Origin of the sequence: Nocardia sp. NPDC006044 (assembly GCF_042871115.1) — a bacterium.
In the GTDB taxonomy this organism is placed as follows: Bacteria; Actinomycetota; Actinomycetes; order Mycobacteriales; family Mycobacteriaceae; genus Nocardia.
In genome coordinates this window covers 56,058-110,532 of sequence record NZ_JBIAID010000001.1, presented here as the reverse complement: position 1 = coordinate 110,532, position 54,475 = coordinate 56,058, and the positions used below count along the sequence as shown (strand labels likewise).

General features: G+C 68.3%; 58 protein-coding genes (2 of these 58 only partly in view). 17 read left to right on the top strand and 41 right to left on the bottom strand.

All coding sequences use genetic code 11. The features are described from left to right. The 7 genes from ACFYO1_RS00585 to ACFYO1_RS00555 all read right to left on the bottom strand — a co-directional run. A protein-coding gene (locus ACFYO1_RS00585; RefSeq protein WP_387225740.1) for a sugar ABC transporter permease crosses the window boundary here: on the bottom strand, window positions 1-982 show its 5' portion. The gene continues 254 nt to the left of window position 1, outside the view; 982 of the gene's 1,236 nt are visible here — the first part of the coding sequence; it begins with the start codon at window positions 980-982; its stop codon lies off the left edge, out of view. Between the two features lie 67 nt (window positions 983-1,049). Then, the gene (locus ACFYO1_RS00580; protein ID WP_387225738.1) at window positions 1,050-1,823 is read right to left on the bottom strand and encodes an ATP-binding cassette domain-containing protein; all 774 of its coding nucleotides are present in this window, start codon (window positions 1,821-1,823) and stop codon (window positions 1,050-1,052) included. Between the two features lie 69 nt (window positions 1,824-1,892). Beyond that, window positions 1,893-2,978, bottom strand: coding sequence for a sugar ABC transporter substrate-binding protein (locus tag ACFYO1_RS00575; RefSeq protein WP_387225736.1), 1,086 nt, complete (start codon window positions 2,976-2,978; stop codon window positions 1,893-1,895). Window positions 2,979-3,197: 219 nt separating this feature from the next. After that, window positions 3,198-3,794, bottom strand: a complete 597-nt coding sequence (locus ACFYO1_RS00570; RefSeq protein WP_387225734.1) for an NAD(P)H-dependent oxidoreductase — start codon at window positions 3,792-3,794, stop codon at window positions 3,198-3,200. Window positions 3,795-3,850: 56 nt separating this feature from the next. After that, window positions 3,851-4,771 (bottom strand): LLM class flavin-dependent oxidoreductase, encoded by a 921-nt coding sequence (locus tag ACFYO1_RS00565; protein ID WP_387225732.1) that lies wholly within the window; start codon window positions 4,769-4,771, stop codon window positions 3,851-3,853. A gap of 28 nt (window positions 4,772-4,799) precedes the next feature. After that, a complete protein-coding gene (locus ACFYO1_RS00560; protein ID WP_387225730.1) occupies window positions 4,800-5,210 on the bottom strand; it encodes a nitroreductase family deazaflavin-dependent oxidoreductase in 411 nt (136 codons plus the stop codon). A gap of 125 nt (window positions 5,211-5,335) precedes the next feature. After that, window positions 5,336-6,841, bottom strand: coding sequence for a flavin-containing monooxygenase (locus ACFYO1_RS00555; protein ID WP_387225728.1), 1,506 nt, complete (start codon window positions 6,839-6,841; stop codon window positions 5,336-5,338). 69 nt (window positions 6,842-6,910) lie between these two features. On the opposite strand from ACFYO1_RS00555, the gene ACFYO1_RS00550 reads away from it, so the two are divergent. Further along, window positions 6,911-7,915 (top strand): AraC family transcriptional regulator, encoded by a 1,005-nt coding sequence (locus ACFYO1_RS00550; protein ID WP_387225727.1) that lies wholly within the window; start codon window positions 6,911-6,913, stop codon window positions 7,913-7,915. Between the two features lie 5 nt (window positions 7,916-7,920). On the opposite strand, the gene ACFYO1_RS00545 is transcribed toward ACFYO1_RS00550, so the two are convergent. Then, window positions 7,921-8,490, bottom strand: a complete 570-nt coding sequence (locus tag ACFYO1_RS00545) for a TetR/AcrR family transcriptional regulator (protein WP_387225725.1) — start codon at window positions 8,488-8,490, stop codon at window positions 7,921-7,923. A 125-nt stretch (window positions 8,491-8,615) separates the two neighbouring features. On the opposite strand from ACFYO1_RS00545, the gene ACFYO1_RS00540 reads away from it, so the two are divergent. Next, window positions 8,616-10,046 carry an MFS transporter gene (locus ACFYO1_RS00540; RefSeq protein WP_387225724.1) on the top strand — a complete coding sequence of 477 codons (1,431 nt, stop codon included), beginning with the start codon at window positions 8,616-8,618 and terminating at the stop codon, window positions 10,044-10,046. Window positions 10,047-10,193: 147 nt separating this feature from the next. Then, window positions 10,194-13,061: a BTAD domain-containing putative transcriptional regulator gene (locus ACFYO1_RS00535; protein WP_387225722.1), complete on the top strand. Its 2,868-nt coding sequence runs from the start codon at window positions 10,194-10,196 to the stop codon at window positions 13,059-13,061. Window positions 13,062-13,287: 226 nt separating this feature from the next. Here ACFYO1_RS00535 and ACFYO1_RS00530 read toward each other — a convergent pair whose 3' ends face one another. The 4 genes from ACFYO1_RS00530 to ACFYO1_RS00515 form a co-directional block, all read right to left on the bottom strand. Continuing rightward, on the bottom strand, window positions 13,288-13,860 hold the full coding sequence (locus ACFYO1_RS00530) for a hypothetical protein (protein WP_387225720.1): 573 nt from the start codon (window positions 13,858-13,860) through the stop codon (window positions 13,288-13,290). A 154-nt stretch (window positions 13,861-14,014) separates the two neighbouring features. Continuing rightward, the gene (locus tag ACFYO1_RS00525; RefSeq protein WP_387225718.1) at window positions 14,015-15,004 is read right to left on the bottom strand and encodes a zinc-binding alcohol dehydrogenase family protein; all 990 of its coding nucleotides are present in this window, start codon (window positions 15,002-15,004) and stop codon (window positions 14,015-14,017) included. A gap of 4 nt (window positions 15,005-15,008) precedes the next feature. Further along, entirely contained in the window at window positions 15,009-15,485 is a 477-nt protein-coding gene (locus tag ACFYO1_RS00520) for a MarR family winged helix-turn-helix transcriptional regulator (protein ID WP_387225716.1), read from the bottom strand. 139 nt (window positions 15,486-15,624) lie between these two features. Further along, window positions 15,625-17,064, bottom strand: a complete 1,440-nt coding sequence (locus tag ACFYO1_RS00515) for an alpha/beta hydrolase (RefSeq protein WP_387225714.1) — start codon at window positions 17,062-17,064, stop codon at window positions 15,625-15,627. Between the two features lie 72 nt (window positions 17,065-17,136). Here ACFYO1_RS00515 and ACFYO1_RS00510 point away from each other — a divergent pair, with 72 nt between their 5' ends. From ACFYO1_RS00510 to ACFYO1_RS00500, 3 genes are all read left to right on the top strand, one after another. Further along, window positions 17,137-17,739, top strand: coding sequence for a TetR/AcrR family transcriptional regulator (locus ACFYO1_RS00510; protein ID WP_387225712.1), 603 nt, complete (start codon window positions 17,137-17,139; stop codon window positions 17,737-17,739). 78 nt (window positions 17,740-17,817) lie between these two features. Then, a complete protein-coding gene (locus ACFYO1_RS00505) occupies window positions 17,818-18,363 on the top strand; it encodes a YdcF family protein (protein ID WP_387225710.1) in 546 nt (181 codons plus the stop codon). Window positions 18,364-18,408: 45 nt separating this feature from the next. Continuing rightward, window positions 18,409-19,140 (top strand): VIT family protein, encoded by a 732-nt coding sequence (locus tag ACFYO1_RS00500; RefSeq protein WP_387225708.1) that lies wholly within the window; start codon window positions 18,409-18,411, stop codon window positions 19,138-19,140. A 50-nt stretch (window positions 19,141-19,190) separates the two neighbouring features. On the opposite strand, the gene ACFYO1_RS00495 is transcribed toward ACFYO1_RS00500, so the two are convergent. Continuing rightward, window positions 19,191-20,402, bottom strand: a complete 1,212-nt coding sequence (locus tag ACFYO1_RS00495) for an alpha/beta hydrolase family protein (protein ID WP_387225706.1) — start codon at window positions 20,400-20,402, stop codon at window positions 19,191-19,193. 109 nt (window positions 20,403-20,511) lie between these two features. Between ACFYO1_RS00495 and ACFYO1_RS00490 the strand changes: the two genes are divergently transcribed. Next, window positions 20,512-21,102 (top strand): TetR/AcrR family transcriptional regulator, encoded by a 591-nt coding sequence (locus ACFYO1_RS00490; protein ID WP_387225704.1) that lies wholly within the window; start codon window positions 20,512-20,514, stop codon window positions 21,100-21,102. A 76-nt stretch (window positions 21,103-21,178) separates the two neighbouring features. Here ACFYO1_RS00490 and ACFYO1_RS00485 read toward each other — a convergent pair whose 3' ends face one another. The 3 genes from ACFYO1_RS00485 to ACFYO1_RS00475 are packed head-to-tail and all read right to left on the bottom strand — an operon-like array spanning window position 21,179 to window position 22,000. Further along, window positions 21,179-21,355, bottom strand: a complete 177-nt coding sequence (locus ACFYO1_RS00485) for a CsbD family protein (protein WP_150403582.1) — start codon at window positions 21,353-21,355, stop codon at window positions 21,179-21,181. A 9-nt stretch (window positions 21,356-21,364) separates the two neighbouring features. Beyond that, window positions 21,365-21,520, bottom strand: a complete 156-nt coding sequence (locus tag ACFYO1_RS00480) for a DUF6131 family protein (protein ID WP_191094067.1) — start codon at window positions 21,518-21,520, stop codon at window positions 21,365-21,367. Window positions 21,521-21,544: 24 nt separating this feature from the next. Then, complete coding sequence (locus tag ACFYO1_RS00475; RefSeq protein ID WP_387225702.1) at window positions 21,545-22,000, bottom strand: hypothetical protein; 456 nt, start codon at window positions 21,998-22,000, stop codon at window positions 21,545-21,547. Window positions 22,001-22,127: 127 nt separating this feature from the next. On the opposite strand from ACFYO1_RS00475, the gene ACFYO1_RS00470 reads away from it, so the two are divergent. Further along, window positions 22,128-22,322 (top strand): heavy metal-associated domain-containing protein, encoded by a 195-nt coding sequence (locus ACFYO1_RS00470; protein WP_387225700.1) that lies wholly within the window; start codon window positions 22,128-22,130, stop codon window positions 22,320-22,322. Between the two features lie 38 nt (window positions 22,323-22,360). Here the strand turns inward: ACFYO1_RS00470 and ACFYO1_RS00465 are convergent, their stop codons facing one another. Further along, window positions 22,361-23,932, bottom strand: coding sequence for a Na+/H+ antiporter (locus ACFYO1_RS00465; protein ID WP_387225698.1), 1,572 nt, complete (start codon window positions 23,930-23,932; stop codon window positions 22,361-22,363). A gap of 152 nt (window positions 23,933-24,084) precedes the next feature. Here ACFYO1_RS00465 and ACFYO1_RS00460 point away from each other — a divergent pair, with 152 nt between their 5' ends. After that, window positions 24,085-25,257: a cytochrome P450 gene (locus tag ACFYO1_RS00460; protein WP_387225696.1), complete on the top strand. Its 1,173-nt coding sequence runs from the start codon at window positions 24,085-24,087 to the stop codon at window positions 25,255-25,257. 9 nt (window positions 25,258-25,266) lie between these two features. Here ACFYO1_RS00460 and ACFYO1_RS00455 read toward each other — a convergent pair whose 3' ends face one another. Continuing rightward, window positions 25,267-26,262: a DUF418 domain-containing protein gene (locus ACFYO1_RS00455; protein WP_387225694.1), complete on the bottom strand. Its 996-nt coding sequence runs from the start codon at window positions 26,260-26,262 to the stop codon at window positions 25,267-25,269. A gap of 120 nt (window positions 26,263-26,382) precedes the next feature. Between ACFYO1_RS00455 and ACFYO1_RS00450 the strand changes: the two genes are divergently transcribed. Then, window positions 26,383-26,823: a MarR family winged helix-turn-helix transcriptional regulator gene (locus tag ACFYO1_RS00450; RefSeq protein WP_387225693.1), complete on the top strand. Its 441-nt coding sequence runs from the start codon at window positions 26,383-26,385 to the stop codon at window positions 26,821-26,823. A gap of 20 nt (window positions 26,824-26,843) precedes the next feature. Further along, window positions 26,844-27,224 (top strand): DUF5313 family protein, encoded by a 381-nt coding sequence (locus ACFYO1_RS00445; protein WP_387225691.1) that lies wholly within the window; start codon window positions 26,844-26,846, stop codon window positions 27,222-27,224. Window positions 27,225-27,385: 161 nt separating this feature from the next. Here ACFYO1_RS00445 and ACFYO1_RS00440 read toward each other — a convergent pair whose 3' ends face one another. From ACFYO1_RS00440 to ACFYO1_RS00430, 3 genes are read right to left on the bottom strand one after another with little or no spacing between them, the layout of a single operon-like run. Beyond that, a complete protein-coding gene (locus tag ACFYO1_RS00440; protein ID WP_387225690.1) occupies window positions 27,386-28,270 on the bottom strand; it encodes an aminoglycoside phosphotransferase family protein in 885 nt (294 codons plus the stop codon). A gap of 32 nt (window positions 28,271-28,302) precedes the next feature. Next, complete coding sequence (locus ACFYO1_RS00435; RefSeq protein ID WP_387225689.1) at window positions 28,303-28,947, bottom strand: response regulator; 645 nt, start codon at window positions 28,945-28,947, stop codon at window positions 28,303-28,305. After that, window positions 28,944-30,122 (bottom strand): sensor histidine kinase, encoded by a 1,179-nt coding sequence (locus tag ACFYO1_RS00430; protein WP_387225687.1) that lies wholly within the window; start codon window positions 30,120-30,122, stop codon window positions 28,944-28,946. The genes ACFYO1_RS00435 and ACFYO1_RS00430 overlap by 4 nt, the downstream gene beginning before the upstream one ends. Window positions 30,123-30,251: 129 nt before the next feature. On the opposite strand from ACFYO1_RS00430, the gene ACFYO1_RS00425 reads away from it, so the two are divergent. Beyond that, window positions 30,252-31,238 carry an SDR family NAD(P)-dependent oxidoreductase gene (locus tag ACFYO1_RS00425; protein WP_387225685.1) on the top strand — a complete coding sequence of 329 codons (987 nt, stop codon included), beginning with the start codon at window positions 30,252-30,254 and terminating at the stop codon, window positions 31,236-31,238. Between the two features lie 3 nt (window positions 31,239-31,241). Here the strand turns inward: ACFYO1_RS00425 and ACFYO1_RS00420 are convergent, their stop codons facing one another. The 13 genes from ACFYO1_RS00420 to ACFYO1_RS00360 all read right to left on the bottom strand — a co-directional run bounded on the left by ACFYO1_RS00420 (window position 31,242) and on the right by ACFYO1_RS00360 (window position 43,685). Continuing rightward, window positions 31,242-32,126 (bottom strand): aminoglycoside phosphotransferase family protein, encoded by an 885-nt coding sequence (locus ACFYO1_RS00420; protein WP_387225683.1) that lies wholly within the window; start codon window positions 32,124-32,126, stop codon window positions 31,242-31,244. 46 nt (window positions 32,127-32,172) lie between these two features. Continuing rightward, entirely contained in the window at window positions 32,173-32,961 is a 789-nt protein-coding gene (locus ACFYO1_RS00415; RefSeq protein WP_387225681.1) for a hypothetical protein, read from the bottom strand. A 164-nt stretch (window positions 32,962-33,125) separates the two neighbouring features. Beyond that, a complete protein-coding gene (locus ACFYO1_RS00410) occupies window positions 33,126-33,731 on the bottom strand; it encodes a hypothetical protein (RefSeq protein ID WP_387225679.1) in 606 nt (201 codons plus the stop codon). Window positions 33,732-33,744: 13 nt separating this feature from the next. Next, a complete protein-coding gene (locus tag ACFYO1_RS00405; protein WP_387225677.1) occupies window positions 33,745-34,701 on the bottom strand; it encodes an MlaD family protein in 957 nt (318 codons plus the stop codon). Beyond that, complete coding sequence (locus tag ACFYO1_RS00400; RefSeq protein WP_387225675.1) at window positions 34,698-35,819, bottom strand: MlaD family protein; 1,122 nt, start codon at window positions 35,817-35,819, stop codon at window positions 34,698-34,700. Before ACFYO1_RS00400 ends, ACFYO1_RS00405 begins: the two co-directional genes overlap by 4 nt. Further along, window positions 35,816-36,886 carry an MlaD family protein gene (locus ACFYO1_RS00395; RefSeq protein ID WP_387225673.1) on the bottom strand — a complete coding sequence of 357 codons (1,071 nt, stop codon included), beginning with the start codon at window positions 36,884-36,886 and terminating at the stop codon, window positions 35,816-35,818. Before ACFYO1_RS00395 ends, ACFYO1_RS00400 begins: the two co-directional genes overlap by 4 nt. Next, window positions 36,886-37,920 (bottom strand): MlaD family protein, encoded by a 1,035-nt coding sequence (locus tag ACFYO1_RS00390; RefSeq protein WP_387225671.1) that lies wholly within the window; start codon window positions 37,918-37,920, stop codon window positions 36,886-36,888. Before ACFYO1_RS00390 ends, ACFYO1_RS00395 begins: the two co-directional genes overlap by 1 nt. After that, window positions 37,908-38,909 carry an MlaD family protein gene (locus tag ACFYO1_RS00385; RefSeq protein WP_387225669.1) on the bottom strand — a complete coding sequence of 334 codons (1,002 nt, stop codon included), beginning with the start codon at window positions 38,907-38,909 and terminating at the stop codon, window positions 37,908-37,910. Before ACFYO1_RS00385 ends, ACFYO1_RS00390 begins: the two co-directional genes overlap by 13 nt. Beyond that, window positions 38,906-39,973: an MlaD family protein gene (locus ACFYO1_RS00380; RefSeq protein WP_387225667.1), complete on the bottom strand. Its 1,068-nt coding sequence runs from the start codon at window positions 39,971-39,973 to the stop codon at window positions 38,906-38,908. Before ACFYO1_RS00380 ends, ACFYO1_RS00385 begins: the two co-directional genes overlap by 4 nt. Then, on the bottom strand, window positions 39,937-40,803 hold the full coding sequence (locus ACFYO1_RS00375; RefSeq protein WP_387225665.1) for an ABC transporter permease: 867 nt from the start codon (window positions 40,801-40,803) through the stop codon (window positions 39,937-39,939). The genes ACFYO1_RS00380 and ACFYO1_RS00375 overlap by 37 nt, the downstream gene beginning before the upstream one ends. A 1-nt stretch (window position 40,804) precedes the next feature. Further along, on the bottom strand, window positions 40,805-41,650 hold the full coding sequence (locus ACFYO1_RS00370; protein ID WP_387225663.1) for an ABC transporter permease: 846 nt from the start codon (window positions 41,648-41,650) through the stop codon (window positions 40,805-40,807). A gap of 439 nt (window positions 41,651-42,089) precedes the next feature. Further along, window positions 42,090-43,190: a calcium:proton antiporter gene (locus ACFYO1_RS00365; protein WP_387225661.1), complete on the bottom strand. Its 1,101-nt coding sequence runs from the start codon at window positions 43,188-43,190 to the stop codon at window positions 42,090-42,092. Between the two features lie 93 nt (window positions 43,191-43,283). Next, window positions 43,284-43,685 carry a PPOX class F420-dependent oxidoreductase gene (locus ACFYO1_RS00360; RefSeq protein WP_387225659.1) on the bottom strand — a complete coding sequence of 134 codons (402 nt, stop codon included), beginning with the start codon at window positions 43,683-43,685 and terminating at the stop codon, window positions 43,284-43,286. A gap of 172 nt (window positions 43,686-43,857) precedes the next feature. Between ACFYO1_RS00360 and ACFYO1_RS00355 the strand changes: the two genes are divergently transcribed. After that, window positions 43,858-44,856, top strand: coding sequence for a DUF4189 domain-containing protein (locus tag ACFYO1_RS00355; protein ID WP_387225657.1), 999 nt, complete (start codon window positions 43,858-43,860; stop codon window positions 44,854-44,856). Window positions 44,857-44,863: 7 nt separating this feature from the next. On the opposite strand, the gene ACFYO1_RS00350 is transcribed toward ACFYO1_RS00355, so the two are convergent. Beyond that, complete coding sequence (locus tag ACFYO1_RS00350) at window positions 44,864-45,259, bottom strand: nitroreductase/quinone reductase family protein (RefSeq protein ID WP_387225655.1); 396 nt, start codon at window positions 45,257-45,259, stop codon at window positions 44,864-44,866. Window positions 45,260-45,467: 208 nt separating this feature from the next. Here ACFYO1_RS00350 and ACFYO1_RS00345 point away from each other — a divergent pair, with 208 nt between their 5' ends. Next, window positions 45,468-46,628, top strand: a complete 1,161-nt coding sequence (locus tag ACFYO1_RS00345; RefSeq protein ID WP_387225653.1) for an FG-GAP repeat domain-containing protein — start codon at window positions 45,468-45,470, stop codon at window positions 46,626-46,628. Window positions 46,629-46,634: 6 nt separating this feature from the next. On the opposite strand, the gene ACFYO1_RS00340 is transcribed toward ACFYO1_RS00345, so the two are convergent. After that, window positions 46,635-47,438: a transglutaminase family protein gene (locus tag ACFYO1_RS00340; protein WP_387225651.1), complete on the bottom strand. Its 804-nt coding sequence runs from the start codon at window positions 47,436-47,438 to the stop codon at window positions 46,635-46,637. A gap of 141 nt (window positions 47,439-47,579) precedes the next feature. On the opposite strand from ACFYO1_RS00340, the gene ACFYO1_RS00335 reads away from it, so the two are divergent. Further along, entirely contained in the window at window positions 47,580-48,245 is a 666-nt protein-coding gene (locus tag ACFYO1_RS00335) for a phosphate uptake regulator PhoU (RefSeq protein ID WP_387225649.1), read from the top strand. Between the two features lie 3 nt (window positions 48,246-48,248). Here the strand turns inward: ACFYO1_RS00335 and ACFYO1_RS00330 are convergent, their stop codons facing one another. Further along, on the bottom strand, window positions 48,249-49,154 hold the full coding sequence (locus ACFYO1_RS00330) for a LysR family transcriptional regulator (protein WP_387225647.1): 906 nt from the start codon (window positions 49,152-49,154) through the stop codon (window positions 48,249-48,251). Between the two features lie 70 nt (window positions 49,155-49,224). On the opposite strand from ACFYO1_RS00330, the gene ACFYO1_RS00325 reads away from it, so the two are divergent. Then, the gene (locus tag ACFYO1_RS00325) at window positions 49,225-50,376 is read left to right on the top strand and encodes a TDT family transporter (protein ID WP_387225645.1); all 1,152 of its coding nucleotides are present in this window, start codon (window positions 49,225-49,227) and stop codon (window positions 50,374-50,376) included. A 95-nt stretch (window positions 50,377-50,471) separates the two neighbouring features. On the opposite strand, the gene ACFYO1_RS00320 is transcribed toward ACFYO1_RS00325, so the two are convergent. The 3 genes from ACFYO1_RS00320 to ACFYO1_RS00310 form a co-directional block, all read right to left on the bottom strand. Continuing rightward, window positions 50,472-51,317: an RNA polymerase sigma factor gene (locus tag ACFYO1_RS00320; protein ID WP_387225643.1), complete on the bottom strand. Its 846-nt coding sequence runs from the start codon at window positions 51,315-51,317 to the stop codon at window positions 50,472-50,474. A gap of 147 nt (window positions 51,318-51,464) precedes the next feature. After that, window positions 51,465-51,596 (bottom strand): hypothetical protein, encoded by a 132-nt coding sequence (locus ACFYO1_RS00315; RefSeq protein ID WP_387225641.1) that lies wholly within the window; start codon window positions 51,594-51,596, stop codon window positions 51,465-51,467. Between the two features lie 73 nt (window positions 51,597-51,669). After that, window positions 51,670-52,545 carry a haloalkane dehalogenase gene (locus ACFYO1_RS00310; protein ID WP_387225639.1) on the bottom strand — a complete coding sequence of 292 codons (876 nt, stop codon included), beginning with the start codon at window positions 52,543-52,545 and terminating at the stop codon, window positions 51,670-51,672. A gap of 670 nt (window positions 52,546-53,215) precedes the next feature. Between ACFYO1_RS00310 and ACFYO1_RS00305 the strand changes: the two genes are divergently transcribed. After that, on the top strand, window positions 53,216-53,941 hold the full coding sequence (locus tag ACFYO1_RS00305) for an HNH endonuclease family protein (protein ID WP_387225638.1): 726 nt from the start codon (window positions 53,216-53,218) through the stop codon (window positions 53,939-53,941). On the opposite strand, the gene ACFYO1_RS00300 is transcribed toward ACFYO1_RS00305, so the two are convergent. Continuing rightward, window positions 53,942-54,475, bottom strand: partial view of an NAD(P)-dependent alcohol dehydrogenase gene (locus tag ACFYO1_RS00300; RefSeq protein ID WP_387225636.1) — the 3' portion only. 486 nt of this gene lie beyond the right edge of the window; the window shows 534 of its 1,020 coding nt (coding positions 487-1,020); its start codon lies off the right edge, out of view; it ends in the stop codon at window positions 53,942-53,944. It lies immediately after the preceding gene.

Here is a 54,475-nt window from a genome sequence, read left to right as displayed (position 1 = left end):
CGACGGAATTGGCCCGGGAGGCCGCGACCAGACCGCCGACCGCGGCCATCGTCGAACACAGCACGAAGGCAAGGATTTTCACCCGATCCACGGTGATGCCCGCCCGCCTGGCGGCCTCGGCGTTGCCGCCGACCGCGTAGATGTGCCTGCCGAACGACGTGCGGTTGAGCACGAAGGTCCACAGCAGCAACAGCACCGCGATCAGCGGCACCACGATCGGCATGCCCTTGAGCGAGTGCAGTTCCGGGTTGCGGCTGCGTTCACCGTTGAGCACCAGCACCGCGATGCCCAGCACCACCGCGACCGCGACGATCCGCGCCACGATCACCGGCGCGGTCTCGCCGGTGAGCCCGAGTTTGTTGCGGGCCCGCAGTTTCCGGTATTGCAGGAACGCGAAGCCGGCGATGAGCACGAGATACATCAGCCAGCCGAGCAGCGGCGGGACGTTCTTGTTCGCGATGGCGAGGATGGTGTCGTCGCGGATGGAGATGTTGCGGCCGTTGTCCATGATCTTCAGCGCGACCCCTTGCAGCGCAAGGAAAGCCGCGAGCGTCACCACGAACGACGGGATGCCGATCTTCACCACGATGGCGCCGATGGTCAGCCCGATCACCACACCGGTGAGCAGCGACGCCAGCACCGCCACATACCAGGGCCAGCCGCGGTCGGTGAGCAGGACCGCGAGCACCGCCGCGCAGACGCCGCTGGTGAATCCCGCGGACAGGTCGATCTCGCCGAGCAGCAGCACGAAGATCAGGCCCATCGCGATCACCGCGATCGCCGCGCCCTGGGTGAACAGGTTGGCGAAATTGGCCTCGGACATGAAAACCGGGCGCGCGGCCCAGAACACGCAGGACAGGATGATCAGGGCGAGCACGGACGGCAGTGCGCCCATATCACCGCTGCGCACCCGGCCGACGTAGGTGTTCACCAACTCCGAAACCGGTGCGGTAGTGGGCTTCTCGTCGATAACGGCGCTCATGCCTGTGCCTCACTGGCGCTCGGGCCCGGCATAACCGCCGACGCGGCCGTGTCTGTTGTGCGCTCGCTCATCCCTTGACTCCATTCGCGTCCAGACCCAGTGCGCCGCTGCGGCCTGCCGTAATCAATTCGACCACCTGACCGTGGGTCACATCGGAGGTCCGGACCTGGGCGGCCATCCGCCCCAGGTACAGCGCCGCGATCCGATCCGAGACCGCGAAGACGTCGTTCATGTTGTGCGAGATCAGCACCACCGCGAGACCTCGATCGGCCAGGCGGCGCACCAGTTCGAGCACCTGCTGGGTCTGCTGCACGCCGAGCGCGGCGGTCGGCTCGTCGAGGATCACCACCTTGCTGTTCCACAGCACGGCCTTGGCGATCGCGACCGTCTGCCGCTGGCCGCCGGACAGGCTCGACACCTGCTGGCGGACGCTCTTGACGGTGCGAACGGACAAGCTGGCCAACGTCTTTCCGGCGAGTTCCTCCATCGCGTACTCGTCGAGCACGATGCCGTTCTTGCGTTCGCGGCCGAGGAACATGTTCTGCACGATGTCGAGGTTGTCGCAGAGCGCGAGGTCCTGATACACGATCTCGATGCCGAGCGCGGCCGCGTCGCGCGGGCTGTGCACCTGAACGGGCTTGCCCTCGAACAGGAATTCGCCCGCGTCGATCGGATGGGTGCCGCCGATGCATTTGACCAGCGTGGACTTTCCGGCGCCGTTGTCGCCGACCAACGCGGTCACCTCGCCCGAGTAGGCACTGAAGGCGACGTCGTGCAGGACGTGAACCGCCCCGAAACTCTTTTCCAGGCCGCGTAATTCGACTACGGGCGCTTCACTCATGGTGCTGCTCCTGAGAAGGGAGCCCCCTCCGCCGTCCCCTCATCGAAACGGCGGAAGGGGCTGGTGCGATCAGATGCCGTTGTCCGCGCAGAGTTTCGCGATTTCGCCGGTGCACAGCTCGGCCTTGGTCACGTAGCCGTCCGCGACAACGTCTTTCACCTGCTGCGCGTAGATCGGCTTGGGTTCCAGCAGCACCGACGGCACGTCGGCCTTGGCCTCGGGATCCTTCACCGTGCCGTTCGCCTTGCCCGGCTGTCCCTTGGTCAGGCCGATGGCCAGTTCGGCCGCCGCCTCGGCTTCCTTCTTGATCGCCTTGTAGACGGTCAGGCACTGGTCGCCCTTGAGCACGTTCTGCAAGCCCTGCACCGTGGCGTCCTGGCCGCTCACCGGCACCTGGCCGTTGAGCTTCTGCTTCTTCAGCACCGCGATCGCGGCGTTGGCCAGGCCGTCGTTGGCGGCGACCACGCCGCCGATGTTCGGGGTGCCGGTGAGCATCTGCTCGAAGATGGTGCCCGCCTGGGTGTTATCCCATTCCGGCACCGCTTGGTCCGGGCCCTTGACGAACTGGCCCGCGTCGAACTTCGGCTTCAGCACGCCGTCGTAGCCGGTCTTCAGCAGTGTGGCGTTGTTGTCGGTCGGACCGCCGTTCAGGTAGGCGACGACCGGCTTGTTCGCGTTCTTGTCGGTCAGGCACTTCGCCACGCCCTCGCCGAGCAGGCTGCCGACCTTCACGTTGTCGAAGGACACGTAGAACTGGGCGCCGCCGCCGAGGGTGAGCCGGTCGTAGTCGATGACCGTGACGCCCTGCGACTTGGCCTTCTGGATCACGGCCTTGCCGGTGCCGCTGTCCAGGTTCGTCATCAGCAGCACCGAGGCACCGTTGGTCATCATCTGGTCGGCGATGGTCTGGAAGGCGGTCTTGTCGCCCTGCGCGTTCTGGATGTCGGCCTTGACGCCGGCCGCGTCGAACGCCTGCTGCAGGTACTTGCGGTCCGCGGTTTCCCAGCGGGCCGAGGTCTTGCTGTCCGGCAGGATCACCCCGATCTTGGCGCCGCCGCCTCCCGAGCTCTTCGAGTCGTCACCACAAGCAGTCAAAGTCAAGGAGGTCAGCACGGCGACCGAAACGGCCGCGACGCCGAGAATGCCCTTACGCATGAGGGGGCCTTTCGTGGAACCACCGCCCCGGGCGGGCCCGGGCGGTCGAGGTCGAGCGAATGTTGTTCGCTGCAACATATTCGACTGTGACCCACAGCACAACCTGTTCAAGCGACCAATTTGTTGTTCGAGATAACAATCAGGACACGTGAGCATGTGCTCACGGTCGGGGTCGATGTCGCTCGGACGCCGGCGGAGCGTAGTGCTGCGCCGATCGCCCTAGCAGTCTGCGGCGAGGGCCGCGGCCATCGCGCGAGCTTCGGCGAGCCAGGCGGCGCGTTGCCGGTCGGTCGAGTCGGTCACCGTGCGGAATACTCTGCGGCGCACGTCTTCTATGCCGATATAGGGCAGCACGCAGGCGGCCCAGATCTGCTGTAGCGGATCACCGAAGACGTCCCGCTCACGGTCCTCGGTGGTGTCGGAGGTGTTCAGGACCAGGGCACGCTTTGCCCGCAGCAGGCCGGTCGGCGCACCGGACGCCTCGGTCAGCTTGTAGGCGACGGCCGAGGTGAGTACCCGCTGTACCCAACCGGTCAGGATGGCCGGCGGCATGCCCCACCAGTTCGGATGGACGAAGATCAGCGCGTCGAGTTCGGCGAGTTCGTTCTGGTAACCGCGAACCTGCACACTGTCCGTCTGTGTGCCGCCGACGGTTTCGGTCTCGGCCGCGGCCAGCGACGGATCGAAACCTTCCGCGTAGAGATCGTGCGGCACGACCTCGACCGCCTGCCCGCGCAACTCATCGACCACCGCGTCGAAGAGGGCTCTGTTGAAACTGTCGGGCCGAGGGTGGGCCAGATACACCGCGATACGCATGCGGATCACTGTGCCGGACCCACACGGGCGCTTCGGGTTCGGCTTGCCGCCCGAGGTCAGCCGACGTGCGGCAGTACCTCTGCGGTGATGCGTTCCATCTGGGCTTTCGAGTCGAAAAGCGGGTTGATCAGGATCATTTCGGCGCCGGCCGCGGCGACCTCGCGCAGTCCTTCGACGCAGGTCTGCGGCGATCCGCAGACGGCTACCGGCAGCAGCTTCTTGCCGTAGTCGCCGTACTGGGCGATCAGTGCCTCGGACATTCGTTGCTCTGCGCGGTCCACGTCGTCGTCCACGGCGATGTAGACGCGTTTGGCAATGCGGAAATCCTTTGTATCCCGGCCTGTTTCGGCGAGCGCCGCCCGCACGATCGGGACCTGCTCGGCGAACTGAGCCGTGGTCGAGGATCCGGCGCCGAAGAACCCGTCCCCGTGCCGGACCGCTCGCCGCAGCGCCGCGGGCTTGCTGCCGCCGAACCACAAGGGCGGGTACGGTTTCTGGAACGGCTTGGGCTCCATCGCGGCCTCGGCCAGCTGCCAGAACTCGCCGTCGAGATCGACCGCCGACTCGGTCCACAGCGCCTTCATCACCTGTAGCCCCTCGTTGAAGCGGCGCACCAGGTTGTCTTCGGGATCGACATCGAAGGCCGAGAACATCCGGCCCCGCCCGCCGATCCCGACGCCGACCTCGAGCCGCCCCCGGCTCAACTGATCCACCGTCGCGATCCGCTTCGCCAGATGCACCGGATTGTGCAGCGGCGTCACGAACACCGCGCACCCCAGCCGCATCCGCTCATTGCAGGCCGCCGCGAACGCCAACGTCTCCAGCGGACTCGAACTAGGCGCCGCCCCCAGCACCTGCTCGGTCATCCACGCACTCTCGAACCCGAGCTCCTCGGCCCGATCCAGATACTCCCGCAACTCCTCCGGCCGAAATTCCCCATCGGCAACATGCTGCGGAATCGAGATCGCGTATCGCATGCTCCCGACCCTAGCCCGACCGGATCGGTCAGCTCTCGAGGTTGAGGGCTACGACGGGGATTACCCGGTCGGTCTTTTGCTCGTATTCGGCGAAGCCGGGCATGACCTCGACCATGGCGGCGTAGAGGCGGTCGCGCTCCGGGCCTTCGGTGATCGGGGTGGCGGTGGCCCTATGGGTTTCGGTGCCGATTTCGACGGAGACCTGCGGGTTGGCGCGCAGGTTGTGGTACCAGTCGGGGCTGGTGGGGGCGCCGGCCTTGGAGGCGATGATGATGACGCGGCCCTGATCACGGATGAAGGCGACCGGGCTGGTCCGCGGGAGGCCGGATTTGGCCCCGGTGGTGGTGAGCAGGAGCAGATCGTGCCCCTCGAAGGGGCCGCCCACCTTGCCTGCGTTGTTTCGGAATTCCTCGATGATGCTCGCGTTCCAATCGGACATTGCAGAACTCCTCACGTCGGAAACCTGACCCGTCCACTCGACCCTATCGAGAAGATCACCTCGATGAACGGGACATCACCGTGGCGACACGCGGGCGAGGCCGTGGGTGATGTCCCGTTCGATGGTCAGCGCAGCGCCAGGACCGGTTCGCGGACGGCCGATTTCGGGGTGGCGGCGAGGGTTTTGTTCAGGTCGGTGCGCAGGGTCGTGGCGGAGTCGAGCAGGTAGTTCTGCCGGACCTTCCAGGGGTGGCGATCGCCCTGGTGCGGGAAGTCGGCGATCGAGCGCTGGATGTAGCCGGCGGCGAGGTCGAGCAGCGGTTGCTGGTCGAGCTTGCCGTCGGGCTCGGGTACGACGGCGGCGTAACCGCGGCGGTCCATGTGGTTGATGATCTTGCAGACCAGCCGGGAGCTGAGGTCGGCGCGCAGGGTCCAGGAGGCGTTGGTGTAGCCGACGCAGACGGCGAAGTTGGGCAGTCCGGTGAGCATCGCGCCCTGCCAGATGAACTGGTCGGAGAGGGTGACCGGGGCGCCGTCGACGCGCGGGGTGATGCCGCCGAAGGGCAGCATCTGCAAGCCGGTGGCGGTGACCACGATGTCCGCCCGCAGAATTCGGCCGGACTTCAGCCGAATGCCTTCCGGGACAAAGCTATCGATGTGGTCGGTGACGACCTCGGCCTTGCCCTTCTTGATCGCCCGGAAGAAGTCGGCGTCGGGGACCGCGCACAGACGCTGGTCCCACGGGTTGTAGGTGGGCGTGAAGTGTTCGGCAACCGCCTTCTCGTCCTTGAGGATTCGCGTGGTCAGGGCGGTGAGCAGTTTGCGCGCGGCGGCGGGCCGGCGCCGGCAGTACTGATAGAAGCCGATCGAGAACAGGATGTTCTTGGTGCGGATCACCCGGTGCGCCAGTTTCGGCGGCAGCAGCTCGCGGATCCGGTCGGCGTACTTGTCCCGGCCCGGGACCGCGCTGATCCAGGTCGGTGTGCGCTGCAACATGGTCACCAGCTCGGCCTGCCCCGCCATGGACGGCACCAGGGTGACCGCGGTGGCGCCGCTGCCGATCACGACGACGCGCTTGCCGGTGTAGTCGAGGTCTTCGGGCCAGAACTGTGGATGCACCACCTGGCCGGAAAACGAAGCGAGACCGGGGAATTCGGGCGTGTAACCGCGGTCGTAGTCGTAGTAGCCCGCGCACGCGTAGAGGAAGCCACAGGTCAGCTCGCGCCGCGCCACGACACCCACCGCGTCGCGCTCTTCGAGAGTCAGTGTCCACCTGGCGGTTTCGCTCGACCAGTCGGCGGCGACCACCTTGGTCTGATAGCGGATGTGCCGATCGATGCCGAACTCTTCGGCGGTCTCGTTGATATACCGCCGAATCGAGGGCCCGTCGGCGATCGACTTGGCCTCGCGCCACGGCTTGAACGGATAGCCGAGGGTGAACATGTCCGAGTCCGAGCGGATGCCGGGATAGCGGAACAGATCCCAGGTGCCGCCCATCGCGGCGCGCGCCTCGAGCACCGCGTAGGTCTTGCCGCGGCATTCGGTCTGCAACCGGTAGGCGGCGCCGATGCCGGACAGTCCGGCGCCGACGATCACGACATCGAGGTGTTCGGTGGCTACGGTCTCGCTCATGGTCCCAGTCTGGGTCCGATCGACTACACGTTCTTGACTTTGTGCGACAACTATTTAACTCTGAGCGACATGAGCGTGATCCGATCCGCCGGGCTGCGCGGCTTCCGCGCGACGGTGGCCGAACTCGGCGGCGACGCCGAGCAGTACGCCATGGCCTGCGGGCTGCCGGTCGCCGCGCTCGACACCGACGACCTGCTGATCCCGGACCAAGCGCTGGCCGCGGTGCTCGAACTGGCCGCGCAGCGGCTGGACTGCGACGACCTCGGCCTGCGCATTTCGCTCCGCCAGGACCTCGACATGCTCGGCCCGCTGGCCCTGGCCATCCGGAACTCACCGTCGCTGACCCACGTCCTGGAGTGCTCGGCGCGCTATCTGTTCCTGCATGCCCGCGCGCTCACCCTGACCCCCGAACCCGACCCCTACGGCGATCGCGGCGTGATCGCGCTGCACTACGGCGTCCAGCCCGGCATGCTGTCGCCCATCCAGGCCACCGATCTCGGCCTCGCGTTCGTGCATCACACCATCGAGCGACTGGCCGGCGACCGCTACCGGCTCCTGTCGGTCGAGCTGCCGTACCGGCCGCCCGCGCCGATCGCCCGCTACGAGCAATTCTTCGGCGCACCCGTGCGAACCAACCGGCCGTACGCGGCGCTGCGGGTGCCGCGGAATCTGCCCGCGCTGCCGCTGAGCGGCGGCGACGAGAACCTGCACCGGTTGGCGATGGCCTTCCTGGCGGGGCAGGCGGGTGGCATCGACGGCTCGGTGACGCCGCAGGTCCGGGCCACCGTGCAACAGCTACTCGGCACCATCGCTCCCGAAATCGGTTCCGTGGCAAAACTTTTGACCGTCCATCCGCGTACGCTGCAGCGCCGGCTGGCTGCGGAGGGCACCACGTTCGCCGCGATCCTCGACGACGTCCGCCGCGACGAGGCCCGACGCTACCTCACCACCACGGACATGCCGATGAGTCAGGTCGCCTCGGTCATCGGGCTGTCCGAGCAGTCGACCTTCACCCGCTGCTGCCGAAGATGGTGGGGCACCACACCGACCGCGATTCGCCGCAACCGGACGTGAGCCGGCTACCTGGCGGCACGCAACCCGTCGAGCGTGACGCCGATCAGCCGTTCGGCGGCCTCCGGCGTCTTCTCACAGGCGACGCCGATGCCGTGCCCGAGCCGCAGCATGTCGCGCGGTTCGATGTCCGTACGGATCGCGCCCGCGTCTTGCGCGGATTTCAGCAACACGGCGGCCGCGTCGTTCATCAGGCCCCGGCACAGGGTGAACGTTTCGGAGCCGTGGTCGATCAACGCCTTCAAGGTGGTCGCGAGGCTGCGCTTGTCCATCACGAAATCCACCTGCTCGCGCATCCACTGCTCGAACGCGTCGGCCGGAGAGGCGGTTTCGAGTAGCTCGTAGGCGCGCTGACTCAGCCGTTCGATGCTGGCGCGATACACCGCCTCGATCAGCGCCTCCCGATTCGGGAAGTGCCGGTACAGCGTTCCGGGCCCGACCGCGGCGCGGCGCGCGATGTCGTCCAACGGCACCTCGGGACCGTCCTCGGCGAAGGCCTCGCGCGCGCACTCCACGATCCGCTCATAGTTGCGCCGCGCATCGGCCCGCATCGGCCGCGCGGTCGACGGTTCGGCCACGATTCCTCCAGTGGAAACGGATGAAGTCTCCGGTTAGTCTTGCGTAACCGGAGAATCTCTCCATATGATAGCTCCAGCAGAAGCGGAGACTCTCTCCGTTTAGCTCACGAACGATGGAGCGCTTCTTGTCCACGAACACCCTCTCCGCGGGCACCACCACGTCCGCGCCGAGTACCCGGCCGTTCCGTTCCGGCCTGGTGCTGGTCACCCTGCTGACCTGCCAATTGATGATCATTCTCGACATCACCGTGATGAATGTCGCGCTGCCGCGCATCCACACCGACCTGGAATTCAGCGCCACCGGCCTGTCCTGGGTGATGAACGCCTACACCCTGGTCTTCGGCGGCCTGCTGTTGCTCGGCGGGCGGGCCGGCGACCTGTTCGGCCGGCGCAACCTGTTCATCGCGGGCACCACCCTGTTCACCCTGGCCTCGCTGGCCGGCGGCTTGGCGCCGTCGGCGACCTGGCTGCTGGTCGCCCGCGTCGTGCAGGGCATCGGCGCGGCCATGGCCGGCCCGAGCACGCTCGCCCTGCTGACCACGACGTTCAGCGAACCGAAGGCCAGGATGCGGGTGCTCGCGCTGTTCTCCGGCATGTCCAGCGCCGGCTTCGCCATCGGCCTCATCCTCGGCGGTCTGCTGACCGAGTGGCTGAGCTGGCGTTCGGTGCTGTTCATCAACGTGCCGTTCGGCGTGGTCGTCGTGCTGCTCGCGCTGCGGTACCTGCCGGACGCCGTGCGCCAGCCCGCCCGGCTCGATCTGCCCGGCGCGGTGACCGCGACCGGTGGCGTGGCCGCGCTGGTCTACGGCTTCATCAGCGCCGCGGCGAACGGCTGGGGCAATGAGACCACCGACATCTCGCTGGCCGCGGGCGTGCTCCTGCTCGTGGCATTCGTCGCGATCGAACTGCGGACGGCACAGCCGCTGCTGCCGCTGCGGCTGTTCACCGATCGCAATCGCGCCGCCGCCTACGCCAACATGTTCCTCGGGCCGATGGCGGGCATGTCGATGTTCTTCTTCCTCACCCAGTACCTTCAGGAGGTGCGCGGATTGAGCGCGCTGGCAACGGGTTTCGCGTTCCTGCCGACCGCGTTGCTGATGTTCACGATGATCCGGCTGATCCCCCGGCTGCTGACGCGGTTCGGGCCCAAGCCGGTGACCCTGGTCGGCACGGCGCTGATGGGGTCGGGCTTGGCGTTGCTGACGCAGTTGCGCACCGACAGCGGATACTTCCCGCTGCTGTTCGCGGCGATGGTGCTGATGGGATTCGGTATCGGACTGGCGTTCTCGCCGCTGAACGTGATCATCATGTCGAGCGTGCCGCCGAGCGACGCCGGCGCGGCGGGCGGTGCGTTGCAGACGTTGCAGCAGACCGGCTCCGCGCTCGGCCTGGCCATTCTGGTCACGGTGTTCGGCACGGCGGCGCGGGGCGCGACCGGATCACCCCAGCAGGTGCTGGTCAGCGGCACCACGACGGCGTTCGCCGCGGCGGTCGGCGTCGCGGTGCTGACCTTCCTGGTCGCGCTCACCTTCCGCAGCACCCGTACGACCGCCTGATCCACATTCGACGCAGGAAGCCGGTGGTTCGGCGCCCGCTCGGGGCGCCGGGCCGCCGGCTTTTCCGCGTATCCGACGCGGCCGAGATCCGCTCCCCGGCCGCGCCGCGGCGCCGCGTTAAACTCCCAGCGTTCGGGAGGTCGGTTGGTGCAGTTCGTGGTCTTGGGCGAGGTCAGGGCGTGGCGCGGGGAGCAAGCGCTACCGCTCGGACCGCCACAGCGTCGGGCCGTGCTCGCGGCCCTGCTTTTGCGTGCCGGTAGCGCGGTCACCGCGGCCGAGCTGGTCGAGGGCATCTGGGGTCAGCGGCCCGTGCCGCGCGCGATCGCGGCATTGCGCACCCACGTCGCACAACTGCGCCGGATCTTGGAACCCGATCGGCCCGCGCGTGGCCCGTCGACGGTGCTGGTGTCGATCGGGGACGGCTACGCACTGCGGATACCGCCGGGGTCGACCGACGTGGCGGAGGTCGAACGGCTCGTCGCGGCGGCCGACCAGGCCCGCGACCGCGCGCCCGCCGCGGCGCGAGCGAATCTGGTTGCCGCGCTGGGCAAGTGGCAGGGCACGGCGCTGAGCGGATTGCCCGGCCCGTTCGCCGAGCGGCAGCGCTCGCGGCTCGAGCAGTGGCGGCTGGCCATCCTGGAGGATCGGCTCGCGCTGGACATCGAGACCGGCCGCAGCGCCGACGCGGTCGCCGAGCTCACCTCGCTGATCGAGGAACATCCACTGCGCGAACGATTCCGGGCGCTGCTGATGACCGCGCTGTACAACTGCGGCCGCCAGTCCGACGCGCTCGACGCCTATGCGCAGGCCCGCCGGGCACTGGTGGACGGTGTCGGCGTCGAGCCGGGACCGGAACTGACCGTGGTGCACGAGCGGATCTTGCACGGTGCGATGCCCGCGATCGCCGAATCCCGCGCGGAGCCCGGCGTCGAGCAGGTGCCCGCTCAATTGCCGCCGGACATCGCGGATTTCACCGGCCGCGAGCGACTGGTCGACGAGTTGGCGGCGCAGCTGACCGGCGCGGGCAGCGCGGTGGCGATCTCCGCGGTCGGCGGCATGGGCGGGGTCGGCAAGACGACCCTCGCCCTGCACGTCGCGCACCGGGTGCGAGATCGGTTCCCGGACGGGCAGTTATACGCGAACCTGCACGGCGTCGACCCGGTGCCCACTCCCCCCGGCGCGGCGCTCGGCGGCTTCCTGCGCGCACTCGGCGTCGCGGAGGGCGATATCCCGTCCGGCGTCGACGAGCGGGCCGCCGAATTGCGAACCCGGTTGTCCGGCAGGCGAATACTCATGGTGCTGGACAACGCGCGCGACTACGCGCAGGTGGCCCCGCTGCTCGCCGGGTCGGCCGTGCTGATCACCAGCCGGTCCGCGCTGACCGAGCTGCCCGCGGTCACCCGCACCCGGCTCGACGTGCTGGAAACGGCCGAGGCGATGGCGCTGCTCGTCCGCATTCTGGGCGCGGAACGCGTTGGCGCCGAAGCGGAGTCGGCGCGGGCGGTGGTCGCGCAGTGCGGCCTGCTGCCGCTGGCGGTGCGGATCGTCGGCGCCCGGCTCGCGGTCCGGCCGCAGTGGACGATCGCGTCGTTCGCCGAGCGGCTGGCCGACGAGAAGAGCAGGCTGAACGTGCTGAAGACCGGCGAGCTCGCGGTCGAGGCGGTGTTCCGGCTCGGCTACGGTCAACTGGTTCCCGAGCAGGCCAAGGCCTTTCGCACGCTGGCGCTCGCGGAGGTGCCGGATCTGTCCATCGACGCCATCGCGGCGATCCTCGGCATCTCCGCGCACGACGCGGAGGAGGTGTGCGAATCCCTGGTCGACCTCAGCCTGTTGGAGACCACCGCGCCCGGCCGCTACCGATTCCACGATCTACTCCGGCTTTTCGCGCGCGGCGTGGCCGACGAGGACGAATCCGCCGTGCTGGTCCGGGTGCTCGACTATCACCTGGCCAGCGCGAAGAACCTGCTCAGCGCGATCGACTACAGCAACACGACCCGGCTGCTGGTCGCGACCGACGTCCCTGGCCGCGCGTTCGCCAGCGGCTCGGATGGGCAGGCGTGGAACGACATCGAGCGTCCGGTGGTGATCGCGCTGCATCAACAGGCGGCCCGTGTCGGCGGCCGGGCGCTGGACGTGGCGGCGGATCTGGCCTGGGTGATGGCCGAGCTGATGGACGCGGGCACCGGCGCGCGCGAGCTGTCCCGCGCGCTGGAGTCGTTGCTGGACACCGCGATCGCCGAGGACAATCTGGCCGCCGAGCGCCGGATCCGGACCGCGCTCGGCGCGCTGCTGCAGGTCGGGCTCGGCGAGGTGGAGGCGAGCCTGCCGCATCTGCGCGCGGTCTCCGGGCCGCCGGCCACCGATGTCGACCGCAGGCTCTCGGTGCTCGCGTCGGTGCTGCTCGGCGTCGCGGCCCGGCGGATGGGTGACGCGTATGCCTCGCACCGGCATTTCGAGCACGCCACCGAACTCACCCGCACCCTCGGCGACCGTTCGATGGAGGCCTGGTGCCTGGCGCTGGTCACCCGAACCTATTGCGAGGCCGGGCAATACGACGAGGCGGTGCAGATGGCGGAGCGGGCGATCGCGCTGGCGCGTGAGTCGTCCAACCCGGTCGCGCTCGGCTGGGCCACGCACGAGCTGGCCGCCACCCTGTCCATGCTCGGTGAGCATCAGCGCGCGATCGAACTCGGCGGCGAGGCCGTGCGCGCGGCGCAGCACAACGGCGTGCGGCTGTGGGAGGGCTGGGCGCGCACCCGGCTGGCGCAGATCCACCTGCAGGCAGGCAATGTGAACGAGGCGCAGACGCATGCCGCCGGCGCCCTGCAACTGCTGACCAAGGCCGCCGACCCGATCGATCGGGCGCGGGCGATGGCCCTGCATGCCGCCGCGCTGGCGGCGCGGGGCCGGCGGGCGCGGGCCGAGCAGGAGTTCCGCGAGGCGGCCGAGATCTTCACCCGCGCGGGGCTTTCGCCGCCGAGCATCGATCGGTTGTTCGGTACCGGCGCGGAATGAGCGCGGTTCTCGCCGTGCCGAATAACGAACGTTTATTCGATATTTATCGGTCGCTGAACCGCGGCTGGCATCCTGCTGAGTCGATGCGACCACACCATCGCCAATGGTGCGCAGGAGAGGGGTCGTGCGGACTCGCGACCGCCCGGAACTGGGACCGAGCGGTCACTCGGGTCCGCGCCGACTCGCGCTCGCGGGGTGCGCGAGGCGTTGCGCGGACCCCGCGACGTCAGGGCTCGAAAGTCAGGTCGAAGGCCCCGCCGAGTTGATTGAGGGCGGCGGGGTCACCGAACACGAATTCCGAGCCGACATCCGGATCCGACGGATCGGGCGTGCACCAGCGCGCCGGTGAGTCGTCCGGAACCAGCGTGTCGACGTACTCGGCGAAGGTGAGTTGCGCCTCGAGGTCCTCGTCCGGGCCCGGGTACACCGGCCAGGACTGCGGGTGGCCGTTGCAGCGGAAGCTCAGCTGCTGCCCGCCGTCCGCGCCGTCGACCAGCTGTATCTCGGTGATCGTGAGCAGACCCTGCGTGCAGGACGCGATCAGCTCCAATTCGTACCGGTACCTGCTCAGCCGATCTTCGCCCGCCACGCTGAGCCCTTTGAACATCTTGTATTCCGTGGTGTAGCGCAGCCCGAGTTCCTCGAGCAGACCGAGCACCCCTAGTTCGTCGTCGCCGAAGTAGTCGAGCGTTTCGTCGAGGATGTCCGCGTCCAGCTTCTCTGCGACCACCGACTGGTCCACCAAACCGAGCTCCACGACTCGCTGCGCCACCGCGCGCACGGTCCACTCATCCGACATCGGTACCTCCCCGGTCGCGACCTCGATCAGATCGCGGCGCCCCGATGGTAGCGGCATCGCCTGCGGACCGGAAGGGCTTCGCCGGCGGCCGGAATCCTTGATCGGACGGCGATCCGAGCGAGGTGGCGGCCGAGCAGATCGGACGACGGGAGGCTCAGAGCGCGACGACGAGTTTGCCGGTGGCGGCACCGGATTCCATGTAGCCGTGGGCTTCCCTGATCTGGTCGAGGGTGAAGACGCGGTCGATCGGAATGGTGGTCCGCCCGGCGGCGGCCGCGTCGAGGAAGTCCTGCAGGACCTCGGCGGGCAGATCGCTCGCGTCGCCCCCGTAGGCGGTGAGGCGCACACCCTGCGGCAGATAGCCGATGGGGTAGAAGTTCTCCACGAGCCACTCGTTGGACAGCATGCCGGTGAAACAGACGACACCCTGCATTCTGGTGGCGCGCAGGGTATCCGGCAGGGTCGGGGTGCCGACGAGTTCGAGGGCGGTGTCGACGCCGCCGGGGGCGATGCGGCGGACCTGGTCGGCCACCTCGCCGTTGTCGATCAGCACGTGATCGACGCCGAGTTGTTTCAGCGCATCGGCTTTGGCCGGATTACGCGTGGTCGCAAAGACGATCATGTCGCGTTGCTTGGCGAGGATCGCGGTGGCCGCGCCGACCGAGGAGGTGCCGCCGCGGATCAGAATCGATTGGCCCGGCCGGCCGTCGAGTCCGATGGTCAGCGAACCGTAGGCGGTTTGCAGCATCTCCGGGACGGCGCCGAGCGTGGGCCAGTCCAGCGTGCTGGTGAACGGAATCACCTGAGCCGCGGGGACACAGGTGTACTCGGCGTACCCGCCGTCGAAGGTGCGACCCATGCCGCCCATCATCGCCATGACCTGTTGGCCGGCCTCGAATTCGCCGCCGGGACTGGACGCGACGATGCCGGTCGCCTCGATGCCAGGCACGCGCGGGAAGACGACGCCCTCGGCCATCCCGAGGCGGGTGTGTAGTTCGGATCTGTTGAGGCCGAACGCCTTTACCTGGATGAGCACCTCACCCGGTTGGGGCGTCGGTACCGGCAGGTCCCGTATCCGCAAGGCTTCCAGGGGACCCGGGCCGTCCAAGACGACAGCCCGCATGGTGGTGGGGATCGCGGACATTCGATTACTCCTTCTCTTGCTCCGCCGTGGGTGCGGCGGACAGGTTGGCGGAGCGGAGCAGGCGCAGCGTGGCATCGAGACGGTCCACGGAGCCGGGGCCGAGCACCGCACCGATCCGTTCGGCGAGTTCGGCCTCGACCGTCGCCGTCGCGGCGCGCAGCAGGCGGGTTCCGCTGCGCGTCAATGTGATTCGATGCGATCGGCCATCCGCGGGATCGCGCTGTCGTTCGGCGTGGCCCGCGGCCTGCACTCGATCGACGATCTTGCTGGCGCCGCCCTCGGTGATGGTCATCGCCTCGGCGATGTCCCGCACCCGCGCACCGCCGAGGCGGTCGGTGACGCGCATCATCTCGAACCAGGGCAGCGGCATCGCATGGTCGTCGCGCAGCCGGCGTTCGACGGCGTTCCACAGCAGGATTTCCACCCGAACCAGCTGGTCGAACAGCTCGACCAGGCCCGCTTCCGCCACCAGATACTCCATTCCTTGTCATGCTCACTGACCAACCAAGGCAAGTGAGTGCACACTAACAGTGGAGTTATCGTCGACCAGAGGCGAATAACTCCTTTCCATGGAATGGAACATACCCGATGTCGGCACTATTCCCGTGGGTCGTGCGAAACTATCGGCACACGGTCCCGCGCTCGGGCACCGCGCCCTCGCGCAGGTAGGCGTTCACCACACGGTCGACACAGTCGTTCACGCCGCCGTACGCGCCGTGCCCCACCCCGTGATAGGTGACCAGGACACCCGGCGCCAACGCCTGCGCCAGCTCGGACACCCATTCGATCGGCGCCTCCGGATCACCGGTATTGCCGATCAACACGATCGGCGCCGCGCCCGCGCCACTCACCCGAGCGCGGCCGACGCCGTGCACCGGCCAGTGTGCGCACTCGGCCAGCCGAAGGCCGGTCAGCTCACCGAAACGCGGTGATACCCTGGCGAACTCCGGCAGGAACCCGCGAATCTGCTCGGTGCTGTAGACGTCCGGATAGTCCGCACAGTTGGCGGCCGTGTTGATCGACGCGAAGTTGGAGCGTGAACCGTCCGGGCGGCGGCCCGCGAAAAGGTCGGCGTAGCCGATGAGTTCGTTGCCGTTGCCCGAGAAGGCCTGGGCGAGTGCGGTGATCAGATGCGGCCAGACTTCCGGAGCCGCCACGCCGAGGCCGAGCGCCGCCGTCGCGACCGGCCTGGTGAGCGGCGTGCCCCGATCGGTGTGCAACGGTGCCGCCTCTACTCGGGCGAGGAAGGCGTCGATCCCGTCCGAGGCCGCCTGCTCGGTCGCGCCGAGCGGGCAATTCCCCTGGTTCACACAGAAACTCAGAAATGCCCGCAACGCCGCCTCACTACCCGCGGACTGATCGAGCAGAGATTGCCGGAAGCCGCGCAGCGGCGTGCCGGGTGCGTCCAGCAGCATGCGGCCGACCCGCTGCGGAAAGAGCGTGGCGTAGGCGGCGCCCAGCTGACCGCCATAGGAAACACCGAGGTAGTTCAGCTTGTCGTCGCCCACCGCGGCACGAACGAGGTCGATGTCGCGCGCGGAGTCGAACAGGCCGATATGCGGAAGCAGCGGTCCGGACGCCGCCACACACGAGTCGGTGAACTGCTCGCTGCTCGCATCGATGGCCGCCCATTCCGAATCGGTCCGTGGAACCCGGTCCGGCAGTGGACCCTCCGAGCAATGGACCGCAGTGCTGCGACCGGCACCCCGCGGATCCCAGGACACCAGGTCATACCGATCGAGCAACGCGGAGAACCGCGAGGCCACGCCCACCACGGTTTCCAGTCCGGAGCCGCCGGGTCCGCCGGGGTTGTAGACCAGCGAGCCCAGCCGTTTCGCCGGATCGGCGCTGCGGGTGCGGATCAGCGCGAGATCGATGGCGCCCGCGCCGGGCGCGCGGTAGTCACGGGGCGCGGCGATGGTCGCGCATTCCCACACCCGCCCGTCGCCCGCGATGCCCTGACACGGCGACCACGCCGGCTCGACCTCCCGCGCCGGGCCTCCCCCGCAGGCCGTCGCCAGCAGCGCAAGGACCCCGAGTACTACGCCGAACCATCGCATCCCCGCCTTCACCTTTCTCAGCACGACTGTGTTACTTATCGAAAGCTAACACAGTCGTGCTACAAATACGAGGTGGCAAGAACCGTCGACCAGCAGGCCCACCGGCAGCGACGGCAGGAGATCGCCGAGGCCGTCTGGCGGGTCATCCAGCGCGACGGGCTGGAGAACGCCTCGGTGCGCAAAGTGGCCACCGAGGCCGGCGTCTCGATGGGCAGCCTGCGGCACTACTTCTCCACCCAGTCCGAGCTGCTCGCCTTCTCCCTCGGCATGGTCGGCGAGGGAATGATGGACCGGATCCGGCAATTGGACCTGGCCGCCGACCCGCTCGACCGCGCCGCGCAGATCCTGCTCACCGGATTACTGCCCACCGGCCCCCGGCAGCGCGCGGTGACCAAGGTGTGGCTGGCGTTCCTCGGCCGCGTGCTCACCGAACCGGAGCTGCGCAAGAGCAGCGACGAACTCTACGACTCCACTGCGGAACTCGTCACCTGGGTGATGCGGGAACTGGCCGCGAGTGGACGGCTACGCGACGGCTTCGATCTCGAGTCGGAGACCGAACGCCTCTATATCTTCGTCGACGGCCTCACCGTGCAGTCGCTGATCCGTCCGGAGAAGATTCCGCCGGAGCGGGTCCGAGAGTTGCTGCGGCAGTATTTGAATCAGTTGTGCCGCTGAGCGGTGGCCGCCGGAGCGGCGATCCGCCCGGTGCTCGCGTGAACCGGTCGCCGCGCGGATTTCGGTATCGTCGGGCGGGTGACCGGCCTGCGACGAGCTGGAATCTTCTTCGGCGCCCTGCTCGCCCTGGTCCTGCTGATCGGGCTCGCGGGTCTGCCGGTGTACGTCTATCCGCAGACCGATCCGCTCCGCAAGGCCGACGCCATCGTGGTGCTGGGCGGCACCGCCTACGAGCGGTTCGACGTCGGGCTCGAGCTGGCCGAGCAGGGATACGCGCCGACGCTGTTGATCTCGCGTTCCACCGGGCTCGACGACCACGAGATGGATCGGTACTGCGCTGGCCAGTTCGCCTTCACCGTCAGCTGTTTCGTCCCGGATCCGTGGACCACCGAGGGCGAGGCGCAGGAAATCCGGCGGCGGGCACGGCAATACGGCTGGCGGCACATCATTGTGGTGACCTACACCCCGCACGTGTCGCGAGCACGCTACATCGTGTCGAAGTGCTTCGACGGCGAGCTGACCATGGTGGCGAGCCCGAGCGCGTCGGGGCCGCGGTTCTGGGCGTGGATGTACATCCGGCAGTCGGCGGGATATCTGCGGGCGTTTCTGTCGCCGGGCTGCTGAGCGGGCTACGGGTCAGCCGGGCGATCGTCGCCTAGTCTTCGATTCATGGACGAGACGACCGGTACACCCGCGGGTGCGCACCCGCACGAACCCCATGCCGAGGGGTTGGCGTCCAAGCTGAACTGGTTGCGCGCCGGGGTGCTCGGCGCGAACGACGGCATCGTGTCCACGGCGGGGCTGGTGGTCGGCGTCGCCGCCGCGACCACCAGCACGGGTGCCATCTTCACCGCGGGCATTGCCGGACTGTCGGCGGGCGCGATCTCGATGGCGGTCGGCGAATACGTGTCGGTGAGCACCCAGCGCGACTCCGAGCGGGCGCTGCTGGCGAAGGAACAGCGCGAACTGCGCGAGGAACCGGAATTCGAGCTGGCCGAGCTGGCAGGCATCTACGAGGCCAAGGGCCTGTCCGCGGACACCGCCCGCAAGGTGGCCGAGGAGCTCACCGCGCACGACGCGTTCACCGCGCACGCCGAGGCCGAGCTGGGACTCGATCCCAAGGACCTGACCAACCCGTGGCAGGCCGCGTTCTCCTCGGCGGTGTCGTTCACCTTCGGCGCCCTACTGCCGCTGCTGGCCATTCTGCTGCCGCCGGTCCCGCTGCGGATTCCGATCACCTTCGCCGCCGTGCTGGTCGCGCTGGCGATCACCGGTTCGGTCAGCGCCCGCCTCGGCGGCAGCGAACGCGGCCGCGCGGTGCTGCGGGTGGTGATCGGCGGAGCGCTCGCCATGGCGGTCACCTACGGCATCGGGCAACTCGCGGGCGTCGCCGGGATCTGATCCAGGGAAAGGGAACGTCCCGGCTCCGGCAACCCAGCAGGCGACCGCGATCACGCGGTCGGCAGCGCTTCGAAAATCCCGTCCAGCCAATCGAATACGCGCTGGTGGGTCAGCAGCATCGCGCCCATGTGGCAGTGCGCGCCGGCGCCCTCGGCCTCGGTGCCGACGATCAGCTCCTTCGGGCAGGTGAGCGCCGCGTAGACGCGCTGCGCCTCACCCTTGAAGAACAGATCGTTCTCGGCGTCGAAAACGAGTGTCGGGCAGTCGATCCGGTCCGCGATGCCGTCCAGGGTGTACGGCTTGGTCTTGCGGATGTAGTCGGCCGGCGAGGTCGCGCCGAAGGTCCAGGTGCCGTTGCGCAGCGCCCACCGGACACCGGTATTGACGGCCATGATCAGTCCGGCGACCGGGAGTGCCTCGGCATCGCGCCCGGATTCGACCCATTCGGCGAGGAATTCGGGCATCGCCGTGGTGTTGGCGGCGTGGTAGTCGAAGAGGCCGTCGTTGAGCACGAGCGCGGCGATCCGGTGCTCGAAGGCGGCCGCGCGGGCGACCAGATAGCCGCCGAGGCTGTAGCCGTACACCGCGATTCGGTCCGGGTCCACCTCCGGCAGGCGCAGCGCGAAGTCGATGACCGGGGTGATGACGGCCTCCCAGTCGTGCCGGAAGGGCAGGCCCTGCTCGCGGATCACCGCGCCCTGACCGGGCCCGTCGAACGCGAGCACGTGGTAGCCGCGCTCGACCGCGGCGGCGGCCAGGGCGAACCACGCCTCCTCCAGGGTGGAGTCGAAGCCGCTGTTGAAGATCACCGTCGGTCGCGGCGCACCGGAATCGCCGGCCAGGAAGAGGTAACCGGGAAGGGTGGTGTCCTGGTAGGGAATTGCCACCTCGCGCACCGGGGTGTCGAGCAATTCGGCTGCCTGCGCGAAGGTTTCGCGGGAACGGCGGGACAACTCGCGGGCAACGGGGTCCTCGGCGGGGTGGTCGCGGAGGTAGAACTCGGCGGTGCGGTAGTAGTTCGAGGCGCGCAGCAGTGCGTCGCGGGCGCTGACCGTGCGCCCCTTCGCCAGCGCGTCGACGCCGATCGCGTGCACCCGCTCGGCGGTGGCCTGCCACTCGCGCCGCCAGGCCGCCTCGTCGCCGTCGGCGATCCGGCTGGCGGTGGCCAGCACCTCGCCCAGATCGGCGCCGCGGTAGCCGGCGAAGCCCACCGCGCGCAGCGCCTCGAAGTCGAATGACTCGTCGTCGAACTGGAATTTCATGGCCCTACCTCGATCTATACGTCGATACGGTTGCGTTTCGTCGCGCACCGAGAACGGTACGACTACTCACGACGAAACGCAACCGTATCGACGTTGTTAGGATGGGCACATGACAGGTTCACCCCGCGTACCCGCCGGAGCCGCAGTGATGCAGCCGCAGGTCACCACCGCGATTACCAGCGCGGCCTTCGCCGAACTGGCCGAGGTCGGCTACGGCAAGCTGACGATGGAGGGGGTGGCGCGGCGCGCGGGCGTCAGCAAGCCGACGCTGTACCGGCGGTGGGCGACCAAGGAGCAACTGGTGCTCGCGCTGGTCGAACAGGTCGCGGTGGCCGCCGCGGAGGTGCCGGACACCGGGTCGCTACGCGGAGATCTGCGGGCGTTCCTGGAGGCCACCGCCGCGGGTTTCAGTCATCCGCTCGCCTCGCGGATCATTCCCGATCTGCTCGCCGAAGGCATCCGCACGCCGAGCGTCGCCGACGCGTTGCAGGCGGTAGGGCGCGGCCGTCGCGAAAAGGTCGGACGGATACTGCGTCGCGGAATCGATCGGGGCGAACTCCCGGCCGCGCTCGATCTCGAGCTCGCCCTGGATCTGTGCATCGCCCCGCTGTTCTGGCGGCGGCTGCTGGGCGGGGAGCCGACCAGCCCCGATTACCTGGACGGCCTGACGAATACGTTGATCGCGGCGTTCCGCGGGTGAAGCCGCCCGGAAAAGCGTCATGGCCGGCGTCAGCCGAGGGGCTTGGTGTGCCCCTCGGCTGACGCCGGCCATCAGGTCAGCGTTTGAACGCGTCCCGCAGTTTGTCCGCGGCGCGTTTCACGTTGCCGCGAGCCTGTTCTCGACGTCCCTCGGATTCCAGGCGGCGGTTGCCCACCGCACGGCCGAGGTACTTCTTCGCGTTGCCCCGGGCGGCTTGCACCTGGTGCGCGATCCGGTCTTCGAACTTACTCATGGTCGGTCCCTAGTAATACCAGCGCCGACCACCGACCGGGCGGCCGACGGAGCCGGCGATCATGAGCACGAGGCCGACGACGAGGATGATGATGCCTGCGGTGGTGAGCAATCCGATTCCGAGCAGCCACCCCGCGATGAGGAGGACAAGTCCGAGAATAATCATGGTTGTATTTCCTTTTCTCGATGATTATTTCGACGCCGGCGCCTGCACGCGGGTGCTGATTTCGGCGCGCGGTGTGCCACCGGCCGGAGTCGTGGCCGGACGGCGCACGAATCGACTCCAGACGGGCTCGCGGTGCGGCTGCGGTTCGGGCTCCTTGCGGGTCGGCGGTGTGCTGCCGCTCGCCAGATCGCGCCGGACCGCCGCCATTTCGCGGCGGGATTGCCTGAGCTCACGGCGTGCCACCATGTTTCGGCGGGATACACGCCAGACACCGGTCAGCAGTAGGGAAAGGCCTACGGCGCCGATGGCGCCGAGGACGATGCCGTAGCCGAACAGCAGGCCGCTGGAGCCGTGGAAGTGGTAGTCGAAAACGGCGAAATCACTTGATAGGAAGTGAGCTTCGCCGTTGTTGGCCACCACGCCGGCGACTCCGACGATCACAGCTGCGATCAAGACGACGAGCCCGATGATGATGATCATGACAATCCTGTTGTGTCGAGTTGTATGACATCCCGGCTATTCCCGGGGACTCGGCAACCAAACGTAGGGAATCGAACCCAACTGTCCGCCGGCGTTTACCGGCCCGGATTCGGTCTATCCGAAGGGCATGAGTTCGTACACCATCACCTTGCACAACGTCACCCACGAGTCCGCCTCCGCCATCGAGTCCTCGCTACGCGGCGTCAACGGCGTCGACTATGTCGACATCGACGTGCCGTCCGAGTCCGCCACGGTCAACTCCGACCTCACCTACAACGAGGTACTCGAGGCGATCCGTGCCACCGGCGTGGCCGCAAGCTGATCTTGCTGCCCGCCTGGATGATTCGATCTTCGGCCGGCTCAGCGCCTGCCGAGATCCAGCCGCCGGGTCACCCGGTCGACGAGATCCGGCGGCATCCCGGGTTCGCGGCGCGCGTTGAGTGCTTCGCGGCGACCCGCCTCGACCACCTCGTCGCGGATCACACGTAACCGCTTGGCCAGTTTGACGTTTCGCTCCGCCTCGGCCTTGGCATCCGCGTCGGCCGCCTGCGGGTCGGCACGCGCCATCCGCTGACGGAAGCCGTCGCGGAGGCGTTCGTAGACGTCGTCGGGTAGATCTTGCTCGGCGGCAACCTCTTTCAAGCGCGTCATCTCCGCCTTGATGACGCGGTCCCACAGTTGCCGTTCGAGCTCTCGTTCCTTCTGGGTGTCCGCGTGCACCCCGGTGAGCCGGACGACGAACGGCAGCGTCGGGCCTTGCAGCAGTAAGGTGAACAGGACGACGACGAACGCCGTGAACAGGATTTCGGTGCGGCCGGGAAAGTCCTTACCGTCGTCGGTCACGAACGGAATGGCCAGTGCCAGTGCGACCGTCGCGACGCCGCGCATCCCGGCCCACCAGGTGACGACCGTCTCCCGCCAGGTGTAGGGCTCGTCGGCGTTCGGCCACCAGACGCGGCCGATCGCCCAGGTGGTCAGCAACCAGACCAGGCGCAGGCCGACCACGACCGCGACCACCGCGCCGGCCCCGCCGAGCAGCTTCGGCCAGTCGTGACCGGTCGCGTCGAGCACCGCGCCGAGCTCCAGGCCGATCAGGCCGAAAGCGAAGCCGCTCAACAGCATTTCGATGATGTCCCAGAACGAGGCACCGACCAGTCGGTAGTCCGAATCGCCGAACTCGGTGACCGCGTCGGTCAGATACAGCGCGCAGACCAGCACCGCGAGCACGCCGGACCCGTGCCAGGCCTCGGCGAGGCCGTACGCGGCGAACGGCAGCAGCAGGCTCAGCGCGACCTGCCACGTCGCCTCCGCGAGGTAGTTGGTCAACCGGCTGCCCGCCCAGCCGAGCACCAGCCCGACCGCGATCGCGACCACCGCCGAGATCACGAATTCCGCCGCGGCGCGCGGCGCGGAGAACTTGCCGGTGACCACGGCTTGCACCGCGACGCCATAGATGACGATGGCGGTGACATCGTTGAACAGCCCCTCGCCCCCGAGCACTACCACCAGCCGGCGAGGCAACCCGAGACTGCCCGCCAACGCGGTGGCCGCCACCGGATCCGGCGGTGCGACCAACGCGCCCAACGCCACCGCGGCGGCGATCGGCAACGCCGGATACCAGGCGTGGAACACCGCGGCCACCGCCGCGGCCGTCGCGACCACCAGGCCGAACGCCCGCAGCGCGATCAACCCCCAGTTCTCCGCGAACTGCCGCCACGAGGTACGGCGCGAGGCCGCGTACAGCAACGGCGGCAACACCACCGGCAGGATCAGATCCGGCGGAATGTCGATCCGCGGAGCGAACGGAACCAGCGCCACCACACACCCGAACACCGTCATCAACACCGCGGATGCCACCCCGAGCCGCTTACCCAACGGCTCGGCGAAGATCGCGGCGAACAGAATCACGAACATCAGCACCAACTGGTCCATGACCGACCAGTCTGCGATGTACGCCGGACGTTGCTCAGCCGCCGCGCCGAGCCACGGCTGTGAGATTTGCCGAGCAGTAGCCTCTCGACTCGGCCGGCGAAGGGCGTCGGACCGTCGAGAAGTCTTGGTGCGCAATACGAGATGATGAACCGGTGACGGACGTATTCGGTGCCGGATTCGCGGCAGATCCGTGGCCGACGCTGGCCACGTTGCGCGCCGAGGGCGGGGTGCACCGGGTTCGCACGCCGGATGGTCCGCCCGCGTGGCTGGTGACCAGGTATGGCGATGTGCGCGCCGGGCTGCTGGATGATCGGCTGACGACCGACATTCGCCGGGCGGGCACCCAGGACTATCGGGGTTTCGCGGTCCCGCCGTCGATGCTCGCGTTCCTGCTCGCCGATCCGGTCGAGCACGCGCGCCTACGCCATTTCGTGACCGGTGAACTATCCCCACGACGCCTGTCCGATTGGGCGCACCGCGCCCCGGCTCTGGTCGACTCCTTTCTGCGCGAACTGGATTCGGGAACCGAGATCGACCTCGTCGAACGACTCGCCGTTCCGCTGCCCGCCGCGGTGCTCGGCGAACTACTCGGACTCGGAGCGGCCGAACGCGAAAGCCTGCTCGCCTGGGCGAATTCGACCCTCCTCCCCTCGGCTGATCCCCCGCGCGCCCGCGACACGCTGACCACCATGCTCGAAATCATCACCGCGACAACGGAACAGGCACGAGCCGCACGCGCCGACACCCTGCTGGGGCGGCTGGTCACGGCACACCACGACACCGGCGTCCCGTCCGCGGACGAGCTCGCCGGATTGCTCTTCTATCTCCTGTTCGTCTGGTACGAGGTCCTCGCCGACCTGATCGCCGGCTCGGCGCTTACCCTCCTCGGCCGCCCGGATCAACTGCGCGTCCTGCACCGCACAGCGGAAAAGCATTCGGCGGTAGACGAATTGCTGCGCTACCTGTCGCCGCAGGTCCTCGCCGGTCCGCGCTTCGCGACCACCGACCTGACCATCGGCGGGCAGACCATCCGCGCCGGACAGACCGTGCTGCTGTGCCTCGCCGCGGCGAATCGCGACCCCGAGATCTTCGACCGACCGGACGCATTGGATCTCGCCCGCGCGCCGCACGCCCAGCTCGCCCTCGGCTACGGCCTGCACGCCTGCCTGGGCAACGCGCTGGTGCGCACGCTGACCGCCACGGCCCTCGACCACCTCTTCACCCGCTGGCCGGGCACCGCGCTGACGGTGGCCGAGCGAGATATCGCGTGGCGCTCGGGGTTTCGGCATCGCGGGCCGTACACCCTGCCGGTGAAGCTCAGCTGATCCGCCGTTTCACCGATATCGGACGGGCTCCGGCACCCGCCTGGCCGGTACCAGCTCCCACCAGGTCACGCAGCGCCAGACCCATTCGACGGGACCGTAGCGGAACAGTTTGAGCCAGGCCCAGCTGGCGAGGGCCTGGATGGCGATGATCGCGGCGGCGAGGGCCAGCAGGACGCCGTATCTGGCGGTGCCGGCCAAGCCGATGTGCGGTTCGGCGAGCAGGATCAGCGCGGTGGCGGCGAGGTAGTTGGTCAGGGCCATCCGGCCCATCGGTGCCAGGAATTCGGACAGCACGCCGCCGGCTTCGGTGCGCAATACCAGTAGCAGGCCGGTCAGGTAGGCGAGGGCGCCGAGCAGGCCTGCGATCGGTGGCGCGTTGCTGATCAGCAGATCGAGGTACGGGACGCGGTATTCCCACAGTGCGGTCAGCACCGCCGCGGGCAGGGCCAGCGCGAAGACGGCGGCGATCTGCCAGCCTCGTTCGTCGAGGGTGTCGGCGATGCCATAGCGGGCGGTCGCCAGGCCGAGCAGGAAAAGTCCGGGGACCAGGCCGAAGCCGCCGCCGAGGGTCACGGCGACACCGATGGTCGCGGCGAGGCCGGCGACCAGTAGCGCCAGCCGCGGCAGGCCGGCGGCGGGCAGCAGGATCACCAACCCGACGAGGGCGTAGGGCAGGAGTGCCTCACCGGGCTGGAACTGGTGGTGGACGAGACCGAGGAGGCCGAGCGCGACCAGGCGGCGGATCAGCACCAGTCGTGGGCGGTCGGTGCGCTGGGCCGCGCTGTCCAGGAACAGCGCGAAGCTCAGGCCGAACAGGAACGAGAAGATCGGGAAGAAGCGGCCCTCGAACAGCACCGAGAGCAGGTGCCGCAGCGGGACCATCTCGCCGGGCGCGCGCACCACGTCCATGTCGGTGAGCTGCCAGATGTTGACCACGAGAATGCCGCACAGGGCGAATCCGCGCACAGCGTCGAGCTCGTGGATGCGGCCGGTGTCGGTGTGCATGGCTCTCAAACTAACGATCACCCGCGCCGGGGCCACGGATCTCCGGCGTGATGTCGCCCATACACTTAGTGCACTAACTGTTTGTGCGTTAACCTTGATGGCAGTTCGACAGGAGGACCGATGGACGATCCGTTGCAGCTCGACCGGCAGGTGTGCTTCGCGTTGGCGGTGGCCAATCGCGCGGTACTCGGCGTGTACCGGCCGCTGCTGGAACCGCTCGGCCTCACCCATCCGCAGTATCTGGTGATGCTCGCGCTGTGGGGCGAGGCGCCGATGTCGGTGAAGGCGATCGCCGAGGCCATCCAGCTGGACTCGCCGACGCTGTCGCCGCTGCTCAAGCGGTTGGAGAGTGCCGGGCTGATCACCCGCGCACGGGACAACCGGGACGAGCGGAACCTGGTCGTCGATTTGACCGAGGCCGGGGTCGCGATGCGCAAGCAGGCCGAGCGGATTCCGCCCGCGGTGGTCGAGCGGCTCGGCGTCACCCTCGCCGATCTCGAGGAACTGCGCGAGGTGCTCACCCGCGTCAACGAAGCCGCGCGTCGATCGATGACCGTCTAGCCCTCGTCAGGAGTTCGCGAATGTCTCGAAAATCACGGCGGCCCAATCCCATCCAGTGGATCGGCTACGCCTTCGGTCGCCGTCTGCCCGACTCGATGCTGGACTGGGTGCGCAACGACCTGGCCGGCAAGCACGCGACCACCCGGCACATCGTGCGCGGCATGATCCCGTTCACCCCGCTGTTCGCCGTCTTCCTGCTCTTCCCCGGTGAACTGTGGTTGCGCGGTGCGATGGTGCTGCTCGCCGTGCTCCTGGCGCTGTTCTACACCGCGGCCTTCATGCCGATGAACCGCGCACACCGCCTCGCCAAGCACGGCCTGCCCGCCGACCTGGAGAACCCGGCGCGGGCCCACCGCCGCGCCCTCGAACACGCGAGATACGCGGCGCAGCACCCGCATTGACGATCGGGCTCAGCGGAACCGCCAGCGCCGTCCCCGGCGCTGGGCGGTGGATCGTCCGGGTGGTGCTGTCACTGTCGTCTTCGCTCGCAACCGGTCCCGCCACGGAGCGGGGGCCGGACGGACGGTTCGTCGTACCCAATTGCGCCGCATAGCAGCCACACTCATCGCAGCGCCCACGGCGCGATGTCCCGCACCGCGAAGTAGCCGTCGTCGTCGAGGTCGTCGTCGTCCAGGAAATCCAGCCAATTCCGCACGGCGCGCACGAGAGTCCACGCTCTGGCCCGGTCGGCGTCGAGGCTCGCGCCGTCGACGATCGCGGCGAACCGGTCGTCCAGCGACGACTCCGAGCGGCGATTCCAGATCAGCGCCAGCGTGGTGAATTCGGGGTCGCCGACGAGCGGTTTGGGATCGATGACCAGCCAGGGTTCGCGGGTCCCGGCCAGGACGTTCTCGTAGTGCAGATCCTCGTTCACCAGGAGCCGAGCGACGCTGGGGCCCAACTGGTCACACACATCCACGGCCGCGTCCAGCAGCTTGCGCGGAAACGGCTCGCCGAGGCGCTGCCAGTCCCTGGGCAGTTCCACCGCGTGGCGTTCGGCCTCGATCCGCAGGTCGCGCCCGAGACCCGGCGGGGCCGGGATCGCGAGCCTGCGCAGCAGGCCCGCGGCGATCCGCACCGCGTCGCCGATCGGCTCGGTCGTCAGCGACCTGGTCGAATCGAGGCGTTCCAGCAGCAGCACGCCGCGCTCGGGATCGCTGTCGAGCAATCGCACCGCGCCGGCCCCGGCCCAGGTGGCGAGCGCGAGCGGTTCGTCGCGGGTCTCCGGCTGCACCATGCTCAGTTTCAGCACGACCGCGGTGCCGTCGGCCCTGGTGGCGGGCAGCACCAGCCCCACATAACCGTGCATCGCCGGGCCATCGAGGCTCAGTTGCCAGCGTTGCCGGTATTCCTCGGCCAGCGCGGGCAGATCGGCCAGCCAGGCCTGTGCCTCCTCCCCCGCGGTCCGGGCGATGTGCTCGGCAAAAAACTCGGGAACAATGCTCACCCATCGAGCCTCTCAGCCGTGTCCAGCCAATTTCAGCGGCCGCGGATGCCGAGGACGGCCAGTTGGACGCGGTTGGTCGTCCCGGTTTTGGCCATCAGGTTGGCGATGTGGGTCATGACCGTGGTGATGCCGAGGTGCAGGCGTTCGGCGATGTCGGCGTTGGCCAGGCCCTCGGCGACCAGGGCGAGCACCTCGGATTCGCGGGTGGTCAGCCCGTCGGGAGCGACTGGTTCGCGGGCCGGCGCACTGGTGCGGGCGGCCAGGGCGGAGTCCACGACGCGGCGGAGGATGCCGGGCGAGAACGGGTGATCACCGGCGGCTGCGCGATGGATGCCGTGCAAGAGGTCGGTGGGCGAGGCGTCCTTGACCAGGAAGCCGCAGGCGCCCGCGGCGAGCGCCGGGTAGAGATGATCGTCGTCGTCGAAGGTGGTGAGGGCAAGCACGCGGGCGCTCGGCCGGTTGGCGAGAATTGCCGCGGTAGCACGGATTCCGTCCATGCCGGGCATGCGGAGGTCCATCAGGATCACGTCCGGGGCGAGCTGTTCGGCGAGGCGGACGGCCTCGGCGCCGGTGGCGGCCTCCCCCACCACCGCCAAACCCTCGTCGGTCTGGCAGAGCATGCGCAGGTCGGCTCGGACCAGGTGCTGGTCGTCGACGATGAGCACGCGAACCGTCATGGCCGCACCGGCCTGCCGAGCGGAAGGCGTGCCGCGAGTTGCCATTCCGAGCCGACGCGGGCGGCGGTGCAGTCGCCGCCGAGCAATTCGACGCGCTCGCGCAGGCCGATCAGGCCGAGACCGTGGCCGCCGGATCGGTTCGCGGCGGCGTCGATGCCAGAGTTCGTAATTCCGTTGTCGCGCAGGGTGAACCGGACCTCGCCGTCCTGCATGGCGATGATCAGCCGGGCTTCGGCTCCGGCTCCGGCGTGCTTCGCGATGTTCGAGATGCCCTCCTGGGTGAGACGCAGCAGCGTAAGGGCAAGCACCGCATCGACTTCGACGATGTCCTCGGTGAGCTCGGCGTCGACGGCGATCCCCGACTGCCGTGCGCGGTCCAGCACGGCGGTGAGCGCGGCGGGCAGGTCGGCGGGGGCGAGGAAGGAGTCGCCGGTCATCGCCGGATCGCGCAGGATAGCGACCAATCTACGCAGGTCGGTAAGGGTTTCTTTGCCGCTGGCGTGGATGTCGTCGAGGACTTCCCGCGCGCCGGGCGGCGCGTCCGGCATGGCGTGCCTGGCGACGCCGACGCGCAGCACGGTCGAGGACACGTGGTGGGCGATCAGGTCGTGCAATTCCCTGGCGATGGCGGTGCGTTCGACGGCGCGCGCCGCGGCGACCTCGGCGTCGCGGCGCTGGGCGATCTCGTGGGCTTCGCGGCGCGCGTGGTCGGCGCCCTCGCGCGCCGTGCGCAGCAGGATGCCGATCAGAACCGGCGCGCCCGCCATGACCACGGCGCGATAACCGTTCGCGGCCAGGTCATTGCTGGGATGCAGGAGGTACGCCCCGGCCAGCGCGCACGCCGCGAGCCACGGTTGCCAGCCGGATCGGCGCGCCGACAACTCGACCAGCGCGATCGCGGCGGCCACCTTCGCCACCACCGGACCGGTATCGCCGATCTCGAAGCCGAGCAGCAAGAGTGCGCTCACCAGCAGCGCGGTCACCAATGGCCAGCGGGTCCCGCCCGCCGTCACCAGCACCGCGAGCATCCCGATCGCCCAGTCCAGCGGGTTCGGCCGATCGGCCAGGAACACCAGATATCCGGCCGCCGCCACCGCGAGCACCAGCATCCGTACCGGCAGGAACCGCGCGTCGAGCCACGACTCCACGCCCCGGGTCATACCAGCCGATCGCACCACGTCCTCATCATGCCGCGCGCCGATACCGCCCGGCTCCTCCCGCCGCAGGAGCGGCCTCCTCCGCGCGGCCGAGATTCGGGCCGGCGGGCGGAGTCGCGGGAGCGCGGCGGTCGAGAAGGTGAGGGCATGACGAACGACAACGACCCGGCGCCCAGCGCCGGCGAACCGCAGAACTCGGACCGGGCCGCGGGAACAGGCAAGCCGAGCCGCAGGCGGCTACTCGGCACGATGGCGGCATCCGGTCTCGCGGTCGGTGCGGCCGCGGGTCTGGCCGGCGGCGTCGCGCTGGGCGCGAATTCCGATCCGCCGCAGTTCACCCCGGCCGCACTGCGGCGGTTCGGGGGCAAGACCGTGCTGATCACCGGCGCGACCTCGGGCATCGGCGCGGCGGCCGCGCACCTGTTCGCGGCCGAGGGCGGGCGGGTCGCGTTCTGCGGACGACGGGAAGACCGCGGCCGTGCGGTGGAGCGGCAGATCCGCGCCGCGGGTGGCGAGGCGACCTATATCCGCGCGGACGTCCTGGTCGAGGAAGACGTCCGGAACTTCGTCGACTCGGCCGTGAAAACCTATGGCGAGCTGGATGTCGCGTTCAACAACGCCGGCATCACCGTGCAGCGGAAGCTGCACGAGTACAGCACCGCGGACTTCGACCGGGTGCTGAACACCAACCTGCGCGGCACCTTCCTCGCGATGAAATACGAAGTGCCGCACATGCTTCGCAACGGCGGCGGCACCATCGTGGTCACCTCGTCGAGCAACGCGCTCGCCACCGACGCCGGTCGCGCCGCCTACACCGCGAGCAAGCGCGGCCTGGTCGGCCTGGTCCAGGCCGCGGCCCTGGACTACGCGGCGAACGGCATCCGGGTCAACGCGCTGGTCCCCGGCACCACGGACACCGAATTGGTACGCCGGGCAGGCGGATTCGAGAACATCCCGGACGACGTGTACCAGGTGCTGATGAAACAGTGGGCGAGCAGCAATGTTCCGGGCCTCGGCCGGCTGGCGACGGCGGCGGAGATCGCCGCGTTCGCGCTCACCCTCGCCTCCCCCGAGCACCCGTATCTCACCGGCGCCCAGCTGGTCATCGACGGCGGAAAGACCGCGCACGCCTGAGCATCAGCGCAGCGCCCACGGTCCGATCTCCTGAACGGACGGGTAGCCGGGGTCGTCGCAGTCCGGCTCCTCGGCGAACCACAACCAATTGCGGGCGCACTGCACGAGAGTCCAGGCGCGGGCCAGGTCGGCGTCCAGGCCGGCGTGGTCGACCACCGCGGCGAAGCGGTCGTCGAGCGCGGATTCGGTTCGGCGACTCCACAACAGCGACAGGGTGGCGAATTCGGGATCGCCGGCCAGCGGCTGCGGATCGATGACCAGCCACGGTTCTCGTTGTGCCGCAAGCACATTCTCGAAGTGCAGGTCCTCGTTCACCAGCAGCCGGCCCGCGACGGGACCGAGCTGGGCGCACACCTCGACGGCCGCGTCCAGCAGCTTGCGCGGATACGGTTCGCCGAGCCGGGCCCACTCCCGCGGCAGTTCCTCGGCCCAGCCCGCGGATTCGGTGCGCAGGTCCCGGGAAATGCCCTGCGGCACCGGGATTGCCAGCCTGCGCAGGAGTTCGCCGGTGATCCGCACCGCGTCGTCGATCGGTTCGGTGTGCAGTGAGCGCGCGGCGTCCAGGCGCTCCAGCAGCATCGCTCCGTCGGCGGCGTCGCTCTCGTAGAGCAGCACCGCGCCGTCACCCCGCCAGGCCGCGAGCGCGACCGGCTCGTCCTTGGTCTCCGGGGTCGGATAGGCCAGCTTGAGTACGGCCGGGCGGCCGTCGCCGCGCCGGACGGGCAGCACCAGCGCGCCGTAACCGTGCATGGCCGGTCCGTCGAACGTGAGCCGCCAGCGGTCGGCGTAGCGCGCGGCGAGGTCGGGCAGGCGGTCGAGCCAGGCGCGGGCCGGTGCGCCCTCCTGGCCGGCGAGTCGGGTGGCGAAGAATTCGGGCACGACAGTCACGCCATCGAGCATCTCAGCCGTGTCGATCGATTTTCGGCCGCCCCGATCAGGGTGCGGGTGGCGGGGGCGGCGGCACCGGAAGGGAAAACGGCAGGCCGGGTATCAACGGCGGCGGGGCCGGAGCGGGCGCGGGCGGTGGGCCGGGATCGGCCGGTGGCGGCCCCGGGTCGACCGGCGGCGGACCCGGATTCACGACCGGCGGCCCAGGATCCACCGGCGGCGGACCCGGATCGGCGGGCGGCGGTCCCGGATTGGGCGGCAACGGCGCGGGCGCACCCGGCGGCAGCGGGACGCAGACCCAGCGACCGTCCGGCGGCAGACTCCATTGCGCGGCGATCCCGTCGTGCGAGCAATTGTCGCCGACCGCGTGCAGGTCCGGGCCTTGCCCTTGCGGCAGGCAGACCGAGCGACCATCGTGCCCCCGCCCCCAGCGCGCGGTGATTCCGTCGTGTGAGCAGTCGTCCCCGATCCGATGCACGTCCTGCCCGGCCGGAACGCACGCCCACTGCCCCGCCCGCAGATCCCAGCGGGCCTGGATGCCGCCCGCCGAGCAGTCGTCGCCGAGTTTGCGGGCAGGCTGCGGGACCGGCGGAACCGGCGTCGCGGGCCCCGGGCTCACCCGGTCGGGCGTCGAGGTGACGTTGCCGTGGGACGACGGGCTCGCGGTGCCGGTTGTCGAGGCCGATTTCTCGTCCTTCGAGTCCCCGCCTGACCCGAGCAGCAGACCGATCGCGACCACCAGCACCAGCGCCGCGGCGACCACCGCGGCGATGACCAGGCCGCGGGTGTCCGCGCCGCCCCGTTCGGGTTCGTGACTGCCGCCGGGTGCCACCATCGAAACCGCCTTCACTGTACGGACAGGGAAATACCGGTACGAAAGTTGATCTTCACGGCAGGCTACCCGAAGGTTGCTGGATCGATGCTCACTTTATGTTGTTTTTATTTACGCAGGTAGGAGCTATTTATCAGAAATAGCTGCCGATAAACTAGTTTGCTGGGTCACTGCTTGGGCAGCGCGCCCGCGACCCCGCCGACGTCGGCGACCTTCCAGCCGTTGTTCGGGTCGACGTTCACCGTGTAGGTCACCGTGGTCTGCGCGCCCTCGGGCGTCTGGGCGCTGGTCGAGGTGACGTTGAGGAAGACGTTCACCTTGTAGACGCCGTTGTCGGTGTTCATCACCTTGGCGGTGATCGGCGTCGAGGTGGAGGTCCACTTCAGCGGGACCAGGATGTCCTGCAGCTTCGACGCGGTCGCATCGAACTTGCCGGCCAGCTGCGGGGTGGTGTTGGCCTTGAGCTTGCCGACCCAGCCGTTGACGTCCTGGAAGTTGATGTTGGACGCGCCGACCGCGTAGTCGGTGGCCACCTGTTCGGCATGCCGGTCGGCGGCGGCCGCGGCGTCCCGGTCGCTGAGGTCGCCGCGCGCGGAGACCCACAGCGTCGCGAACACGGCGGTGGCGGCGGCCAGCGCCACCAGGGCGGCGCCGAACGCGACGGTCGACAGGCGGATCGACACGGTCCGCCCGCCCTTGTCCGACGCGGGCACGGCCGCGGCGGCTTCCGCCTCGGTGTTCGACTTCGGTTCGGTCACAACGTCGTTCGACATCGCGGCCTCCTTCCTACTTGATGGCGACCCGCACCTTGACCGCGCCGTCGGCGTCGACGTCGGCGAGGGCCTGGGAGATCAGGGTGGAGATATCGATCCGCGGTGCGGCCGCGACGATCGCGTCGAGCAGCGGGCGCAGGATCGGCGCCAGCGAACTCAGCTCCGGCTGTAACTCGCGCAGCGCGGCGACGGTCTTCTCGGTGAACGGGGCGACCCCGTTGCCGGTGGTGTACTGGTCGATCGGCTCGCTGTCGACCATGCCGCCCACGTGCGTGACCAGGTTGCTCACCGCCTCGGCGAACTTGGTCCACTCGGGTGCGGCGGCGCTGAACGACGGGCCGACCCAGTCCATATTCGTCGCTGTGTTCTGCAGGCTGTTGAGCAGCGAGACGATCTGCGGGTTGCGGCTCATGATCGCCGCGGCGAGCAGATCGCCGGAGCGCGCCAGGTTGGGGATCGCGCCGTCGGTGCCGACCAGGGACTGCTCCGCCGTGCTCACCAACGAGCCGACGATGTTCGGATCGAGCTGGTTCAGCGTGGCGGTGGCCAGCCGGGCGACCTCCGGAATCGACAGCGGGGTACGCACATTGGCGGTCTTCAGCTGCTGGCCGTCCCGAATGTACGGGCCGCCTTCGGAATTCGGCCGGAACTCGACGTACGGCTCGCCGAGCGCGGACAGATGCTCGATGGTGACCATGCTGTCGGTGGGCACCTGCCGGTCGGCGACCAGCTTCAGGCCGACCTCGACGCCGGCGATGCTGTTGGTCACCGAGTTGACCCGGCCGACCTCGATGCCGGTGAGCAGCACCGGCGAACCGACCGCCAGCCCACCGGAATTGGCCAGCACCATGGTGGCGTGGGTGTAGTCGCGCAGCGGATCGACCCGCACCACGCCGAAGGTCAGGTATCCCGCGCCGAGCACGACGATGGCGGCGATGCCGCCGAGCGAGGCGAGCGAACCGAGCTTCATCGGACGACTCCGATCATGCGTAGCGTCTGGATGATCCGGTCGGTCTGGTCTTGAACCGGCACGGCGGCGCCGTCGGTCTTCACCCCGACGATGTTCACCATGGGGCCGCGCTCGGCGAACGGAATGATCTTGTCGCGGATCAGCGAGACCAAGGTCTGCAGGTTCGACGGCTGGCTCAGATCCAGCGGGCGAGCCGAGGCCAGCAGCGGCAGGAACGCCTGCACGGTGCCGTCGGCGCTGGTCAGCAGCGGGCCGAGCCAGGTGAGCGAGGTGCCGATCGGGCCGAGCGCGTCGAAGATCTTGGTCACGCCGACGATGGACGGCGCGATGCCGTTCATCTGATCGACCGACTCCTGGGTCAGCAGCTGCGCGAGTTCGGGCCGGATCTCGTGCAGGACATTGGAATTGCGGTCGATGCCGTCGAGCAGCGAATCCAGCCGGTCCAGGTGATTGCCCAGATCGACCGCGTCGTCGGCCATGGTCTTGCCGATCTGCGCGGTCCGGCCCACATCCTTGGGCAGCACGTCGTTGAGCTGTTCGATGGTGTCCTGCACCTGCTGGATCGCGCCGCCCTGCGTGAAGGTGGCCAGCGCGGACATCGTATCTTCCAGCTGCACCGGGGGTTTCGTCTGCGACAGCGGAATGGTGCCGTCCGCGGGCAGCAGCTTGTCGAAGCCGTTCGTCGGGGTGAGCAGCGCCAAATGGATGTCGCCGAGCACGGTGTTCTGCCGCAGTTCGGCGCGGGTGGCGACCGGAAGCTGTACCGACTTCGAGATCCGGGCGTCGACCACGACATAGCCGCCACGCCCGCCCGCCTTCGCCGAATCCACCACCGTCACCGCGGAAACCGTGCCGACCTGCGCGCCGTTGGCCATGATCTTGGCCCGCGCGGGCAGATTCAGCACGTTCTGGAACTGGATCTTGATGGTGTAGGTGGGGCCGGAGACCTCGGCGCCGGGCACCGGCACCGACGACGGGTCGAAGGCACACCCGGCGGCGGGCAGCACGGCGACCATGACCGCCGCGACGCCCGCGGTGAAACGCGCGCCGCGCCTCGGGCTTTCAGGCCGGTGGAACGAGACGCTCAGCCGTCCCGCGTCGTCTCGCTGAATCCTCATCGCGCACCTGCCATTCCGAACACCAGGTCCGCCATGTCGATCTTCGCCACGCCGCCGTCCGCGGTGCAGCGCCCCGGCGTCACCACGTTCACCGCCGCGCAGGCCTCCTGTGGGATCGCGACCTTCGGTGGGACGTAGGCGATCCCCTTGCTCACCGAGTGGACCGCGTCGGTCAGCACCGGCATCATCGAGACGACCTGGGCCAGCGAACCGACCCGGGCGCGCAGGAACTTCACCAGCGGCACGGTGAAATCCAGGGTCTTCATGATCGGATCGCCGAACGCGGTGGTCAGGTCGTTGAGCACCGGAAGCAGTTGGGCGAGACCGTCGATCACGTCCGCGCCCGGCACCAGGAGGTCTTCCCTGGCCGTGACGAGCACCGGCGCCAGCCGGGTGAACATGGATTCGATGTCGCCCCAATGTTCTTCGACCTTCTTGCCGACCGAGGAGAACGCGTCGAAGACGCCGACCAGGTGGCCGATGTCCGCGTCCGGCGAGGCCATCGCGCCGCTGAGCTGCTTGATGATCGCGTTGATCTGCGGCCCGGTGCCCGCGGTAGCCGCGTTCAACTGGGACAACCCGCTGGCCAGCGCGTCGGGCGTGGCGGAGTCCGGACCGGAGATTTCCGCGGACAGCTGGGCGACGGCGTTCAGTGTCTCGGTGACGCTCTTCGGCGTCATCGTCTTGGTGATGCACTGCGACGAGTTCCAGCGCGCGGTGTCCTTGCCGGTCGACACCACCGCGAGCTCGCGCGCCGCGACGATGCTGTTGGCCAGCGTGGTGGCGCCCGCGTCGGCGTACACCGGCTTGTCCGCCTCGACGGCGAACTCGACCTTCACCGCTTTGCCCTGCGGGGCAATGGAAGTCACCGTGCCGACCGGAATGCCGCGCATGGTCACCTGATTGCCGACGTAGAGCCCGACGGTGTCCGGCATGATCGCGCAATAGCTCTCGGTCTTCTTCAGCGGATCGAAGACGATGAAGTAGCCGACGACCACCAGCACGACCGCGACGACCGCGCCCGAGACCGACATGAACGCCCGGGACGCGAGGACCTTGTGCAGCATCAGCAATCCCTCCCCGGCACCGGGACACACACTCGCGCAAGCACATTCGGGGGTGCGGTAATGGTCTGGCCGGACTGATCGATCCGCACGCCGTCGTCCGGGATGGCCAAGTTCGACAGCTTCTGCTGAATGTCCTGCACGGAGCCGACGACCGGATCGAGCCGGCCCAGCAGTTCCTCCATCCGCGGCACCGCGTCGAAGAGCGGCTGCAACTTCGGTTTGATCTCGGCGTAGGTAGGGGCGATGGCCGCGGCCTTACCGATCACCGCCCGCAGCAGCCGGATGCCCTCGGCCAGCTCGGCGCGCTTGTCCAGCACCAGGTCTTCCAGCAGGTTGGTGGCCTGCACCAGCCGGCCGAGCGAGCCCTTGGCGCCGTCGTACATGGTGACGTATTCGTCGGCGTTGGCGATCGCCTTGGAGATCATCACGTGCTGACGATTGAGGTCGTCGACGAAGCTGTTGAGGCTGTCGAGCGTGGTGCGCAAGGTGTCGGGGGCCTGCGCGACCGAGGTGCCGAGCGCGGCGAGGTTGCGCCGCAGGGTATCTCCGTCGATCTTGCGCAACGGCTCGGCCGCGTCCTGGAAGGTCTGCACGAGGCTGTACGGCAGTCGGACACGGTCGGTCGGAATGTGCTTGTCGCCCAGAGGTTTAGAGCCAGAGGGGAACAGCGCCACGTAGTTGCCGCCGACGATGGTGAGCATGCGCACGTCCAGGGTGGACTGGTCGCCGACGAACACCGAGGAATCGACGGTGAACCGCATGATCACCCGATCCGGTTTCAGCTCCAGCGATTTCACCGTGCCGACGCTGACCCCGGCGACCCGGATGTCGTCACCGGACTGCACCGACTGGGCCTCCGACAGCTCGGCCGTGTAGGTCTGCTTGCCGAACGGAACGACGTACAGTACGCCCGCCGCGATCGCCAGCATCGCCACCAGCACCACGCCGACGATGCCGAGCCGGATCTCGCGCCGCTTGCGTTCCGGCTCGCCGATCACCCGGCGGTCGGCGAACATCGTGCTCAACCAGCGCATACCGCCACCTGCTGTCCTGCGATCAGTACGCCGAATACCTGCGGCACGTCGGCCTGGCCCTTGGAGCACTGCGGCTTCCAGCCCGCCACCGCGGACTTGGGGATGGCGGCGTCGAAGCCGGCCAGTAGCCCGGGCAGCTTGTCGAACACCTCCAGCGCCTGCTGGGGATCGGGAAAGATCTTCTGGATCAACGCATTCACGTCGTCGGGGCTTTGCAGGCCGAGCGCGTTGAACAGGTTGTCGAGCGGTCCGAGCACCGACGGCGCGGCGGCGGCGAACTGCGCCAGGCCGGTCATGTTGGATTGCAGGCCGGAGATGACGTCGGCCAGCCGGGCCAGGATCGGCACCATGTAGTGGATCTTGCCGCTGGCCGTGTCGTGCAGGTCGGACAGGTTCTGCAGCACCGCGTCGATCACCGTCTGCCGGTCCTTGACGTGCGCCGCGAGCTTGTCGATCGCCTCCAGCGCGGGCCCGATGCCGTTGCCGTCGCCCTCGATCAGCGCGACCATGCTGGCGCTGAACTGATTGATCTCCTCCGGGGAGATGGTGGCCAGCACCGGCTTCAGACCGTTGAACATGCTGGTCACGTCGAACGAGGGCACCGTGCGGTCGGTACCGATGGTCGCGCCGCCGGGGATGCGCTTGCCCGGCTGCGGTTGCTGTTGCAGGTCGATGTAGCGCTGCCCGGTGAGGTTCTGGTACCGGATGGCGAGCTTGGAGTTGTCGTAGATCGCCGCATCGGTTTTGAGCGACAACCGAACTCGGGCCTGCGTGCCGTCCAGCGCGATGCCGTCGACCTTGCCGACCTGCACGCCGTACATGCGCACGTCGTCGCCGACCTTGAGGCCGTTGGCGTCGGTGAACAGCGCCGCGTGCTGTTCGGTCGGGCCGGAGACCGGTCGCTTGATCGCGGTGCAGACGATGACCAGCACGCCGATCATCACGGCGGCGAACAGCGCGAGACGCCAGCCGGCGGAACGGACGTTCATCGGGCACCGCCCAGCAGCGGCGCCAGCACCGGCATTCCGCTCACGTCGACCTCGGCGTTGAGCACCGGTCCGCCCGGCGTATCCGGCATGGCCGCGCGCAGGCGGCGCAGCAGTTCGGTGAGGTCGGCGCCCGACTGGCGGGGTTGCGGCACCATCTGCGCGAGCAGCGCCAGCACCGGGCCGAGCTGATCGGTGAGCCCGGAGAGGTCGCCGCCGAGCGCACCGCCGAGGTTCGCGATGCCGGGCAGCAGCCGTTCGGTGTGCATCCGCACGCCCGCGTCGAAGGTGTCCCGATTGCTTTGCAGCCGTGGGATATTCCGCAGGATGTAGACCATCAGCTCGTTCGCGCCGGCGAAATCACCGGCGCCGTAGAACGCCGGGCCGAGCCGGCCGGCCAGCTCCGAGGGCGGCATCCGCTGGTTGTCGGTGACGATCTGGGCCACCTGGATGATCGACTGCGCCAGCGGGGTTAACGCCTTCATGTCGTGCGAGACCTGGCTGATCACCGTGGCCATCTGCGGGGTGAGCACCGAGTCGCCGGTCTGCGACAGGCTGCGCAGCATGCTGCCCATGGTGGCGTCGAACACCGCGTCGGTGTGGCTGCCGGTCAGGTCGATCACGCTGTCGTCGCGCAGCGCGGATCCGCCGGTTCCGCGGCGCAGGCCGATCTCGCTGATGCCGAACAGGTTCGCCGGCGCGTAGTCGACCTTCATACTGTCGTCCAGGCCGTGCAGTTGAGCCGGGTTGAGCCGCAAGGTGATTCGCTGCGTCCCGCGTTCGTCGGGGGCGATCGCGGCGACCGTGCCGACCTGGACGCCGTCGACCCGCACCGGCGTGCCCTCCAGCACACCGTCACCGATCTGCTCGGTGTGCAGGGTGATCTGTAACCCGCTGTCGGAGCGGAACTCCCGATAGATCAGACTGGCCGCCAGGACGGCGACGATCACGCCGACCGCGACCACCCCGACCAGCCGGGTCTGCCGCTTGTCGATGGCCACTCCGGGCATTCCGTACTTCGGCATCGCCATTACCCCGTAAAGCTGATCGTCGCGTTGAAGCCCCACAGCATGATGGTGAGGACCATGTCGATGGCCACGATCGCCACCGACGAGGCGCGCACCGCGCGGCCGGAGGCAATGCCGACGCCCTCGGGCCCGCCGGTGGCGAAGAAGCCGTAGTAGCTGTGGATCAGGATCACCACGGTGGCGAAGATGGCCACCTTGATCACGGCGGCGACCACGTCGAACCCGGACACGAACTGGAAGAAGTAGTGGTCGTAGACGCCCGCGGACTGGCCGTGCACCAGCGTGATCAGCCCGCGGCAGGACAGGTAGGCCAGGATCAGCCCGATCAGGAAGGTCGGCACGATCGAGATCGCGCCGGCGATCACCCGGGTGGTCACCACGAACGGCACCGAGCGCAGGCCCATCGCCTCGAGCGCGTCGATCTCCTCGGAGATGCGCATGGAGCCGATCTCGGCGGTGATGCGGCAGCCGGCCTGCGCGGCGAAGCCGATGGCCGCGGCGATCGGCGCGAGCTCGCGGGTGGTGGCATACGCGGAGACGATGCCGGTGACCGGACCCATGCCGAGCATATTCAGCATGGTGAACGATTCGACGGCCACCGAAGCGCCCATGACCAGGCCGAGCACGATCATCATCGGCACGGTGCCGCCGCCGACGATGACCGAGCCGCGGCCCCAGGTCATGTCGGAGATGATGCGCAACGTCTCGTCGCGGTAGTGCTTGAGCGTCGATGGGATCGACGACAGCACCTGCCAGACGAAGGCGAGCACGAAGCCGAGCGATTCGAAGCGCGCGAGCAGCAGGCCGCGCCGGTGATAGAAGCGGGCGATCCAGCCCAGTCCCCTGGGCGCGTAACTGGAGGCGGCCATGTCAGACCAGCCTGGTCGGCAGGAACATCTCGACCACCTGGGTGACGCCCAGGTTGACGATGGCGATGGACACGACCGACAGCACCACGGCCGCGTTCACCGCGTCGGCGACCCCGCGCGGTCCGCCCTTGGCCTCCAGCCCGCGCTGGCAGGCGATGACCACCACCAGGAAGCCGAACAGGGCGGCCTTGAGCAGCGAGACCCATACGTCGGCGACGGTGGTGAAGGAGCCGAAGGTGGCCCAGTAGCTGCCGGGGGTGACGTTCTGCCCGCCGACGGCGACCGCGTAGCCCGCGACGATGCCGACGAAGATGATGAGGATGTTCAGCAGCGGCGCGACCAGGATCATCGCGACCAGCCGCGGAATCACCAGGCGCGGAATCGGACTGATGCCCATGGTGTTGAGCGCGTCGATCTCTTCCCGGATGGTGCGCGCGCCCAGATCGGCGGCGATGGCGGCCGCACCCGCGCCGCCGAGCAGGAATCCGGTGGCCAGCGGGGCGCCCTGTTTGATCACGCCCAGGCCGCCGGTGGCGCCGAGCAGCGAGTCCGCGCCGAGGGTGTGGATGAGATTGCCGACCTGAATGGAGACGATGACGCCGAACGGGATCGCGATGAGGATCGCGGGAATCGCCGTGACGGTCACCAGGCGCCACGCCTGCGTGGTCGCCTCGCGCCACTGGAACTGCCCGCGGGCGATCCCGGTGACCGTGCCGGCCACCGATTCGCGCGCGATGTCCACGGCCCGCCCGAATGTCCGCAAGGACGAGACGACCGTGTCGGAGAAATTCCTGCGGACGATACGAACGGCAGTAGCGCTCGAGCGAACCCGGGTCACCGGCGCCACGCGTGGGCCCGGCCAGGCCGGTGTGTCTCAGGTTTCACAATCGTTCTCTCCATGATGGGCGTCACTGCCATCAAGAAGCTATCGGTGACAATCGGTAACAGTAAAGCTGATCACGGTGTGATCATCGCCTCCTATTCGATTGCCGGCGACTAGCCGAAAGCGCTGGTAGAAAGCATCCGAATGGAACTACCTCGGGGTTCTGCAACAAGTTATCAGCGCATTTCGCCTATCAATATGACGAGCATCACGCCATTCGGCTAACTCCAGGCAAGGTCACGGTCCGATTACCGCGACAGCCGAATTCACGAAAAGAACAAGGTGGACGCGTTATCTCAACGAAACGGTGCACGGCAGGACAACAGTCAGCACACCGATTCGACGTGACCGCGGTCACTCGACGACGAATTCGCTCACTTATCCGTGAGCTGCGTCACCCGCACTACGGGCTGGCGGCGAGAAACACAAAAGCGGAGAACAGCGCCAAATGCACGCCGCCCTGCAAAAGCGTCGCCCGGCCGGGGACCACGGTCAGCACGCCGACCACGATCGTGAGGGCGAGCAACACCATTTGGGTGGCGCCGAGACCTAGTTCCAGCGGACCGTCCAGCCAGATGGTCGCCACCGCGATCGCCGGAATGGTCAGTCCGATGCTGGCCATGGCCGACCCGAGCGCGAGGTTGAGGCTGATCTGCACCTGATCGCGCCGCGCGGCGCGCACCGCGGCGAGGGTCTCCGGCAGCAGCACGAGCAACGCGATCACCACGCCGACCGCGGACGGCGGCAATCCCGCATCGGCGACGGCCGACTCGATCGACGGCGAGACCACCTTGGCCAGCCCGACCACGCAGACCAGCGCGACGAACAGCATCGCCAGGCTGAGCAGCGCGGCCTTGCTGGTCGGCGATTCGCTGTGCTCGTCGTCGTCGGTGACCACGCCGTTGCCCTCGACCGGCAGGAAGTCGTCCGGATGCCGCACCGTCTGGACCATCACGAACAGCCCGTACAGCGCGAGCGAGGCGACCGCGGCGAAGGCCAGCTGCCCGGCGGAGAACTCCGGCCCGGACTGGCTGGTGGTGAAGGTCGGCAGCACCAGGCTGAGCGTGGCCAGCGTCGCGACCGTGGCCAGCGCCGCGCCGGTGCCCTCGGCGTTGAACACCGCCACCCGCCTGCGCAGCGCGCCGACCAGCAGCGAGAGGCCGAAGATGCCGTTGCACGTGATCATCACCGCGGCGAAGACGGTGTCCCGGGCCAGCGACGCCGCCTTGTCTCCGCCGGAGATCATCAGCGTGACGATCAACGCCACCTCGATGATGGTCACCGCGACCGCGAGCACCAGCGACCCGAACGGCTCGCCGACCCGGTGCGCGACCACCTCCGCGTGGTAGACCGCCGCGAGCACCGCGCCGATCAAGGCCGCGGCGACCGCGACGACGGCCACCCCGGACAGACTTCGGCCCCAGGTGGCGGCCAGCGCGAGGGCGGCGAGCACAGGGATGAACACGGTCCAGCGGTCGGTCAACACACGGATCATGTGTTCCATCGTTGCAGCTAACCCTCCGCATCCTGGTCAGAGCGGTGCCGCAGGGCGATTTGCCCGGTTTCCCGGCCGCGCGGGGCGGCCGGGAGCACGCGATCAGCGCTCGGTGGCGTTGCCTCGGATGCCGGTGGGCCGGATCGCGATGGCCACCCGGTCCTTCGCGTCCGGCGGTACCAACGGACCGTTGCCGTAGCGCTCGGACAGGCTGGAGTAGAGCGCGCCCTCGGGATCTCCATCGATGTGGTCGAGCACGCCACGAACCTCGAGGTAGCGGTACGGGTTGTCCGGGTCGTAGATCGAAATCGAGACCCGCGGCTCGTGTGCCAGATTCTTGAACTTCTGCCGGTAGTTGGTGTGGGTGAACCAGATGAACTCCCCGTCCCACACGAACCACATCGGGTTCACCTGCGGCGCCCCGTCCGGCCGCGTCGTGCCGAGGCTGGCGTAGACGGGCCGCTCCAGCAGGTCCCGCGCCTTCTCCGGAATCTCGATTGTCATGCACCCTCCAGTCGATGTGCTGTCCGCACGAACGAAAATACGCGTCGCGCGCCGCTTTCCGATGGGGTAGCCGGGTCGAGCGTCACCGGCCCCTACTGACAGGGGCAGATATCCGGCTACCGAGCCGATACCCTGGTTCGGCCTTGATCGAGACGAACAACAGCGGGGGCGCATGTCATACCCACCCGGCCAGTACCCCGGGCAGCCTTACGACCCGAACGCGCACAACGCGCACGAGGGTCAGCAGCAGGCGCCCGGCCATCAGCGCTCGGATCCGACGATGCTCAATCCGATGGGCCAGCAGGGGTATCCCCCGCCGCCGGACCCCACTCAGCTGAACCCGTTGAGTCAGCCCGATCCGGCCCACCAACCGGTTCCGCCGGCCGACCCGACCGTGTTCAATCCGCTGAGTCAGCCGGATCCGGCGTATCAGCCGGGGCAACCCTACGATCCGTATGCGCAGCAGCAGGTTTCGCAGTACCCGTCGGTGCCGCAGTATCAGCAGCAACCGATGTATCAGCAACCGCCGCAGCAGTATCCGCCGCAGCAGGGCGGTTTCCCGCCGGGTCCGCCCCCGCCGGGATTTCCACCGCAGTACGGGCCCGGCGGGTCCGGGTCCAACGGCGGTGGCGGCGGCGGGAAGGTGCTCGCCGCGATCGGTTCAGTCCTGCTGACCGTGCTGGTGATCGCCGGGATCATCGGGCTGAAGGTGTGGAAGAGCAACGCCAGGCACCACCGCGACGACGCCGGCGCGACCACCACGACCAGCCTCGCCGTCTCCACCAGCGCGGCCGGTGTACCGACCACGCCGAGCATCAGCGCCAAGGTTCCGCCGATCGTCACCACGGCGCCGACGACCTCGCCCAAGCCGGCGACCGTGTGGATCGCGGCGGCCTACAACGAGGCGAGCAACGAAGTGCACTGGGTCAGAAGCTCGCTCGGCCAGGATGCCGCTGTGGGCCAGGCCCAGGTCGCGTGCGGCTTCTCCTGCCAGGAACCCATTTGGTCGAAGGACGCCTGCGTCGCGTTCGCCTTCGGCCGCAACAACGGCTGGGGCTCCGCCTGGGGTCTCACGATCTCCGACGCGCAGAACAAGGCGCAGGCCAGGGCACAGAACGACTTCAACGTGCAGGGCCCCTTCGAATTCTGGTCGAAGTGCGCGACGGAGTAGCCCGCGGTTAACCGTCCAGGTCGATGCGGACGGTGAGCAGGTCGGTGCCGACCAGCTGCACCACCGTGCTGTTACCGCGCGGGAGTTCGCGCAGCCGGGCGCGCGCGTCGTCCTCGGGCAGCGGATGCGCGGTGCCGGTGTACCAGCGACCGTGCAGGCGCAGCCGAACCCGGTTGTTCGCCTTGATGTTCCGGATGTACTGCGAGCGGTCACCGAACTCGGAGACGAGCCAGAACTCGTTGCCGACCTTGCGCCCGCCGATCGGGGTGATGCGCGGCTGCCCGCTCACCCGTCCGACGGTCTCCAGGAGTTGCTGGGCGGGCATCCTGCGCTGCAACGGATTGACGACGCGACGCTGCAACGTGGTCACCAGTCGGTGCTGAATATCGCGCTTGCTCGGCATGCGGCGACGTTAGCACCGGCTTGGGCAGTGTGCCGCACGACGCGAACGAATCAGCGGCACGATGCCGAAAGCGCTTTTGGCACAGTGCAACAGGGGAATACCGGGGCGGTGGGCAATTCGACGAATTGCCCGGAATACCGGTGTTTCAGTGTGATACACATCATAAAGTCCGTGCCCTGCAATAACTCTGAGCACACCAGGACCACTCATGCCTGATTCATCCTTGCATTCGCGCCGCCTAGTTCTCGCCGCGACCGCCGCGGCACTGTCCCTGATCGGTTCCGGCCTGATCGCCGCCGCCCCCGCGCATGCCGCGGGGGCGATCAATTTCGCGCCGAAGGTGGATTCACCGTCCGGCGGCCAATTTCCGTCGTGGGGACCCGGCCCGTCCCCGATCGGCACCGTCACCGCCGACTTCGACGGCGACGGCAAGGCGGATATCGTCGCGGCCGATTTCCAAGGGGCGGGACCGATTCTGATGACCGGCAAGGGGGACGGCCGGTTCAACACCGGCACCAGGGTGGGCGACGTCGGAATCGGCTTCGGCGCGGTGGGCGTCGGCGACCTGAACGGCGACGGCAAGCCGGACGTCGTGGCGCAGGCATGGACGACGATCGCGACGTTCGTCAACAACGGCAACGGCACCTTCCGCGCGGCGACGAAGTACACGACTCTCGAAGGCGCACAACAGGAAGTGATCGTCGCCGACGCCAATGGCGACGGTAAGGCCGACGTGCTCAGTCTGGCCCCGGCGGGCGTGCAGACCTGGCTCGGCAAGGGCGACGGGACCCTCGATGCCGGGCCGACCAGCCTGATCCCCGGGGTGGCCGCCGCGTTCACCGTCGGAAAGTTCAACTCGGACAACAAGATCGACATCGCGGTGAACAACGATGCGCTGCAACAGGTGCACGTCTTCACCGGCAACGGCGACGGCAGTTTCACCCGGCGCGGGGCGAGTACGTCCGGCTTGATCACCGAGGACGTGCGCGCGGGCGATTTCGACGGAGACGGCATCGACGACGTGATCACCGCCGACTCGTTCTCCTTCAGCACCACGCTGCTGCTGTCCGACGGGAACGGCGGATTCAAGAAGACCGATCGGGTGGCCGTCTCCGGGCTCGGCCCGACCAGCATCGCCGCGGCCGACTTCAACAAGGACGGCAAGCTGGACGCCGCGATGTCGGCGGTGCTGAACTCCAGGATGGTGATCTTCACCGGCAACGGTGGAACCATCAGCAAGACCGGCGATTTCGGCGTCACCTCGCAACCGCAGACGCCGGCCATCGCCGACTACGACGGTGACGGCAAGCTCGACATCGTGGTGGCGGGCAGCGCGAACGCGGTGTCGTTCTTGAAGAACATCTCCTGAGCGCGGTCAGCAGACCGAGGTCAGGGTGACGTTGTCGTCGAATGGCAGGAAGCCGTCCACCAGGGCGGTGACCTGCAAGCTGTGCACGATGATCTCGCCACCGTGGTTGTCCAGGAAGGCGACGTCGGAGGCGTCCCGGCCGGTGGCGATCCGGACCAGCGTCGCGCGTGGCGCGAGCCCGGTGGCGTCGAGCGCCCGCCAGGCGCCGTCGACGTAGGCCTCGGCGACCGCGTGGAAATCCATCGGTGAACAGCCCGGCGCGTACACCGACACCACCCGCGCGGGCACCTTCACCGCGCGCAACAACGCCACGACCAGATGGGCGAAGTCGCGGCACACGCCGGCGCCGGACAGCACCGTCTCCACCGCACCGTCGATGGGGTCGCTGCTGCCGGCCACGTACCGGATCCGCCGCCCGACCCACTGCGCGACCTGCACCGCGAGCTGCGCATCCGGTGTGCCGGAGGGGAATTCGGTGGCCGCGAAGCCGAGCAGCTTGTCCGACTCGGCGAATCGGCTGGGCCGCAGATACAGCGCGCGGTCGTAGTCGGAACCCGCGTCCGGAAGCGCGGCGCCGAGCACGGTCGCGCGATAGTGCGCGCGTAAAGTGCCGGGGCCGACCGAGAATTTGTGAATTCGGGTGCCGTGCGGGCCGAGGATCTCCCACGGTGTGACGGTCCAGCCGTCGAGCTCGAACACCAGCGACTCGTTCAGTTCCAGATTCCACTGTCTGGCGACGGCGATCTGGAATTCGAGCGTGGTCGGCGCGGTGATCGCCACCTCGAGCTGAGCTGAGACATCGCGCTTCACACCACAATCCTGTCAGTCGCGGTCGAGTGCCCTTCCTATTTTCGGCCAGACCGCACCGAGTTGGCATCATCTGCACCGTCAATTCATGTCCAGGAGGGGATAACTGTGCCCGGCCGCGCGGATATGGGCGAGAATTTGCGCGTGCGCACCCAGTTCACTCGCGAGCTCGTCGCGTTGACCAACGATTTGACGCTGATGTGCCGGCTCACCCATGACGCGGCCGAGCGGGTGACCGACGCACTCGTCGGCGCCGATCTCACCGCCACGTACGAGGTGTTCGCCCTGGACGAGCAATTACAGAAGATGTACGGCGCGTGTGAGGCAAGGACGGTGGTGCTGCTCGCGTTGCAGGCGCCGGTCGCCCGCGATCTACGGCACGTGGTGACCGCCATCCAGATCGCGACCGAGTTGTCCCGGATCGGCGGACTGGTCAGCCAGGTCGCCGATCAGGTGTATCAGAGTCATCCGGGACATGTTGCGCCGCAACCGATTCTGGACACTCTCGCGGAGATGGGCCGGCTTGCCGCGACCCGCACCGCGCTCAGCGGCGAGGCCGTCGCGACGGGTCATCAGGAACCGCCAGGCGAACACGATCCCGGACTGCACGCGATGGAACTACTGCACAAGCAACTGCATTCGGCGCTCGCCGCGCCCGCGTCGGCCCCGCCGACCACCGCCGCGATCAATGTCGCACTGCTGGCCCATCATCTGGAACGCTGCGTCGACCACACGTCGCGCATCGACCGGTTGATCCGCTTCCTGGACACCGGCGTCCCTCCGACGGCTCAGCCCGCGGACAGTGCGTGATCGCTAGCCGGCGCGGGCGATCGCGTAGAGCTCGCGGGCGGGGCCGCTCAGCCGCTGCCCGGTCGGCCATACGGCGCGCAAGGTGCGTTCCAGTTCGAGGTCGGTGATCGTCGGGGAAACCAGCGTGCCCGAGGCGATTTCGGCGGCCACGGCCAGTGAGCTGAGTACCGCGGGCCCGACATCGGCCGCGGCGGCGGTCTTGATCGCGGTGGTGGAGGACAGCTCCAGGGCGACCTCGGGCTGCCAGCCGGAGATGCGGCGAGAGACCGCGTGCTCGAACCAGTTTCGGGTGCCCGAGCCGGTTTCCCGTTGGATGAGCGGGGTTTCGGCGAGTTCGGCGAGGGTGACCGAGCCGCGGCGGGCCCACCGGTGGGCCGGCGCCACGACGACGATCAGGTGGTCGTGCGCGACGACGTGGGACTGGAGGCCGCGAAAGTTCTGCGGGCCTTCGATGAAGCCGATCGCCGCCTTGTTGTCGAGCACCTCCTTGGCGACCTCGACGGAGTTGCCGGACTCCAGTGCGATGGCGGTGCCCGGGGCGGTGGCGCGCAGCTTCATCAGCCAGGCCGGGAAGAGGTACTCGGCGATCGTCTGACTCGCGGCGACGCGCAAATGCGAGTCGCGCTCGGCGCGCAGCGTGTCGATGCCCGCGTCGAGTTGCTCCGCCGCGCGGACCACGCCGCGGGCCCACTCCGCGATCAGCGAGCCGGCGCGGGTCGGCCGGGAACCGAGGGTGGTGCGCTCCAGCACCGGCATGCCGACCAGCTTCTCCAGATAGCTGATCCGCGAGGACGCGGACGGCTGGCTGATGCCGTGCGCGGCCGCCGCGCGGCCGAGGCTGCCCAATTCGATCACCGACAGCAGCAGGTCGAGCGCGGCCAGGTCGGGGACACGGGGCGACAGGGGCATAGAACGAGTCTATGCATGCATAGGTACGTGCCCGCTACCCGACTCCGCGACCTGCGACGACGCTGAAGACATGACCGCCACCGTGACCTTCCACCCCGCACCGCCGCGGCGCGGGGTCGGCGAGCTCGACCCTCGTGCCGACCGCCGCCCCGGCTCCCTGCGCCAACTCGGCCCGAACTGGTTCGCCGCCGTGATGGGCACCGGCATCGTCGCCACCGCGGCGGCCTCCCTGCCGATGCAGTTCCCCGGATTGCGCGGCGCGGCGACCGTCGTGTGGGCGCTGGCCGCCGCGCTGCTGGTCGCTTTGAGCGCCGCGTGGCTCGCGCACTGGACGCGTTTCCCGGATACCGCTCGTGCTCATCGCAACCACCCGGTGATGTCGCAGTTCTTCGGGGCTCCCCCGATGGCCCTGCTGACCGTCGGTGGCGGGACCCTGCTGCTCGGCTCCGACGTGATCGGCCTGCCCGCCGCCGTGGCGATCGACTGGGTGCTGTGGACCGCGGGCACCGTCCTCGGCCTGCTGACCGCGTGCGTCATCCCGTACCGGATGTTCACCAGGCACCGGGTCGAGGCCGACGCGGCCTTCGGCGGCTGGCTGATGCCCGTTGTGCCGCCGATGGTTTCGGCCGCGATGGGCGCGCTACTCGTCCCGCACACACCCGCGAGCCAACCGCGCCTGACCATGATCCTGCTGTGCGTGGCCATGTTCGGACTCAGCCTGATCGCCGCGCTGGTCACCATCACCATGATCTGGTCGCGCCTGGTGCATCACGGCACACCCCCCGCGAATATGGTGCCGACCCTGTGGATCGTGCTCGGCCCGCTCGGCCAATCCATCACCGCCGCCGGACTTCTCGCCAATGCCGCACCGTTTGCCCTGCCCGATCTGTACGCCAAGGGCTTCGTGGTCTTCTCGGTGATCTACGGCATCGCCGCCTGGGGCTTCGCCATGCTGTGGCTGGCGCTGGCGCTGACCATCACCGTAAAGACCTACCGGGCAGGCGAATTGACCTTCAGCCTGACCTGGTGGGGCTTCACCTTCCCGCTCGGCACCTGCGTCACCGGCAGCACCGTCCTCTACACCCACACCGGCGCAAACCTGTTCGCCGCTACCGCAGTCGCCCTCTACGTGCTGCTGGTGGCCGCCTGGTCGGTGGTCGCGATCCGCACCGCCCGAGGTGTACTGAACGGCACGCTCCTCCGCCCCGCGACCACCTCCTGACCGGCCGCACGCCTTCTGATTTCCCGCACCGGGATTCGCATGCAATTCCGGGTGCGGGAAATCAGAAGGCGTGCGGCTTTGGCTCGGGGTTGGGTTCAGTCGAGCAGCGGGAAACGACCGGAGTGCAGCAGGCCCGCGATAGCGTCCATCTTCGCTTGCGGCGCAGCATAATCCGGGTGAGCGCGCAGGACGGCGGCCGCGTCGTGTAGCCGGGCCATCTGCTGCTCGGCCTGCTCGGCGGTGCGGCCGCCAGGGGCGACCGGGTGACGGGCGAATGCCAGCTTGCGGGCGTCGACGCGGCCCAGGGCCACGGCCTTGTCCACCCGGCGCGAGCAGCGGCAGAAGGCCTCGGGGTTGGCCACGCCGCAGGTGGCAGTGAGGAAGTTGCCCAGGCGATTCTTGGCGCGCTCCAGGCGCTTTCGGTAGGCGGCCGGGGTGATGTCGAGGATCCAGGCGGCATCGACGGAGGTGAGTTCGAAGACGTCGCCGAGAACGAAGGCGACTCGCTCGTCACGGCCCAGGCATTGCAGCATGGCCTGCGAGCAGTTCAGCCGGACCTCCGCGGTGAGCAAGGTCGCCTCCGGGCCGCGGTAGTCCGCTTCCGCGAGCCCGTCGGCCAAGCCGTCGCGGTAGGCGTCGAAACTCAACTCGGCCGCTTCCTGCGGCGTCTGGCGTTTCAAGTTCAGCAGATAGTTGACCCCGATCCGGTAGGCCCAGGTCAGCAGCTTCGCCTCGGCACGCCAGGTGGCAAGGTTGCCGAGCACGCGAAGCAGGATCTCCTGAGTCGCATCCTCAGCCTCCGCCGGGCGCCACACCATCCGCAAAGCCAGCCGATACAGCGGGTCTTGCAACAGACGCACCACCTCCGCGATCGCGTCCCGCTCCCCGGCAACGGCACGCCCGACCAGCGCCTGCTCCTCGGCCTGTGCCTCCATACTCATCCAGCCATCCTTCGGCTGCCGGACGGTTCGGCGCAAGGGGAATTGTCAGTAGTCCTTCAGCGCGAGCAACTCCGGATCGCCTCCGGCAGGTTGGCGCCATGGCGTCGAACACCTCGCGCCGCGGTGGTTCAGCGAACAGCATGCCTACTACTTCGACGGCGCCTGCATGTCTCGCTGTACAGCGACGTGCGCGGGATCGCGGTGCACCTCGAGCTGGAAGCCGGGATCCGGCGGGCCGGTACACCGGTAGCTCTGCGGGACACCCTCGAGCCGCAACACGAGCAAGTCCTGGCCAGCGGTCGGTACCCGACACGGCTGCGGGACCGGATCAGCCGGTCCCGCGCACCGATCATCAGGAGATCGCGGACGCCGCGTCGACCAGTGCGTGCCTGCGCAGCCAGTCGGCGATTGCGGCGCCGATCTCGTCCGGCCGATCCTCGGGTGCGTGGTGGCCTGCCGGGCCGATCGACGCGATGTCGACGTTCGCGAACGTGGTCGCGGCCCAATCGATCGCCTCGGGCGAACCGAGGCCGACGCCGTTTTCCAAGCCCATCACCAGCTTCGGGACCTCCGGTGACTGTGCGGCCCAATGGCCATAGTTGTTCACGATCGCCACCACATCCGCCGGTTCGCCGTCGAGCGGGAACTCGCGCGGCCACACCAGCATCGGCTTGCGCGACTCCGGGGTCGGGTACGGCGCGCGGTACACGTCGTGATCTTCGGGCGACAGGTTCGCCACGCCCTTGGGCAGGTTGAACTCGATGAACATGTTCTCTTCCAACACCATTCGCTCCCCCTCCGCGCTGCGGAACTTGCGGAACAGCTCGGCGCCGAGCGGCGGTAGCTCCGCCCAGCTCATCGGCCGCAGGAACGTCTCGATCAGCGCGATGCCGCGCACCCGGCCCGGGTGGCGGGCGGCCCAGTCCAGGCCGAGCGCGCCGCCCCAGTCGTGGCCGACGATCACCACCTGGTCCAGATCCAGCGCGTCGAACCAGGCGTCGAGGTAGCGGGCGTGATCGGCGAACCGGTAATCACCGTCCGGCTTACCGGACTCGCCCATGCCGATGAGATCGGGTGCCAGCGCCCGGGTTCGGCCGGTGACGTGTGGAATCACGTTGCGCCACAGGTGCGAGGAGGTGGGGTTTCCGTGCAGGAACACCACCGGCACCGCACCGGTGCCCGCATCGCGGTAGTAGATGAACGAGTCGAGGACGTCGACGGTTGCCATGATCTATCCTTCCGAGGTCCGGCTTGCTTGCCTTCACCCGGTTTGGACACGGATTTCCACCGCACTGTGACCACCCGGAAAAGTGACCCTCATCACCACCACGGCCGCTTGCGCGCGCACTGCACAAATTCGGCTAACGACCGGCACTTCCGTAGGAATCCAGTAGATATAACTACCAGCCTGAAATGAACCTGAGAATACTCCCGAATCAGGCATATCGACTTGCCAAGATCGAATCCGGTTATCTACTGTCTCAATACGTAGCAACGAGCAAGATGCGGGACGGAGACAAGCGGTGCAGCAGCGAGAGGCGAATTCCCGGTCACGGAAAGCACTCTCGGCCGGCACCGAACGAATCCCGATCTGCCCCTAGTCATCACGAACGAGTACGCCCGGCGCGGCTCGACATCCCGGGTCCTCCCTCATCGGCCCTGTGGTGTCGGCGGGTGCGGTAACGGACTGGACAACCAGCCGCACCACCGCGCGACGGACGAGCTCCTTCGTGATCAGCCACCCTCGAGTCGGCGCCGGCACGGCGACTCGAGGGTGGTTTCATATCAAGCCCCCTTGGCTGTGCGGAAGGTCATACCCCACAATCACTTCCGCGACCTCGACCTCCGGATACGTTGGCGCCCGATATAGTTCAGGGTGGTTGGCGTTAGGAAGCTCGATGAAGTTCACAGTTCAGCGGCTCGCTCTGATCGGGCTGGCCATCGCGACATTCATCGGAGTGTCCTACTACTACGTGAACCGAGTCGAATCCCCCAGGGCGAACGCGGGCTGCGGCACCGCGCAGGTCTGCGCCAACGCGCCGGCCAGCATGCCCAGCCACGACGCGCTCACCCTGCTCGACACCATCCGGGTCGCCGGTCGCGCGGCCAAAACCGGTTACACCCGTGAGCAATTCGGCACGGCCTGGACCGATGACGTGTCGGTCCCCGGCGGCCACAACAAGTGCGACACCCGCAACGACATCCTGCAACGCGACATGACCGACGTCACGTTCAAGGACAACAGCCGCTGCGTCGTCGCCAGCGGCACGCTCAACGATCCGTACACCGGCAAGACGATCAAGTTCGTCCGCGGCCCGAAGACCTCCGACGACGTTCAGATCGACCACATCATCCCGCTGTCGGACGCCTGGCAGAAAGGCGCGCAACAGCTTTCCGCCGAGCGGCGCCAAGACCTGGCCAACGATCCGCTGAACCTGCAGGCCGTGGACGGTCCGACCAATCAGTCCAAGAGCGACTCCGACGCCGCCACCTGGTTGCCGCCGAACAAGGGCTACTGGTGCGCCTACCTGACCAGGCAGATCCAGGTCAAAGCGGCCTATCAGCTCTGGGTGACCCAGGCCGAGAAGGACGCCATGACACGGGAACTCACCGGCTGCCCCTAGTCAGGACATGGTCACGACGACCTTGCCGAACGGGTTGCCGTCGCGGAAGTAGCGGTACGCGTCCACCGCCTGATCGAGCGGGAACACCCGATCGATGAGCGGCCGCATCCGGTGCTCGGTGATCGTCCGGTTCATCGCCTCGAAGTCGGTGCGGCTGCCGACGGCGATCCGGCGGATCGACACGTACTGGGTGCCGAACACGTCACCCACCGACTCGACCAGCGGCGTCCGCGCGGCGCCGATCATGGTGACCTGCGTGTTATACCCGCCGGAGCGAACGGATTTCGACAAGGTCGGCAGGCCGACGGCGTCGACCACATGCTCGACGCCGAGGCCGCCGGTCAGGTCCTGCACCGCCTGATCCCAGTCCGGTGTCTCGGTCGAGACGATCACCTCGTCCGCGCCGAGTTTGCGCAACCCGTCGGCCTTGCCCGGGCTGGAGGTGACGGAAAAGACCCGCGCGCCCAGCATTTTCGCGTGCTGCACGGCGAACAGGGCGACCGCTCCGCTACCGACGGTCAGCACCGTCTCTTC

What these genes read in the sequence shown, in the direction of transcription:
- ACFYO1_RS00580 (WP_387225738.1), bottom strand. Translation starts at nt 1,823, where the DNA reads ATGAGTGAAGCGCCCGTAGTCGAATTACGCGGCCTGGAAAAGAGTTTC.
- ACFYO1_RS00575 (WP_387225736.1), bottom strand. Translation starts at nt 2,978, where the DNA reads ATGCGTAAGGGCATTCTCGGCGTCGCGGCCGTTTCGGTCGCCGTGCTG.
- ACFYO1_RS00570 (WP_387225734.1), bottom strand. Translation starts at nt 3,794, where the DNA reads ATGCGTATCGCGGTGTATCTGGCCCACCCTCGGCCCGACAGTTTCAAC.
- ACFYO1_RS00565 (WP_387225732.1), bottom strand. Translation starts at nt 4,771, where the DNA reads ATGCGATACGCGATCTCGATTCCGCAGCATGTTGCCGATGGGGAATTT.
- ACFYO1_RS00560 (WP_387225730.1), bottom strand. Translation starts at nt 5,210, where the DNA reads ATGTCCGATTGGAACGCGAGCATCATCGAGGAATTCCGAAACAACGCA.
- ACFYO1_RS00555 (WP_387225728.1), bottom strand. Translation starts at nt 6,841, where the DNA reads ATGAGCGAGACCGTAGCCACCGAACACCTCGATGTCGTGATCGTCGGC.
- ACFYO1_RS00550 (WP_387225727.1), top strand. Translation starts at nt 6,911, where the DNA reads ATGAGCGTGATCCGATCCGCCGGGCTGCGCGGCTTCCGCGCGACGGTG.
- ACFYO1_RS00530 (WP_387225720.1), bottom strand. Translation starts at nt 13,860, where the DNA reads ATGTCGGATGAGTGGACCGTGCGCGCGGTGGCGCAGCGAGTCGTGGAG.
- ACFYO1_RS00525 (WP_387225718.1), bottom strand. Translation starts at nt 15,004, where the DNA reads ATGTCCGCGATCCCCACCACCATGCGGGCTGTCGTCTTGGACGGCCCG.
- ACFYO1_RS00520 (WP_387225716.1), bottom strand. Translation starts at nt 15,485, where the DNA reads ATGGAGTATCTGGTGGCGGAAGCGGGCCTGGTCGAGCTGTTCGACCAG.
- ACFYO1_RS00515 (WP_387225714.1), bottom strand. Translation starts at nt 17,064, where the DNA reads ATGCGATGGTTCGGCGTAGTACTCGGGGTCCTTGCGCTGCTGGCGACG.
- ACFYO1_RS00500 (WP_387225708.1), top strand. Translation starts at nt 18,409, where the DNA reads ATGGACGAGACGACCGGTACACCCGCGGGTGCGCACCCGCACGAACCC.
- ACFYO1_RS00495 (WP_387225706.1), bottom strand. Translation starts at nt 20,402, where the DNA reads ATGAAATTCCAGTTCGACGACGAGTCATTCGACTTCGAGGCGCTGCGC.
- ACFYO1_RS00490 (WP_387225704.1), top strand. Translation starts at nt 20,512, where the DNA reads ATGACAGGTTCACCCCGCGTACCCGCCGGAGCCGCAGTGATGCAGCCG.
- ACFYO1_RS00485 (WP_150403582.1), bottom strand. Translation starts at nt 21,355, where the DNA reads ATGAGTAAGTTCGAAGACCGGATCGCGCACCAGGTGCAAGCCGCCCGG.
- ACFYO1_RS00480 (WP_191094067.1), bottom strand. Translation starts at nt 21,520, where the DNA reads ATGATTATTCTCGGACTTGTCCTCCTCATCGCGGGGTGGCTGCTCGGA.
- ACFYO1_RS00475 (WP_387225702.1), bottom strand. Translation starts at nt 22,000, where the DNA reads ATGATCATCATCATCGGGCTCGTCGTCTTGATCGCAGCTGTGATCGTC.
- ACFYO1_RS00470 (WP_387225700.1), top strand. Translation starts at nt 22,128, where the DNA reads ATGAGTTCGTACACCATCACCTTGCACAACGTCACCCACGAGTCCGCC.
- ACFYO1_RS00465 (WP_387225698.1), bottom strand. Translation starts at nt 23,932, where the DNA reads ATGGACCAGTTGGTGCTGATGTTCGTGATTCTGTTCGCCGCGATCTTC.
- ACFYO1_RS00455 (WP_387225694.1), bottom strand. Translation starts at nt 26,262, where the DNA reads ATGCACACCGACACCGGCCGCATCCACGAGCTCGACGCTGTGCGCGGA.
- ACFYO1_RS00450 (WP_387225693.1), top strand. Translation starts at nt 26,383, where the DNA reads ATGGACGATCCGTTGCAGCTCGACCGGCAGGTGTGCTTCGCGTTGGCG.
- ACFYO1_RS00445 (WP_387225691.1), top strand. Translation starts at nt 26,844, where the DNA reads ATGTCTCGAAAATCACGGCGGCCCAATCCCATCCAGTGGATCGGCTAC.
- ACFYO1_RS00435 (WP_387225689.1), bottom strand. Translation starts at nt 28,947, where the DNA reads ATGACGGTTCGCGTGCTCATCGTCGACGACCAGCACCTGGTCCGAGCC.
- ACFYO1_RS00425 (WP_387225685.1), top strand. Translation starts at nt 30,252, where the DNA reads ATGACGAACGACAACGACCCGGCGCCCAGCGCCGGCGAACCGCAGAAC.
- ACFYO1_RS00415 (WP_387225681.1), bottom strand. Translation starts at nt 32,961, where the DNA reads ATGGTGGCACCCGGCGGCAGTCACGAACCCGAACGGGGCGGCGCGGAC.
- ACFYO1_RS00410 (WP_387225679.1), bottom strand. Translation starts at nt 33,731, where the DNA reads ATGTCGAACGACGTTGTGACCGAACCGAAGTCGAACACCGAGGCGGAA.
- ACFYO1_RS00405 (WP_387225677.1), bottom strand. Translation starts at nt 34,701, where the DNA reads ATGAAGCTCGGTTCGCTCGCCTCGCTCGGCGGCATCGCCGCCATCGTC.
- ACFYO1_RS00400 (WP_387225675.1), bottom strand. Translation starts at nt 35,819, where the DNA reads ATGAGGATTCAGCGAGACGACGCGGGACGGCTGAGCGTCTCGTTCCAC.
- ACFYO1_RS00395 (WP_387225673.1), bottom strand. Translation starts at nt 36,886, where the DNA reads ATGCTGCACAAGGTCCTCGCGTCCCGGGCGTTCATGTCGGTCTCGGGC.
- ACFYO1_RS00390 (WP_387225671.1), bottom strand. Translation starts at nt 37,920, where the DNA reads ATGCGCTGGTTGAGCACGATGTTCGCCGACCGCCGGGTGATCGGCGAG.
- ACFYO1_RS00385 (WP_387225669.1), bottom strand. Translation starts at nt 38,909, where the DNA reads ATGAACGTCCGTTCCGCCGGCTGGCGTCTCGCGCTGTTCGCCGCCGTG.
- ACFYO1_RS00375 (WP_387225665.1), bottom strand. Translation starts at nt 40,803, where the DNA reads ATGGCCGCCTCCAGTTACGCGCCCAGGGGACTGGGCTGGATCGCCCGC.
- ACFYO1_RS00365 (WP_387225661.1), bottom strand. Translation starts at nt 43,190, where the DNA reads ATGGAACACATGATCCGTGTGTTGACCGACCGCTGGACCGTGTTCATC.
- ACFYO1_RS00360 (WP_387225659.1), bottom strand. Translation starts at nt 43,685, where the DNA reads ATGACAATCGAGATTCCGGAGAAGGCGCGGGACCTGCTGGAGCGGCCC.
- ACFYO1_RS00355 (WP_387225657.1), top strand. Translation starts at nt 43,858, where the DNA reads ATGTCATACCCACCCGGCCAGTACCCCGGGCAGCCTTACGACCCGAAC.
- ACFYO1_RS00350 (WP_387225655.1), bottom strand. Translation starts at nt 45,259, where the DNA reads ATGCCGAGCAAGCGCGATATTCAGCACCGACTGGTGACCACGTTGCAG.
- ACFYO1_RS00345 (WP_387225653.1), top strand. Translation starts at nt 45,468, where the DNA reads ATGCCTGATTCATCCTTGCATTCGCGCCGCCTAGTTCTCGCCGCGACC.
- ACFYO1_RS00330 (WP_387225647.1), bottom strand. Translation starts at nt 49,154, where the DNA reads ATGCCCCTGTCGCCCCGTGTCCCCGACCTGGCCGCGCTCGACCTGCTG.
- ACFYO1_RS00325 (WP_387225645.1), top strand. Translation starts at nt 49,225, where the DNA reads ATGACCGCCACCGTGACCTTCCACCCCGCACCGCCGCGGCGCGGGGTC.
- ACFYO1_RS00320 (WP_387225643.1), bottom strand. Translation starts at nt 51,317, where the DNA reads ATGAGTATGGAGGCACAGGCCGAGGAGCAGGCGCTGGTCGGGCGTGCC.
- ACFYO1_RS00310 (WP_387225639.1), bottom strand. Translation starts at nt 52,545, where the DNA reads ATGGCAACCGTCGACGTCCTCGACTCGTTCATCTACTACCGCGATGCG.
- ACFYO1_RS00305 (WP_387225638.1), top strand. Translation starts at nt 53,216, where the DNA reads ATGAAGTTCACAGTTCAGCGGCTCGCTCTGATCGGGCTGGCCATCGCG.